Source organism: Alloalcanivorax marinus (assembly GCF_016785095.1).
In the GTDB taxonomy this organism is placed as follows: domain Bacteria; phylum Pseudomonadota; class Gammaproteobacteria; order Pseudomonadales; family Alcanivoracaceae; genus Alloalcanivorax; species Alloalcanivorax marinus_A.
Genome location: NZ_JAEKJB010000009.1, coordinates 228,799 through 284,603, shown reverse-complemented (window position 1 = coordinate 284,603; position 55,805 = coordinate 228,799). Strand labels below are relative to the sequence as shown.

At 66.5% G+C, this 55,805-nt stretch carries 56 protein-coding genes (2 of these 56 only partly in view); 43 read left to right on the top strand and 13 right to left on the bottom strand.

Annotation, left to right across the window (positions count from 1 at the left end; all coding sequences use genetic code 11):
• The 3 genes from JF515_RS13010 to JF515_RS13000 all read right to left on the bottom strand — a co-directional run.
• On the bottom strand, positions 1-77 hold the beginning of the coding sequence (locus JF515_RS13010; RefSeq protein WP_203104865.1) for a FecR domain-containing protein. The gene continues 862 nt to the left of window position 1, outside the view; the window shows 77 of its 939 coding nt (coding positions 1-77); its start codon is at positions 75-77; its stop codon lies off the left edge, out of view.
• Entirely contained in the window at positions 74-604 is a 531-nt protein-coding gene (locus JF515_RS13005) for a sigma-70 family RNA polymerase sigma factor (RefSeq protein WP_203104864.1), read from the bottom strand. The genes JF515_RS13010 and JF515_RS13005 overlap by 4 nt, the downstream gene beginning before the upstream one ends.
• Positions 605-763: 159 nt before the next feature.
• A complete protein-coding gene (locus tag JF515_RS13000; protein WP_203104863.1) occupies positions 764-1,651 on the bottom strand; it encodes a LysR family transcriptional regulator in 888 nt (295 codons plus the stop codon).
• A gap of 125 nt (positions 1,652-1,776) precedes the next feature.
• On the opposite strand from JF515_RS13000, the gene JF515_RS12995 reads away from it, so the two are divergent.
• On the top strand, positions 1,777-2,970 hold the full coding sequence (locus JF515_RS12995; protein WP_203104862.1) for an MFS transporter: 1,194 nt from the start codon (positions 1,777-1,779) through the stop codon (positions 2,968-2,970).
• A gap of 62 nt (positions 2,971-3,032) precedes the next feature.
• Complete coding sequence (locus tag JF515_RS12990) at positions 3,033-3,995, top strand: alpha/beta hydrolase (protein ID WP_203104861.1); 963 nt, start codon at positions 3,033-3,035, stop codon at positions 3,993-3,995.
• 17 nt (positions 3,996-4,012) lie between these two features.
• Here JF515_RS12990 and JF515_RS12985 read toward each other — a convergent pair whose 3' ends face one another.
• Complete coding sequence (locus JF515_RS12985) at positions 4,013-4,906, bottom strand: DMT family transporter (protein WP_203104860.1); 894 nt, start codon at positions 4,904-4,906, stop codon at positions 4,013-4,015.
• Between the two features lie 7 nt (positions 4,907-4,913).
• Complete coding sequence (locus tag JF515_RS12980; RefSeq protein ID WP_203104859.1) at positions 4,914-6,164, bottom strand: MFS transporter; 1,251 nt, start codon at positions 6,162-6,164, stop codon at positions 4,914-4,916.
• A 198-nt stretch (positions 6,165-6,362) separates the two neighbouring features.
• Between JF515_RS12980 and JF515_RS12975 the strand changes: the two genes are divergently transcribed.
• The 14 genes from JF515_RS12975 (at position 6,363) to JF515_RS12910 (ending at position 18,929) form a co-directional block, all read left to right on the top strand.
• Positions 6,363-7,403, top strand: coding sequence for an NAD-dependent epimerase/dehydratase family protein (locus tag JF515_RS12975; RefSeq protein WP_238401048.1), 1,041 nt, complete (start codon positions 6,363-6,365; stop codon positions 7,401-7,403).
• Positions 7,404-7,645: 242 nt separating this feature from the next.
• On the top strand, positions 7,646-8,308 hold the full coding sequence (paoA, locus tag JF515_RS12970) for an aldehyde dehydrogenase iron-sulfur subunit PaoA (RefSeq protein WP_203104858.1): 663 nt from the start codon (positions 7,646-7,648) through the stop codon (positions 8,306-8,308).
• Positions 8,305-9,255, top strand: a complete 951-nt coding sequence (locus tag JF515_RS12965; RefSeq protein WP_203104857.1) for an FAD binding domain-containing protein — start codon at positions 8,305-8,307, stop codon at positions 9,253-9,255. Before paoA ends, JF515_RS12965 begins: the two co-directional genes overlap by 4 nt.
• 3 nt (positions 9,256-9,258) lie before the next feature.
• Positions 9,259-11,460, top strand: a complete 2,202-nt coding sequence (gene paoC, locus JF515_RS12960; protein WP_203104856.1) for an aldehyde oxidoreductase molybdenum-binding subunit PaoC — start codon at positions 9,259-9,261, stop codon at positions 11,458-11,460.
• Positions 11,461-11,524: 64 nt separating this feature from the next.
• Positions 11,525-11,851: an STN domain-containing protein gene (locus JF515_RS12955; RefSeq protein ID WP_203104855.1), complete on the top strand. Its 327-nt coding sequence runs from the start codon at positions 11,525-11,527 to the stop codon at positions 11,849-11,851.
• A gap of 11 nt (positions 11,852-11,862) precedes the next feature.
• On the top strand, positions 11,863-12,882 hold the full coding sequence (locus tag JF515_RS12950; protein ID WP_203104854.1) for a DUF72 domain-containing protein: 1,020 nt from the start codon (positions 11,863-11,865) through the stop codon (positions 12,880-12,882).
• 156 nt (positions 12,883-13,038) lie between these two features.
• On the top strand, positions 13,039-13,395 hold the full coding sequence (locus JF515_RS12945) for a toxin (protein WP_203104853.1): 357 nt from the start codon (positions 13,039-13,041) through the stop codon (positions 13,393-13,395).
• 1 nt (position 13,396) lies between these two features.
• Positions 13,397-13,708 carry a helix-turn-helix domain-containing protein gene (locus JF515_RS12940; protein WP_161385025.1) on the top strand — a complete coding sequence of 104 codons (312 nt, stop codon included), beginning with the start codon at positions 13,397-13,399 and terminating at the stop codon, positions 13,706-13,708.
• Positions 13,709-13,823: 115 nt separating this feature from the next.
• The gene (locus JF515_RS12935) at positions 13,824-14,576 is read left to right on the top strand and encodes an SDR family oxidoreductase (protein ID WP_203104852.1); all 753 of its coding nucleotides are present in this window, start codon (positions 13,824-13,826) and stop codon (positions 14,574-14,576) included.
• An 80-nt stretch (positions 14,577-14,656) separates the two neighbouring features.
• Positions 14,657-15,196 carry a hypothetical protein gene (locus tag JF515_RS12930; RefSeq protein ID WP_203104851.1) on the top strand — a complete coding sequence of 180 codons (540 nt, stop codon included), beginning with the start codon at positions 14,657-14,659 and terminating at the stop codon, positions 15,194-15,196.
• Between the two features lie 201 nt (positions 15,197-15,397).
• Positions 15,398-16,786 (top strand): sensor domain-containing diguanylate cyclase, encoded by a 1,389-nt coding sequence (locus JF515_RS12925; protein ID WP_203104850.1) that lies wholly within the window; start codon positions 15,398-15,400, stop codon positions 16,784-16,786.
• On the top strand, positions 16,783-17,427 hold the full coding sequence (locus JF515_RS12920) for an alpha/beta hydrolase (RefSeq protein WP_203104849.1): 645 nt from the start codon (positions 16,783-16,785) through the stop codon (positions 17,425-17,427). Before JF515_RS12925 ends, JF515_RS12920 begins: the two co-directional genes overlap by 4 nt.
• A gap of 52 nt (positions 17,428-17,479) precedes the next feature.
• Positions 17,480-17,902 (top strand): hypothetical protein, encoded by a 423-nt coding sequence (locus JF515_RS12915; RefSeq protein ID WP_203104848.1) that lies wholly within the window; start codon positions 17,480-17,482, stop codon positions 17,900-17,902.
• Positions 17,903-18,125: 223 nt separating this feature from the next.
• Complete coding sequence (locus JF515_RS12910; RefSeq protein ID WP_203104847.1) at positions 18,126-18,929, top strand: nucleotidyltransferase domain-containing protein; 804 nt, start codon at positions 18,126-18,128, stop codon at positions 18,927-18,929.
• Between the two features lie 18 nt (positions 18,930-18,947).
• On the opposite strand, the gene JF515_RS12905 is transcribed toward JF515_RS12910, so the two are convergent.
• Complete coding sequence (locus tag JF515_RS12905; protein WP_203104846.1) at positions 18,948-20,915, bottom strand: hypothetical protein; 1,968 nt, start codon at positions 20,913-20,915, stop codon at positions 18,948-18,950.
• A 151-nt stretch (positions 20,916-21,066) separates the two neighbouring features.
• On the opposite strand from JF515_RS12905, the gene JF515_RS12900 reads away from it, so the two are divergent.
• The 3 genes from JF515_RS12900 (at position 21,067) to JF515_RS12890 (ending at position 24,649) form a co-directional block, all read left to right on the top strand.
• Complete coding sequence (locus tag JF515_RS12900) at positions 21,067-22,266, top strand: zinc-binding dehydrogenase (RefSeq protein WP_203104845.1); 1,200 nt, start codon at positions 21,067-21,069, stop codon at positions 22,264-22,266.
• Complete coding sequence (locus JF515_RS12895) at positions 22,263-23,303, top strand: proline racemase family protein (protein ID WP_203104844.1); 1,041 nt, start codon at positions 22,263-22,265, stop codon at positions 23,301-23,303. Before JF515_RS12900 ends, JF515_RS12895 begins: the two co-directional genes overlap by 4 nt.
• A 74-nt stretch (positions 23,304-23,377) precedes the next feature.
• Positions 23,378-24,649: an MFS transporter gene (locus tag JF515_RS12890; RefSeq protein ID WP_203104843.1), complete on the top strand. Its 1,272-nt coding sequence runs from the start codon at positions 23,378-23,380 to the stop codon at positions 24,647-24,649.
• A gap of 206 nt (positions 24,650-24,855) precedes the next feature.
• Here the strand turns inward: JF515_RS12890 and JF515_RS12885 are convergent, their stop codons facing one another.
• A complete protein-coding gene (locus JF515_RS12885) occupies positions 24,856-25,905 on the bottom strand; it encodes a porin (protein WP_203104842.1) in 1,050 nt (349 codons plus the stop codon).
• Between JF515_RS12885 and JF515_RS12880 the strand changes: the two genes are divergently transcribed.
• From JF515_RS12880 to JF515_RS12830, 11 genes are all read left to right on the top strand, one after another.
• A complete protein-coding gene (locus tag JF515_RS12880) occupies positions 25,892-26,257 on the top strand; it encodes a hypothetical protein (protein ID WP_203104841.1) in 366 nt (121 codons plus the stop codon). The genes JF515_RS12885 and JF515_RS12880 overlap by 14 nt on opposite strands.
• A 270-nt stretch (positions 26,258-26,527) precedes the next feature.
• Positions 26,528-27,298 (top strand): IclR family transcriptional regulator, encoded by a 771-nt coding sequence (locus tag JF515_RS12875; protein WP_203104840.1) that lies wholly within the window; start codon positions 26,528-26,530, stop codon positions 27,296-27,298.
• Between the two features lie 26 nt (positions 27,299-27,324).
• Entirely contained in the window at positions 27,325-28,689 is a 1,365-nt protein-coding gene (locus tag JF515_RS12870; protein ID WP_203104839.1) for an amidohydrolase family protein, read from the top strand.
• Between the two features lie 42 nt (positions 28,690-28,731).
• Positions 28,732-29,475, top strand: coding sequence for an ABC transporter permease subunit (locus tag JF515_RS12865; RefSeq protein WP_203104838.1), 744 nt, complete (start codon positions 28,732-28,734; stop codon positions 29,473-29,475).
• Positions 29,475-30,269 (top strand): ABC transporter ATP-binding protein, encoded by a 795-nt coding sequence (locus JF515_RS12860; protein ID WP_203104837.1) that lies wholly within the window; start codon positions 29,475-29,477, stop codon positions 30,267-30,269. Before JF515_RS12865 ends, JF515_RS12860 begins: the two co-directional genes overlap by 1 nt.
• 51 nt (positions 30,270-30,320) lie before the next feature.
• On the top strand, positions 30,321-31,316 hold the full coding sequence (locus JF515_RS12855; RefSeq protein ID WP_203104836.1) for an ABC transporter substrate-binding protein: 996 nt from the start codon (positions 30,321-30,323) through the stop codon (positions 31,314-31,316).
• A gap of 66 nt (positions 31,317-31,382) precedes the next feature.
• Positions 31,383-32,324 (top strand): alpha/beta hydrolase, encoded by a 942-nt coding sequence (locus JF515_RS12850; protein WP_203104835.1) that lies wholly within the window; start codon positions 31,383-31,385, stop codon positions 32,322-32,324.
• Between the two features lie 13 nt (positions 32,325-32,337).
• On the top strand, positions 32,338-33,279 hold the full coding sequence (locus tag JF515_RS12845; protein WP_203104834.1) for an aldo/keto reductase: 942 nt from the start codon (positions 32,338-32,340) through the stop codon (positions 33,277-33,279).
• Between the two features lie 2 nt (positions 33,280-33,281).
• Positions 33,282-34,628, top strand: a complete 1,347-nt coding sequence (locus JF515_RS12840) for an NTP/NDP exchange transporter (RefSeq protein WP_203104833.1) — start codon at positions 33,282-33,284, stop codon at positions 34,626-34,628.
• A gap of 40 nt (positions 34,629-34,668) precedes the next feature.
• On the top strand, positions 34,669-35,514 hold the full coding sequence (locus JF515_RS12835; RefSeq protein WP_203104832.1) for an AraC family transcriptional regulator: 846 nt from the start codon (positions 34,669-34,671) through the stop codon (positions 35,512-35,514).
• Positions 35,515-35,564: 50 nt separating this feature from the next.
• Positions 35,565-36,158 carry a LysE family translocator gene (locus JF515_RS12830; protein WP_203104831.1) on the top strand — a complete coding sequence of 198 codons (594 nt, stop codon included), beginning with the start codon at positions 35,565-35,567 and terminating at the stop codon, positions 36,156-36,158.
• 65 nt (positions 36,159-36,223) lie between these two features.
• Here the strand turns inward: JF515_RS12830 and JF515_RS12825 are convergent, their stop codons facing one another.
• The 4 genes from JF515_RS12825 to JF515_RS12810 form a co-directional block, all read right to left on the bottom strand.
• Positions 36,224-37,297 (bottom strand): porin, encoded by a 1,074-nt coding sequence (locus JF515_RS12825; protein WP_203104830.1) that lies wholly within the window; start codon positions 37,295-37,297, stop codon positions 36,224-36,226.
• A 354-nt stretch (positions 37,298-37,651) separates the two neighbouring features.
• On the bottom strand, positions 37,652-38,527 hold the full coding sequence (locus JF515_RS12820) for an amidohydrolase family protein (protein WP_203104829.1): 876 nt from the start codon (positions 38,525-38,527) through the stop codon (positions 37,652-37,654).
• Between the two features lie 61 nt (positions 38,528-38,588).
• Entirely contained in the window at positions 38,589-38,987 is a 399-nt protein-coding gene (locus JF515_RS12815) for a RidA family protein (RefSeq protein ID WP_203104828.1), read from the bottom strand.
• A gap of 28 nt (positions 38,988-39,015) precedes the next feature.
• Positions 39,016-39,978, bottom strand: coding sequence for a Bug family tripartite tricarboxylate transporter substrate binding protein (locus JF515_RS12810; protein WP_203104827.1), 963 nt, complete (start codon positions 39,976-39,978; stop codon positions 39,016-39,018).
• 334 nt (positions 39,979-40,312) lie between these two features.
• On the opposite strand from JF515_RS12810, the gene JF515_RS12805 reads away from it, so the two are divergent.
• The 13 genes from JF515_RS12805 (at position 40,313) to JF515_RS12745 (ending at position 53,739) form a co-directional block, all read left to right on the top strand.
• Positions 40,313-40,942 (top strand): flavin reductase family protein, encoded by a 630-nt coding sequence (locus JF515_RS12805; protein WP_203104826.1) that lies wholly within the window; start codon positions 40,313-40,315, stop codon positions 40,940-40,942.
• Positions 40,939-41,787 carry an IclR family transcriptional regulator gene (locus JF515_RS12800; protein ID WP_203104825.1) on the top strand — a complete coding sequence of 283 codons (849 nt, stop codon included), beginning with the start codon at positions 40,939-40,941 and terminating at the stop codon, positions 41,785-41,787. The genes JF515_RS12805 and JF515_RS12800 overlap by 4 nt, the downstream gene beginning before the upstream one ends.
• Before the next feature lie 26 nt (positions 41,788-41,813).
• Positions 41,814-42,497 (top strand): fumarylacetoacetate hydrolase family protein, encoded by a 684-nt coding sequence (locus tag JF515_RS12795; RefSeq protein ID WP_203104824.1) that lies wholly within the window; start codon positions 41,814-41,816, stop codon positions 42,495-42,497.
• Positions 42,497-43,243: a fumarylacetoacetate hydrolase family protein gene (locus tag JF515_RS12790; RefSeq protein ID WP_203104823.1), complete on the top strand. Its 747-nt coding sequence runs from the start codon at positions 42,497-42,499 to the stop codon at positions 43,241-43,243. Before JF515_RS12795 ends, JF515_RS12790 begins: the two co-directional genes overlap by 1 nt.
• A complete protein-coding gene (gene hpaH / locus JF515_RS12785; protein WP_203104822.1) occupies positions 43,243-44,061 on the top strand; it encodes a 2-oxo-hept-4-ene-1,7-dioate hydratase in 819 nt (272 codons plus the stop codon). Before JF515_RS12790 ends, hpaH begins: the two co-directional genes overlap by 1 nt.
• An 11-nt stretch (positions 44,062-44,072) precedes the next feature.
• Entirely contained in the window at positions 44,073-44,870 is a 798-nt protein-coding gene (gene hpaI, locus JF515_RS12780) for a 4-hydroxy-2-oxoheptanedioate aldolase (RefSeq protein WP_203104821.1), read from the top strand.
• Positions 44,871-44,914: 44 nt separating this feature from the next.
• Positions 44,915-45,361, top strand: coding sequence for a tripartite tricarboxylate transporter TctB family protein (locus JF515_RS12775; protein WP_203104820.1), 447 nt, complete (start codon positions 44,915-44,917; stop codon positions 45,359-45,361).
• Between the two features lie 4 nt (positions 45,362-45,365).
• Complete coding sequence (locus tag JF515_RS12770; protein WP_203104819.1) at positions 45,366-46,877, top strand: tripartite tricarboxylate transporter permease; 1,512 nt, start codon at positions 45,366-45,368, stop codon at positions 46,875-46,877.
• Between the two features lie 6 nt (positions 46,878-46,883).
• Positions 46,884-48,314, top strand: coding sequence for an aldehyde dehydrogenase family protein (locus JF515_RS12765; protein ID WP_203104818.1), 1,431 nt, complete (start codon positions 46,884-46,886; stop codon positions 48,312-48,314).
• Positions 48,315-48,465: 151 nt separating this feature from the next.
• Positions 48,466-49,092, top strand: coding sequence for a DUF2238 domain-containing protein (locus JF515_RS12760; RefSeq protein ID WP_203104817.1), 627 nt, complete (start codon positions 48,466-48,468; stop codon positions 49,090-49,092).
• Between the two features lie 183 nt (positions 49,093-49,275).
• Positions 49,276-49,602, top strand: coding sequence for a thioredoxin family protein (locus tag JF515_RS12755; protein ID WP_203104816.1), 327 nt, complete (start codon positions 49,276-49,278; stop codon positions 49,600-49,602).
• A gap of 139 nt (positions 49,603-49,741) precedes the next feature.
• Positions 49,742-51,421, top strand: a complete 1,680-nt coding sequence (locus JF515_RS12750; RefSeq protein WP_203104815.1) for a VRR-NUC domain-containing protein — start codon at positions 49,742-49,744, stop codon at positions 51,419-51,421.
• Between the two features lie 5 nt (positions 51,422-51,426).
• Entirely contained in the window at positions 51,427-53,739 is a 2,313-nt protein-coding gene (locus JF515_RS12745) for an ATP-dependent DNA helicase (protein WP_203104995.1), read from the top strand.
• Here JF515_RS12745 and JF515_RS12740 read toward each other — a convergent pair.
• Entirely contained in the window at positions 53,736-54,425 is a 690-nt protein-coding gene (locus JF515_RS12740) for a haloacid dehalogenase type II (protein WP_203104814.1), read from the bottom strand. The genes JF515_RS12745 and JF515_RS12740 overlap by 4 nt on opposite strands.
• Positions 54,426-54,442: 17 nt before the next feature.
• A protein-coding gene (locus JF515_RS12735; protein ID WP_203104813.1) for a c-type cytochrome crosses the window boundary here: on the bottom strand, positions 54,443-55,805 show its 3' portion. 245 nt of this gene lie beyond the right edge of the window; only the last 1,363 of its 1,608 coding nucleotides appear in the window; the start codon falls outside the window, past its right edge — the gene reads right to left on this strand; it ends in the stop codon at positions 54,443-54,445.

Genomic DNA, 55,805 nt, shown 5'->3' with positions numbered 1-55,805 from the left:
TCGTCGCTAAGGGCGCCGGCATCCAGGCGCACCAGCCAGGCGGATGCTTCCCGCAGCAGGGTGGGGCGGTCGGTCACGGTGTTATTTCCTGGCCGACCATATGGTCCAGGCAGGCCAGGAAGGCCCGTTGCATATGCCGTTTCACGGTGCGCGACGATACGCCCAGCCGTTCGGCGATTTGCGGGTAGGTCAGGCCGTCGAGCCGCGACAGCAGAAACGCCCGACGGGTGGCGGCGGGCAGGGTATCCAACATGCGATCCAGTTGCTGCAGGGTTTCCAGGATGATCTGCTGCTCCTCGAGGGCCAGGGTGGCGGCCTCCGGGCGTTGCGCCAGGGCCTCCAGATAGGCCTGCTCCACCGCGCGGCGGCGAAAATGGTCGACCATCAAACCATTGGCCACCAGACGCAGGTACTGGCGCGGATGACTGACGGTGAAATCCCGCTCCTGGCGCTGGCGCTGCATGATCCGCACGAAGGTATCCTGGGCCAGGTCGGCGGCGGTCTCCGAACAGCCCAGCCGGTGGCACAGCCAGCCGCGCAGCCAGCCGTGATGGCCGCGATACAGATGCTGGAGCGGATCCTGGGTCAGTTCGCCCGCCGACATGATGACGTCCCCCGCGTCAATTCCCAAATCATGCAATTGATAATCAGTCTCAATCTTATAGGTGGTGGTCCAGCCGCTCAAGCCGGGGGCTTACAGTTTCAATGAACACCGCCTGGCCAGGCGCGGGCTCGCCGAGCTCGGACAGGTCGTGGAGCCCCGTTAAACCCGCAGGGCGTTCAGCACCAGGGAAAAGGCCGGCGAGGGCTGGCGGCGGCTGGGGTAGTAGAGGTAATAGCCGGGGAACGGTTCGCACCAGTCGTCCAGTACCCGCTCCAGGCGCCCCGCTTCCAGGTGGGGCGCGAACTCCTGCTCCGGCAGGAAGGCGATGCCCAGGCCGTGCAGGGCGGCGTCCACTATTGGTGGTGAGGTGTTGAACACCAACTGGCCGTCCACGCGCACGGTTTGCTCCCGGCCCCGGTGGTCGAACTCCCAGACGTACAGACCGCCGTGGGTGGGGAAGCGCAGGTTGATGCAAAGGTGCTCGGTGAGGTCCGCCGGGGTGGCCGGTCGACCGTGGGCCTCGAAGTAGGCCGGCGTGGCCACGGCGGCCATGCGCAGGGGCGGGCCGATGGGCACCGCGATCATGTCCTTGTCGATGGTGTCGCCCAGACGCACGCCGGCGTCGAACCGGTCGGCGACGATGTCGCGGAAGCCGTAGTTAACATCAAACTCCAGGTTGATGTCGGGGTAGTCGTGCATCAGCGGCGCCAGGCGGGGCAGCAGGGTGTGGCGCAGCACATGGTCGCCGCAGGTGATGCGCACCGTGCCGGCGGGCTTGTCGCGCAACTCGGTGAGCGCGTCCAGTTCCGCCTCGATCTCGTCGAAGCGGTGGCCGATGGTTTTCAGCAGGCGTTCGCCGGCGGCGGTGGGGGAGACACTGCGGGTGGTGCGGGTCAGCAGGCGGATGTCGAGCTGGCGCTCCAGGCCGCTGACGGTCTGGCTGAGGGCGGACTGGGTCACGCCCAGGCGCGCGGCGGCGCGGGTAAAGCTGCCTTCCCGGGCCACGGTGACGAAGGCCAGCAGGTCGTTGAAGTTGCGCTTGATCATCCCGGGCCCCGGCTGATTGATTAGTAGAGCTAATATCCTCATTAAGAATTCATTAGCTAGTCAAGCCCGGGGTGGCGGCGGAGAATGCACGGTCTCTGAAATTCTCTCCCGCGAACAGGACCGGAATGCCTTCTCAACCCCGAACGGCGACCCTGGAACAGGTGGGCTCCGTGCCCGCTTACTGGAGCGGCGTGCTGGCCATGACGCTGTGCGTGTTCACGCTGATTGCCTCCGAGTTCCTGCCGGTGAGCCTGCTTACGCCCATCGCCGCCGAGTTTGGCGTGGGCGAAGGGCTGGCCGGGCAGGGGCTGACCATCTCCGGCGTGTTCGCGGTGCTCACCAGCCTGAGCATCGCCTCCCTGGCCGGGCGCATGAACCGCAAGACCCTGATGTTGCTGCTCACCGCACTGATGGTGGTGTCCGGCGCCACGGTGGCGCTGGCGCCCACGTTCACCGTGTACATGATCGGCCGCGCCCTGATCGGCGTAGTGATCGGCGGCTTCTGGTCGCTGTCCGCGGCGGTGGCGATGCGGCTGGTGCCGCCCCATCAGGTGCCCCGGGCGCTGGGCATCTTCAACGGCGGCAACGCCGTGGCCATGGTGGTGGCGCCGCCGCTGGGCGCCTGGCTGGGTGAGGCGATCGGCTGGCGCGGCGCCTTTTTCTGCCTGGTGCCGGTGGGGCTGGCGGTACTGCTCTGGCAATGGCGGAGCCTGCCGTCGATGCGTGCCGAGGCGCGGTCGGCGGCGCCCACTGCCGTGTTCAAGCTGCTCACGCGGCCGCCGGTGGCGGTGGGCATGCTGGCGGTGGGCGTGTTCTTCATGGGCCAGTTTTCCCTGTTCACCTATGTGCGGCCGTTTCTGGAAACGGTGACGCGGGTGGAGGTGAGCACCCTGTCCTGGATTCTCATGGGCATCGGCGCCGCCGGCGTGTTTGGCACCACCCTGGTGGGCTTCGTGCTCAACCGGCACCTGTACCGCACCCTGATGCTGATTCCCCTGTTGATGGCGGGCGTCGCCGTGGCGCTGACCCTGTTCGGCCACCGGGTGTGGCCGGTGGCGGCGCTGCTCGGCTTCTGGGGGCTGGTGGCCACGGCGGCGCCGGCGGGCTGGTGGACCTGGATCGCCCGGGCCCTTCCCGACGACGCGGAAACCGGTGGTGGCCTGATGGTGGCGGTGATCCAGCTTTCCATTGCCCTGGGCTCGTCGGTGGGCGGCGTCCTGTTCGATACCCGTGGCTACCAGACCACTTTCCTGGTCAGCGCCGCCCTGTTACTGGCGGCGGTAACGCTGGCCTTCTTCACCCGGCGAACGGAGTCATGATGAAGCCACTGCTGACCGCGCTGATTTTCAACTTGTGTTTGATCTCCGCAGGAGGAGCCGACATGCCAAGCGATGCGAACAACTTCTACACCAGTGACCGGGTCACCGTGGAAAAGGTGACCTTCCCCAACCAATACCAGATGAAGGTGGTGGGCAACCTGTTCGTGCCCGAGGGTCTGGACCGCGACAGCGCCCATCCGGCCATCGTGGTGGGCCACCCCATGGGCGCGGTGAAGGAACAAAGCGCCAACCTCTACGCCACCAAGATGGCCGAGCGTGGCTTCGTCACCCTGTCCCTGGATCTGTCGTTCTGGGGCGAAAGCGAAGGCCGGCCCCGTAATGCCGTGTCCCCGGACATTTACGCCGAGGATTTCAGCGCGGCGGTGGATTTCCTGTCCAGCCAGGCGTTCGTGGACGCGCAACGCATCGGCGTGATCGGCGTTTGTGGCAGCGGCAGCTTCGCCATCAGCGCCGCCAAGATCGATCCGCGCCTGAAAGCGGTGGCCACGGTGAGCATGTACAACATGGGCGCCGCCAACCGTAACGGGCTCAACCACGGTCTGTCCCTGGAACAGCGCAAGGTGATCCTGGAACAGGCGGCGAAACAACGGCAGGTGGAATACAACGGTGGGGAAACCCTCTACACCAGCGGCACCGTGCATGAAATCACCGAGGACTCCACGGCCATCGAACGGGAGTTCTACGATTTCTACCGTACGCCGCGCGGCGAATACACCCCGGAAAGCTCGTCCCCGGCGCTGACCACCCACCCGACCCTGTCCAGCAACGTGAAGTTCATGAACTTCTACCCGTTCCAGGACATTGAGACCATCTCGCCCCGGCCGATGCTGTTCATCACCGGCTCCGAAGCGCACTCCATCGAGTTCAGCCGCGACGCCTACGCCCGCGCCGCCGAGCCCAAGGAGCTACTGGAGATTCCCGGCGCCGGCCACGTGGACCTCTACGACCGGGTGGACCTGATTCCATTCGACAAGCTGGACGCCTTCTTCACCGATCACCTTTGAGTGAGAGGGCGGCGCGCTCAGGCCGGGTGACCGGCCCGGCGCTGGTTGACCACGCACAGGCCGCCGACGATGGCGGCCGCGCCCACCCAGAACAGGGCGTTCTGCCGCTCGCCCAGCAGCACCACCGCGAACACCACGCCGAACAGCGGCGCCAGGAAATTCATGGCGGACACCTGGGAAGTGTAGTGGCGGCGCAGCATGGCGAAGAACACCAGGTAGCTCAGGAACGCCACGCCCACGGTCTGGAAGGCCAGGGAGGCGATCAGCGCCGGGCTCCAGTGAACGCTCCAGCCACCGTCCGGTACCAGGGTGGCCAAGCCCAGCAGGGGCACCGAGCCGAACAACTGGTGGAACAGCACCACCGGCGCGTCCAGGTCGCGCAGGTCGGTGGCGCGGATCACCAGCACGGTGGCCGCCCAGCACACCGCGCCGGCGAAGCACAGCAGGTCGCCGAGCACGGTGGCGGCGCCGCTGCCGCCGGTGCCGGAGAAGGCGGTGAGCGCCACGCCCAGAAAGGCGAACAGAATGCCCAGCACCTTGAAGCGGCGCACCGGTTCGTCGCGAACGATGTACATGGCGCCCAGGGCGATCATCATCGGCGCGGTGTAATAGATCACCGCGGCGTGGGCGGCGCTGGTCAGCGCCAGCCCCAGATACAGAAAGCCGAAATCCAGCGCGAACAGCAGGCCCAGGAGCATGGACGGGCCGGTGGGCGCGCGGAACGGGTTGCGGCGCTGGCCGAGAAACCACAGCGCCAGCAGCGCCGTGCCGCCCAGCGAGCGCAGGAAGGTCTGGGTTAGCGGCGCCATGTCGGAAACCACCGCTTTGACGGCGGTCTGCTGGGCGCCGAAGGCGGCGAACACCAGGATCAGTATCAGGATGGCGCGGGACGTCAGCGGTTGAAGCGGCATAAAGCAATCAGGCAATGGCGGCGGCCGGTGCCGGCCGCTCGTGGACGAACAGATGGGCCAGGGAAGACAGCACCCCCAGCGCGATGGCCAGGTACCATATCTGGTCATAGCTGGCGAAGCGATCGAAGAACACGCCGCCCAGCCAGACGCCGGCGAAGCTGCCCAGTTGATGGCTGAGAAACACGAAGCCGAACAGGGTGCCCATGGCGCGCGGTCCGAACTGGGTCAGTACCAGGGCGCTGGTCAGCGGCACCGTGGACAGCCACAGCCCGCCCATCACCAGGGCGAAGATCATCACCGAGGCCGGCGTCAGCGGCAGGGTGATGAAAATCAGGATCACCAGGGCGCGCAGCGCGTAAATGGCGGCCAGCACATAGGGTTTGGGAAAACGCATGCCCAGCCGTGACGCGAACAGGGTGCCGAAAATATTGGCCAGACCGGCCAGCGCCAGGGCCTGCAGCCCCAGGGCGCGAAGTTCCGCCGGCGAGGCGGCGGATACGCAGAAGTTCTGCACATAGGTGGGCAGGTGGGCGGTGATGAATGCCAGGTGGAAACCGCACACGAAGAAGCCGGCGTTGAGCAGCAGGTAATCCCGATAGCCGAAGGCGCCGCGCACCATGGCGGGCAGCGGTGGCGGCGCGGCGCCGGCGGTGTCGTGCTCCGTGGCCGCCACCCGAAGGCGTGGAATGCACAGCGCCATGGGCAGCAGGGTGGCGGTGATCACCAGCAGGGTCATGCGCCAGTCCAGCCACTCGATCAGCCAGGCGGTGAGCAGCGGCAGCACCACCTGGCCGGCGGAGCCCATGGCCGAGGTGATGCCCAGGTAATGGGCCCGCTTGTGCTCCGGGGCCGCCCGGCCCACCACCGCCAGCACCAGGCCGAAGGCGGTGCCGGAAATGCCCATGCCCACCAACACCCCGGCGCCCAGATGCTGGGCCCAGGCGCTGCTGGCGAACACGCAGATCAGCATGCCGGCCAGGTAGCAGACGAAGCCCAGCCACAGGGCGCGGCGGTCGCCGTAGCGGTCGGCGAGGATGCCGAAGCCGGGCTGGGCCAGCCCCCACACCAGGTTCTGGATGGCGATCGACAGGGAGAACACCTCGATGCGACCGCCGAACAGCTCATCGGACAGCGGCTGCACCACGCCACCGAATACGGCGCGCACGCCAAACGCCAGCGCCAGCACCACGCCGCCGGCCAACACGATGGCGCGAATGTCCCGGAGGCCGGTATCGGCCCGCTGTTCTGATCCCGTCATGATGCCTCCCTTAAAACCACCGAATACTAATCGAATAACGCTGAAAGAACGGTTCAGTTGCGCTGAATATGAGCGGCACACCGTCGCGCGCCAGTGTATGAGCCGTGACCCTATCGCCCCGGCGCTCGGTTCCGTCCGTCAGTTACAGGACCAGGCGCGGCGCCCATGATGCCGGGAATCAAGGCGGAGGAGGCGATTATGCAAATCGATACGAGCATGCCGGTGATGGTCACCGGCGCTACCGGTTACGTGGCCGGCCGGCTGATGGAGCGGTTGCTGGAAGAAGGGCTTACCGTGCACGCGCCGGTGCGTGATCCGGACAATCCGGACAAGCTCAAATACCTCAATGCCATCGCCGAGCGTACCCCCGGCGAGATTCGTTATTTCAAGGCGGATTTGCTGGCGCCGGGCTCCTACGCCGAGGCCATGGCCGGCTGTTCGGTGGTGTTTCACACCGCCTCGCCGTTCATCACCTCGGTGAAGGACCCGCTCAAGGAGCTGGTGGAACCGGCCCAGCAGGGCACCCGCAACGTGCTGGAAACGGCGAACGACACGCCCTCGGTGCGGCGCGTGGTGCTGACCAGCAGCTGCGCCGCCATTTACGGCGACAACGCGGACCTGGAAGACACCGCCCAGGGCGTGTTCACGGAAGCGGACTGGAACACCAGTTCGTCCCTGGAGCATCAGGCTTACTCCTACTCCAAGACCTTGGCCGAGCGGGAAGCCTGGAAGATCGCCAAGTCACAACAACGCTGGGATCTGGTGACCATCAATCCGTCGCTGGTGGTGGGCCCGGGTATCAATCCCAACGCCACCTCGGAGAGCTTCACTATCGTGCGCCAGCTTGGCGACGGCACCGCGCGCATGGGCGTGCCGGACATCGGCATGGGCGTGGTGGACGTGCGTGAAGTAGCCGAGGCTCATGTGCGCGCCGCGTTCCTGCCGGAAGCCCATGGGCGTTACATTTTGTCCGGCCACGACACCAGTTTCCCGGAGATCGCGCGGGTCCTGCGTCACCGCTTCGGCAAGGACTACCCTCTGCCCAAGCGGACCCTGCCCAAGGCGGCGGTATGGTTGTTCGGGCCGATGGTCAACAAGACCCTGACCCGCGACTACGTTACCCGCAACGTGAACCTGCCCTGGCGGGCCGACAACCGGCGCAGCCGCGAGGAACTGGGCATCCAGTACCGGTCGCTGGAGGAATCCCTGTTCGCCTTCTTCGAGCAGGTAATGCGCTGATCGCGTGACCGGCGGCCGGGTTTGGAGGATCCGGCAGGCATGGGGCAGGATCGGGCAAGCCGGTGTGCCGGGGCGTTCGCTAGGGTGGTTTTTTACATCGATTTATCCATTCGAAATGCGTGCGCCTCTTCGTTTCCGGTAAGTTGTCTCCAGTAACGTGGAAACAAGGCTTTTCACACGTACGTCCTCGCCAGCGGGCGGCATCGACACGGTCGCCCCGCCAGCCAGAAGGATCGGTGACCATGTCCCAGCACCCCCGTTTCAAGATCACGCGTCGCGCCCTGATGATCGTCGGCGCCGCCTCCGCGGCCTCCCTGGGCCTGCCTCGACTGGCCACCGCTGGTCGCGACGGTGAAAGCCCCACCAGCGCTCCCGCCGCCGATGACAAGGCGGCCACCGCCGAAGTGGCGTTCACCGTCAACGGCGTACCCCGCCGGTTCACCGCCGACACCCGGCTGACCCTGCTCGACGCCCTGCGCGAACAGCTGCGACTGACCGGCACCAAGAAGGGCTGCGACCACGGTCAGTGCGGTGCCTGCACGGTGATGGTCAACGGCCGGCGGGTGAACGCCTGCCTGTCCCTGGCGGTGATGCACGAGGGGGACGAGATCACCACCGTGGAAGGCCTGGGCACGCCGGACAATCTCGACCCCATGCAGGCGGCCTTCATCGAGCATGATGGCTACCAGTGCGGTTACTGCACGCCGGGACAGATCTGCTCCGCCAAGGCCACCCTGCAGGAAATTCAAGACGGGGTGCCCAGCCACGTGACCGCCGACCTGAACGCGCCGATGAAGGTGACGGCGGAAGAAATCCGCGAGCGCATGAGCGGCAACATCTGCCGCTGCGGCGCCTACGCCAACATTCTCGACGCCGTGCGGGACGTGGCCGGGGAGCAATCATGAGAGCCTTTACCTACGAACGGGCGGAGACCCCGCAACAGGCGGCCATGGCGGCGGCGTCCACGGACCACGCCCGTTTCATCGCCGGTGGCACCAATCTGCTGGACCTGATGAAGATCGAGGTGGAAACCCCGGCCCATCTTATCGACGTGAACGGCCTGGGGCTGGACACCATCGAGGACACCGACGACGGCGGTCTGCGCGTGGGCGCTCTGGTGCGCAACACCGACCTGGCCGCCGACCCCCGGGTACGGCGCCACTACGGCGTGCTCACCCGGGCCCTGGTGGCCGGCGCCTCCGGGCAGTTGCGCAACAAGGCCACCACCGGCGGTAACCTGTTGCAGCGCACCCGCTGCCCGTACTTCTACGACACCAACATGCCCTGCAACAAACGCAGGCCCGGCGCCGGCTGCGCCGCCCGGGAGGGCTTCAGCCGCCAATTGGCGGTCATCGGCGGCAGCGAGCACTGCATCGCCACCCACCCCAGTGACATGGCGGTGGCCATGCGCTTGCTGGACGCGGAAGTGGAAACCGTGCTGCCCAACGGCAATACCCGGGCCATCCCCATCGCCGATTTTCACCGCCTGCCCGGCGACACGCCGCAGATTGATTCGGTGCTGATTCCCGGCGAGTTCATCACCGCCGTGACCCTGCCCAGGCCCCTGGGCGGCAAGCATTTCTACCACAAGGTGCGCGACCGGGCGTCCTACGCTTTCGCCCTGGTGTCGGTGGCGGCGGTGGTTCAGCCCGACGGCAGCGGCCGGGTGGCGCTGGGCGGCGTGGCGCCGAAGCCATGGCGCCGGGAAGAGGCGGACGAGGCCCTGCCGAGGGGCGCCAAGGCGGTGATGGCGCGGCTACTGGACGGCGCCGAGCCCACCCACGAGAACCGCTTCAAGGTGAACCTGGCCGAGCGCACCCTGGCCGCCGTGCTCGCGGAAGCGAAGGAGTAACCCATGCGTTTCGACAAACCCGCCGGGAGCAATCCGGCCGATCGCGGAACCGTGCTGGGCCAGCCCCTGCCGCGCATCGATGGCCCGCTGAAAACCACCGGCACCGCGCCCTACGCCTACGAGCGCCATGACGTGGCCAACGGCCAGCTGGTCGGCTACCCGGTGGGCGCCGCCATCGCCAAGGGCCGCATCCGTTCCATGGACACCCGCGCCGCCAAGGCGGCGCCGGGCGTGGTGGCGGTGATCACCACCCTGGACATGGACCGGCTGCCCAAGGCGAGAATGAACGTGGCCTACCTGTTCGGTGGCCGCGACATCCAGCATTACCACCAGGCCATCGCCGTGGTGGTGGCGGACTCCTTCGAGCGTGCCCGCGCCGCCGCCGCCCTGATCCGCACCGACTACGACGAGGACAAAAGCGCCTCCTTCGATCTCGCCGAGCAACGCCGCGCCCACCAGGATGACGAGGTGGAACCGATGGCGAAGGTGGGCGACTTCGACCGGGCGTTCGCCGAAGCGCCGGTGAAACTCGACCAGACCTACACCACGCCGGCCCAGAGCCACGCGCAGATGGAACCCCATGCCTCCATCGCCGAATGGAAGGACGGCGCGCTCACCCTGTGGAGCGCCAATCAGATGATCGAGTGGAGCAAGCAGGCGCTGGCCAAGGCGTTCGACCTGCCCGCCGAAAAAGTGCGGCTCGATTCGCCCTACATCGGCGGCGGTTTCGGCGCCAAGCTGTTCCTGCGCGCCGACGCGGTGCTGGCGGCGGTGGCCGCCCGGGAAACCGGCCGGCCGGTGAAGGTGGCGCTGCCGCGCCCGCTGATCGCCAACAACGCCACCCATCGCGGCCTGACCATCCAGCGCATCCGCATCGGCACCGATCGGGACGGGCGCATCACCGCCATCGGCCACGACAACACCAGCAACACCCTGCCCGGCGGCGATGGCGAGAACGGCGCCGCGCCCACCCAGCATTTCTACGCCGGCGCCAACCGCCTGCTGGTGCACCGGCCTCTGGAAATGCACCTGCCGGAAAGCAACGCCATGCGCGCCCCCGGCGAAACCGCCGGTTTGATGGCCCTGGAAGTGGCCATGGACGAAATGGCCGGGAAACTGGACATGGACCCGGTGGCGTTCCGCGTGCTCAACGACACCCAGGTGGACCCGGACAACCCCGAGCGGCCCTTCTCCGAGCGGCATTTCGTGGAATGCCTGGAACGGGGCGCCGAGCGTTTTGGCTGGAATGAACGTAACCGCAAGCCCGGCGCCCGCCGCGACGGCCAATGGCTGATCGGCCACGGCGTGGCCGGCGCCTACCGGGGCGCGCCGGTGCAGGCCTCTGGCGCCCGGGTACGACTCAAGCCGGACGGCACCGTACGTGTGGAGACCGACATGACCGACATCGGCACCGGCTCCTACACCATCATCGCCCAGACCGCCGCGGAAATGCTCGGCGTGCCCCTGGACGCGGTGGACGTGGCGCTCGGCGATTCCGATGCGCCGGCCTCCGCCGGCTCCGGTGGCCAGTGGGGCGCGGCCAGTTCCACAGCCGGCGTTTACGCCGCCTGCGTCGCCCTGCGCGAAGCCATCGCCGAGCGCCTGGACGCCGACCCCGAGGACCTGAGCTTCGCCGACAGCGTGGTTCGCCACGGTGACCGCCGCACGCCGCTCACCGAGGTGGGCGGCGGCGAGGAGCTGGTGGCCGAGGACAAGATCGAGTTCGGCGACTTCCGCGGCAAGGAGTACCTGCTCGCCACCTTCGGCGCCCACTTCGTGGAAGTGGGCGTGCACGCCGCCACCGGTGAGATCCGTGTGCGGCGCATGCTGGCGGTGTGCGACGCCGGCCGCATCCTCAACCCGGTCACCGCCCGCAGCCAGGTGATCGGCGCCATGACCATGGGCGTGGGCGCGGCCCTGATGGAGGAGCTGGCGGTGGATACCCGCTACGGGTTCTTCGCCAACCACGATCTGGCCGGCTACGAGGTGCCGGTGCACGCCGACATCCCGGAGCAGGAAGTGATTTTCCTGGAAGGCGAGGACCGCTATTCCACGCCCCTGAAAGCCAAGGGCGTGGGCGAGCTGGGCATTTGCGGCGTCAGCGCCGCCGTGGCCAACGCGGTCCATAACGCCACCGGTGTGCGCGTGCGCGATTATCCGGTGACTCTGGACAAGCTGCTCGACGGACTCCCCGACCTGGCCTGACGCCGGAACCCGGAGCGCGCGCACCGGTCTCAGAGTGCACATCATTGCAAATGGAGATTGAACGATGCGCGATACCCTGATGATGGCCCTGGGCGCCGGCGCCCTGATGCTGGCCGGCTGCACCGGCCAGGACCGCGCCGCGCCGATGGAAACCGGCAAGTGCGACGCCGTCGCGAGTTACGACTTGCCGGCCCAGCGCTTCGATGAAACCGCCCAGCAACTGGCCCACGCCACCGGCTGTTTCATCGAGGCGGACACCGATGAAATCGGCGCCGTCCAGGTTCAGCCGGTGGCCGGGCGCATGAGCATTCGCCAGGCCCTGGAGACCGCCCTGGACGGCACCGGGCTGGCTATCACCGAGCACGCTCCCAACACCCTGAAAGTGGAATAACCCCGCCCGCCATGCCCACCGAGCCGCCACCGCCGGGCACCGGCGTCCTGTTCGAGGCGCCCGCCGCCGTGCCCCCGGCGGTGCGGCCGGCGGCGCCGGACCCCGCCCTCGCGTCCCTGGCCGCCGCTCTGCCGGAACGGCTGTGGCTGGGCACCTCTTCCTGGCATTACCCTGGCTGGGCCGGTCTGGTCTGGGACAAGCTGTATGACGAGGGCCAACTTTCCAGGGAAGGCCTCGACGCCTACGCGCGCCATCCCCTGTTCAACGCCGTGGGGCTCGACCGGGGCTTCTACCGGCCGCTTTCCATGGCGCAGTACGCCGACCACGCCCGCCAGGTACCGGCGGCTTTCCGCTTCGTGGTCAAGGCGCCGAGCCGCGTCACCGACGCCTTGCGCCGTGGTAGTGGCGGCCAGGGCCTGAAGCCCAACCCGGATTTCCTGGACGCCGAACTGGCCTGGCGGGACTTTCTGGCACCGGCGGCGGAGGGGCTGGGCGGGAAACTCGGCGCCCTGGTGTTCCAGATCAGCCCGCTGCCCGGCGCCTGGCTGGGGCATATGGCACCGGTGATCGAACGCCTGCATGACCTGTTGCGCGGCCTGCGGGCCCGGGCGCCGGCCACGCCGCTGGCGGTGGAGGTGCGCGATCCGCACTGGCTGACGCCGGACTTCGTGGCCGCTCTCAAGGACACCGGTGCCACCTACTGCCTGGGCCTGCACGGCAAGATGCCCCCCATCACCGAACAGCTCCCGGTGCTGCGCGCGCTCTGGCCCGGCCCTCTGGTGTGCCGCTGGAACCTGAACCTCAGGCACGGCGCTTACGGGTACGAAGACGCCCGCGACCGCTACTCACCCTTCGACAAGCTGGTGGATCCGGACCCGGACACCCGCGCCGCCCTGGCGCGGGTGATCGCTGGCACGGTGGGGGCCGGCCAGCCCGCTTTCGTTACCCTGAGCAACAAGGCGGAGGGCAGCGCGCCGCGCTCCGTGGCCGCCCTGGCCGAGGCGGTACTGGCCGCCGCCACCCGCCGCTGAGCGCCACCATGGCGATCGGCTGACGCCGTGCCGCGCTGATCTCCCACGGTTTTCCTGGCCATCCTCCGACTTCGCCGCCGTTGGTGCCTGCGTACATTAGACCTGGACGACCCATTCATCCGGGTGGGGTTTATTTGTACGCAGGGAGCGTATAGTATGCGAGCGGTATTCGTGGAGTTGACGCCGTTCCGGCGCCACCGGGCGGCGTATCTGGACGAGGACACCTATTGGCTGCTGCAGCGGATTCTGATGCTGCATCCGGAGGCCGGCCCCCGGATGCCGGGCACCGGCGGATTGCGCAAGCTGCGTTTCGTGGATGAACGGCGCGGCAAGGGCACGCGCGGCGGCTTACGGGTGATCTATTACTGGTGGCCCACGGGCGCTCAGTTCTGGTTGTTCACGCTCTACGGCAAGGACGAGGCCGACGATTTGACGCTGGCCGAGCGTCGCGCGCTGAGACGCCTGCTGAAGGCGGAGTTGATGGCGAGGCGTAATCAGACGGGAGGATCATGACATGAAGCGGGATCTGTTCGCGGAATTGAAGGAAGGCTTCCAGGAACTGGAGGCCCAGCGCCAGGGCAAACTTACCCTGCGTGGTCAGGAGGCCCGGCTGGCGCCGGTGGCGGCCATTGACGCCGGTGACCTGCTGGCCCTGCGCGAGCGCCTCAACCTGTCCCGGGCGGTGTTCGCCATGTACCTGCGCACCAATCCCCGCACCCTGGAAAACTGGGAGCAGGGCCGTGCCCGCCCCAACGCCCAGGCCGCTACCCTGATCCGCCTGATCGAACGCTACCCGGACACCCTGGAGCGACTGGCCGGGCTGTAGTTTCGCGTCTGATTGTTCATAAAAACCGAATAGAGTTATCAGGGTTGTCGGGTTTATCGATGTTTCCTGAACGATAGCATGGGGTTTTCCGATTCATTGCGCTGAGAGGTCCCCCATGAGCAGCACTTCCATCGAACACTCTTCCAAGGTCGCCCTGGTCACCGGCGCCTCCCGTGGTATTGGCCGCGCCATTGCCCTGCGGCTGGCCCGGGACGGCTTCGCCGTGGTGGTCAACTACGCCCACTCTGAAGCCGCCGCCCGGGAGGTGGTGGACGCCATCGAGGCGGACGGCGGCCGCGCCCTGGCGGTGCGGGCGGATGTGGGTGACGAGCAGGACGTGGCGCGGTTGTTCGACAGCGCGGAACAAACCCTGGGTGGCGTCCATGTGGTGGTCAACAGCGCCGGCGAGCTGCCCATGGCGCCGATTGAAACCGCCCGCCTGGCGGATTTCGACCGGGTCATTCGCACCAACCTGCGCGGCACCTTCCTGGTGCTCGCCGAGGCCGCCGCCCGGCTCGGGCAAGGCGGCCGCATCGTGGCCCTCTCCACCAGCGTCATTGCCAAGGCGTTGCCTGCCTATGGCCCCTACATCGCCAGCAAGGCCGGCGTGGAAGGTCTGGTGCGGGTGCTCGCCAACGAGCTGCGCGGCCGGCATATCACGGTGAATGCCGTGGCGCCGGGACCGGTGGGCACGGAACTGTTCCTGGAGGGCAAGTCCCAGGCGCTGATCGACCAGCTGGCCGCCCAGGCACCCCTGGAACGGCTCGGCGAACCGGATGATATCGCCGGCGTGGTGTCGTTCCTGGCCGGCCCGGACGGCGGTTGGGTCAACGCCCAGGTGCTGCGCGCCAACGGCGGCTTTGCCTGAGCCGGCGCCGCCGTGTCGCGGTCGGTGGCACGCCGCCCGGCGGCGGTGTAACGTCGCTTCCTTTTCCGAGGGGGAAGCGAATGAATTCCGTCAGTAAAGCGGCGACGCTGCTCGCCGCCCTGGCTCTTACCGGCTGTGCCGGCATCGTCGGCGGCGGGTTGGCGCGGGTGGATCAGACCTCGGTGGCGGTGCCGGTCTGCGACGCCGACACCGACCCCAGACCCTACTATTTCGAGCTGGACGCGGACGCCCGCAACGACTACCTGGACGATAACCTGGCGGGCAAGCTGTCCGGCTGGACCCTGGGGCTGCTGCCCACCTACTGGTTGTCGCCGGTGAAGGCGGAAGCCCGCCTGTACCACCGGGGCGAGCGGATCGACACCTACCAATACTCCGCCCGCGTGCACAAGTTCTATGGCCTGCTCTGGGCCCTGCCTCTGATCCCGGTGAACGCGGTGGTCGCCGATTACAATCAGGTGCCGGCCAACGAGGGCGTGGGGCTGGCGGTGGGCTGGATCATCCCCGACAAGGCCGCCGCCCGGGCCTATCTGGATGCCACGGAAAGGCGTGGCCTGGCGCCGGATCAGGTGTGCTACCGGCGTGGTGAGCGCCGGCACTGATGGTGCCGCGTATATTTTGTATATACCTTTTGTTTCAAGTCGGACCGTGGCGCGTCAAGGGGGCGTGAATCCGGGGTTTTTGCTTTGACAGCGCGGCGTTTAACGACAACCATGTGATCGTCGGTTGTCCGGCTGTCCAGCGACCCTTCGATTATGGCCCAAGAAAATCAACGTGGCGGGATCTCCCCAGTCACGGATGACATGTCCTCCCCGGCGGAGCTGAACTCGGTTTCAGCCGCTCTGCTCGCGGATATTTTCAATCAGCTCCCCGAAGCGGTGGTGGTGGCCGATCAGGCGCGCCGGGTGGTTTATGTCAATCCCGCCACCGAGAGGCTGTTCGGTTATTCCCAGGCCGATATGCTCGGCCAGGAAACGGCGATTTTCTATGCCGACCGGAGTGACTTCGACGACCAGGGCCAGCGTCGTTACAACCCGGACGCCCATGGCGGCATGGCCAATTACCGGATGACCTACCGGTGCGCCGATGGAACCGTGTTCCTGGCACACACCTGCGGTGGCGTGATGCATGATTCGCACGGTGAAGTGAGCGGCTACATCGCTTTGGTGCGCCCCTCCGCGCCGGTGGAAAAATCCATCGATACGCTGCAACGGCTGCATGCCATCAGCGCCAATCCGTCCATGAGTCGGGATGAACGGATCGACGCCATCCTGGAGCTGGGGGCGCGTCATTTCGGGCTGCCGGTGGCGATCCAGTCGCGCATCGTTAGAGAGGATTATCTGGTCGAGCATTGCGTGAGCCCGGACGGAGGCCTGGTTCCAGGCACCGGGTTCGAGCTGCCCGGGACCTATTGCGTGCACACGCTCAAGGCGGACCGGCCGATCGGTTTCCACCACACCGCGCACAGTGAAATCCGCCACCATCCCTGTTATCTGAATTTCGGTCTGGAGTCCTACATCGGCAGCCCGATTCAGGTGGCGGGCAAGGTCTACGGCACCCTGAATTTCTCCTCGCCGGAACCGTGCCGGCCTTTCACTCAGGACGATCTGATTTTCATGCAGTTGCTGGCGGACACCGTCGGTCATGAAATCCACGAAAGCATGATGCGCGACCAACTGAGCGCGTTAGCCCGCACCGATGAGCTCACCGGAATCGCCAACCGGCGCGCGATCATGGAGACCCTGGACTGGCAGGTGGCGCATTCGCGTCGCTCCGGGCTGCCATTGTGCGTATTGTCCCTGGATCTGGATTACTTCAAGCGCATTAACGACACCTGGGGCCATGCCGGTGGCGACAGCGTGCTGAGCGCCTTCGCCGACATCCTGCTGAGGTCGTGCCGCGAAGTGGATCACTGCGGAAGGCTGGGGGGCGAGGAATTCATCGTTGTTCTGCCGGATACAGATCTACAAGGTGGCCGCGCGGTGGCGTCGCGTTTGCGCAATACCATGGCCACCAGTCAGCTGCCGGTGTCCGACCGGGAGAAGATCACCGTGACGCTTAGTGCCGGCCTGGCCGCCCTGGGCCCCGAGGAGACCGTGCCGTCCCTGCTGCGCCGCGTCGACGATGCCCTCTACGAGGCCAAGAACGGTGGCCGCGACCGCCTGTGCGAGGCCGGTGACGCGCGGCAATGAGCAGTGGCCGTGAGACGCTTGATCTGAACGGCCCGGCGGGCCGTCTCCGTTTGACCCTGGATCACCCGGATGGACCACCCCGGGGCATGGCCCTGGTGGGGCACCCGCAGCCGGTGCTGGGCGGCTCACCGCGCCATCCGGTTCCCCATGCGCTGGCGCGGGCCCTGCGTGCCGGCGGCTGGCTGGCGGCGCGACCGGCGTTCCGTGGCGTGGACGGGTCGGAAGGTGAGCACGATGAGGGGGAAGGCGAAACCGAGGACACCGGCGTGATGATCGAAGCGCTGCGGGCGCGCCATCCGGACCTGCCCCTGGCCCTGGTGGGCTTCTCCTTCGGCGCCTGGGTGTTCGCGCGCGCCGCCGCGCGGCTGGCGCGACCGGTGGACGCGCTGGTGTTGATGGGCATGCCGGTGGGCAAGGTGCCCGATGGCCGTGTCTACGAACCGGTGCCGGTACCCACCGATGCGCTGCTGCTGCATGGCGAGGACGACGAGCGCGCGCCGCTGGCGGACCTGCTCGCTCATTTGCGCGCCGGGCGCCATCCGGTGACCGTGTTTCCCGGCACCGACCACTTCTTCAAAGGCTGTTTGCCGGCGGCATCCCGGGCCGTGCTCACCCATCTGCGGGCGGTGGCCGGGGCGTGACGGCGTGAAGGTGGTACCCTTGGCGTTTTCCCACTGAAACGAGCAAAGCCCAATGAGTGATCAACGCACGCCCTGGCATTGCGCCCACGGCCGCCCCTATGATCCCTTCCCGGTGCTGGATGCCCTGGCCGGTGGGGACCCCGAGGCTCTGGATACGCTGTGGCGGAACCTGGTGCGTGACGGCGCGGTGGGAACGGCTTCCTACGCGGCGGTGCCGCGCTTGGTGGATGCCGGCCAACTGGCGCTGGTGGCGGCCATCGAGCTGGGACGCGAGGAGGACGGCGCGCCATCATTGCCGGCGGACCTGCGCACGCCATACCTGCGTGCCGTCGAGTACGCTCTGGAGCGGGTGCCCGGAGACAGCGAACGGCTGCAGGCCTGGTATTCACTGCATGCCGCCCGTCGGGGCCACCGTGAGCTGGCGCGGGCACTGCAACTGATGGACCGGCGGGCGATCCTCGACCTCCACGGCTGATCGGGCCGCCCCAATGCGTGGCGGTCGCGGCTGAAACCGCTCCCGTCGCCAGCCGCGCGCTGCCCCAGGCGCGATGAACCTGAATTTTCCGAAGCTTTACAAAGCCTGCCAACCGGGTCGTGGGGCAAAGGCGCGGGCATGGGATACCATCCGCGGAGTTCCGACCGGTGTCCGCCCATGAAGCGGGTGCCCGGCTCGGTTGGCATCCGGACCAAGAGCAATCATGACTGACTTATCCGAAGGCGTTATCGACGCCGCCGTCCATGGCGAGATTCTGCGGCGCCTGCGCGCCACCGAGCAGGAGCACGATGTGCGCGTGCTGCTCGCGGTGGAATCCGGTAGCCGTGCCTGGGGATTTCCTTCTCCGAACAGCGATTACGATGTCCGCTTTGTCTACGTCCGTTCCGAGGACTGGTATCTGTCCCTGGATGTGGAGGACCGCCGCGACGTGATCGAGTACGAGATCGTCGATGACATTGATCTTAACGGCTGGGATCTGCGCAAGGCGCTGAAACTGCTGCGTAAATCCAACCCATCCATCGTCGAATGGCTGCAGTCGTCGATCCTGTATCGGGATGACGGCCACTTCGCCGAGCGGGCCCGGGCATTGCTGCCGAGCGTCTACGCCGTCGACAAGGGTGTGTTTCATTACCTCAGCATGGCGGACAAGAATTACCACGGTTATCTCAAGGCGAGGCTGGTGCCGCTCAAGAAATATTTCTATGTGCTGCGACCGCTGCTGGCGATCCGCTGGCTGGAGCGGTACCGCACGCCGGCGCCGATCGAATTCGAGCGGCTGCGTGCGCTGGTGGCGGACAATGAAATCCTCGACAAGGAGATCGGCCGCTTGCTGGCGCGTAAGCAGCGCAGCCAGGAGAAGGAATTCGTGCCGGCGATTCCGGCGCTCAACGAGTTCATCGAACACGAGCTGTCGCGGCTGTCCCGATATCAGGCCAAGGGGGACACGCCGGACGGTGATCCGGCGGCGCTCAACGCCCTGTTTCGCGATTGCTTGCGGGGGCGATGAGCGCGCCGGAAGAAGACGTTAATCCTCGTCGTTGTCGCCCGTCACTTCCACCAGCACCACCAGCCCCAACTCGTTGGGATCGCCCTGGTCCGGTTCGAAACGCAGGGTGAACAGGCCCAGGCTGGCATCCTGATTGAAGAAGCCGTCCAGCACATTGGTGCCGTCATCAGCCTCCAGGGTCAGGGTGGCGGCGCCGTTGGCGGCGACGTCCACGGAAAAGCTTTCTTCGACCTCATCCACGCTGGTTTCCAGGTTGGCGGCCAGGTTGTTCTTGCTCACCTCATTGATGCCGCCGGCCAGGGTCGCCTGGGTGGCGCTGTCCAGGGTCAGGAAGGTATTGAACTGGCTGGCGTACATTTCCATATTGGCGCCGCCCGCCGGGTTGCCTTCCAGGAACAGCGACAGCAGCAGCATCCGATAGCGGTTGCCGGCCACGTCGGGGGTGGCTTGGGGCAGCTTCACCATCAGGGTGGTGTCGAAACGGGCGAATTCCGAGTCGCTTCCCTCGGCGCGCATCAGGCTGATGAAATCGTGGGTGTCGTTGATGAAACCGTCCTCGGGCTCGCCGCCGATGGCCACGATGTCACCGTCACCGTCGATGATCACCGACAAATTCTCGGCCGTCTCGGTGGCGCCGGTTTCATAACCGGTGCCCACGCCCAGTCGATGGAAGGTACCGGTGGCCAGATTCAGATTACCGTTGCCATTAAAGCTCACCACATTGGTTTCCGCTTCCACGGCGATCAACCCCTGTTCCATCTCGGTGGCCAGGTAGACGCGACCGAAATCACCGTCAAGGTCGTTGTCGCTGAAATCCGTGGGGGTGCGGGCGAATACCTCCAGGGCCCGGAAGGCTTCATCGCCGCGCCGGTCGTCCGGGTTGAGGGCGCCGTCCTGGGTCACGCCGTAGCGTACCGCCGCTTCCTTGGACACCTGGAAGAACAGCCCACGGTCGCCGACCCGTTGCAGGTTGTACACCGAGGGCGGGAAGCGGAACGCATGCTCGTCATCGACTTCCTCCTCGAATTCGCCTTCCACGGACAGAATGCCGGAAGCGGTGAGCGCGGCGGAGAAGGTTTCGTCCATCTCCTCCCCACTGGTGCCATAGTCCAGCCAGGCGCCGCTGACGGTGTTGCCGGACAGCATGCCCTCGGCGCTTTCCTCGCCGGTCAGGTTGAGGTCGACGATGCCGTCGCCGCCATCGCTGAAAGTGAAGGTGCTGGTGTAAAGGTCGGTGGCGAAGGTGCCGCCGCTCTGATCATCGCTATCGTGCAGGCCTAGCGAGAAGGCGTTGGCGCGGTAGTGGCCGGCCACCGTGGCGGCGTCGCCGCCGCCGTCGTTGATCACCGCCACCTGGTTTTCCACCAGGTCGCCGACCTCGGCGTCCAACTGCTCGAGCATGTCGGTCAGGTTGGCGCCGGCGGTGAGATCGAAGGCCTCCACCTTGCCTTTGAGCTTGACCACCTCATTGATCACCAGTTGCTCCAGGTCGGTGCCCTGGGCGATGAATTCGCGCAGCAGGAATTCCGAAGTGGGGTCGATATTGACCGCTTCCTCCACTACCTGGGCGCGCATCTGGGCGTCGGCGCCGCGGATGCGCACCACCAGGTTGCCGGCCAGGTTCACGCCCTGGGGCAGGGTCAGGGTGTAATCGCCGGTGGTGGACGTGGTGGTGGTGGCGAGCACCTCGCCGACCGGGTTGCCGTCATTGTCCACCCGGATCAATTCCACGGTGGCGCCGTTGACCGGCTGCAGGCCGGTGATGGCCGCTGCCGCCGGCTGGATCAGGAAGTCCAGCACCACCCGCAACGGGTCCGGCGCGCGCAGTGAGGCGACCATGCCGGAAGGCGCCGAGGCGGTGCCGGTGACGGTGCGTGCCTGGCCAGTGTCGGAATCGTCGGAAGAGGACGACGAGGAGTCGCCGCAGGCGGCGAGAGCCGCCAGCAAGGCCATCAAGGCCAGTGTATGAAACGGTTTGAAGTTCATGTGAACGTCCCCAGTGTGTTGTCTTGTCCACGGCGAGCCTAGCCAGCGCCCTGCTACCCCACATCCCCCAAATGGGGTAAGACCACCTTGAAATCCCGTTCCGGGCTATCAGGTAGGCGGCATCGGCAAGCATTCGTGCAAGGAGGAGCTCATGAGTTCTAACGCCGACGCGCGGGATATTCCCGACACCATGGCCGCCATGGTGCTCACCGGCCACGGCGGTTTGGACAAGCTGGTTTACCGGGACGATCTGCCGGTGCCGGCGCCGGGCCCCGGTCAGGTGCTGGTGCGGGTGACCGCCACCGCCAAGAACAACACCGACCGCAAGGCCCGCGAAGGGCTCTATCCCACCAAGGAGAAGGACGAGGTCACCTCCTTTCAGATGGGCGGCGCGCCCACCTTGACGTTCCCGCGCATCCAGGGCGCCGACGTGGCCGGCCGGGTGGTGGCGGTGGGCGAAGGCGTTGATCCAGCCCGCCTTGGTGAACGGGGTCTGCTGGATTTCAATCTCTATCCGGATGACCGACAGGATCTTAACCTGACCCCGGATTATTACGGCCATGGCGCCGATGGCGGCTTCGCCGAATACATCGTGGTGCCGTCGGACCAGTTCCACGCGGTGCCCAACCCGGAACTGGCCGACGCCGAACTGGCCGCCCTGGGTATGTGTTCCTACCAGACCGCCTGCCACATGCTCACCGCCGCCCGGGTGCGCGCCGGCGAGCGGGTATTGGTCACCGGCGCCAGTGGTGGCGTGGGCACCGCGTTGATCCAGCTGTGCCGGCTGCTGGGCGCCATCCCCTATGCCCTGAGCACGCCGGACAAGGCGGAGGCGCTGCGTGAACTGGGCGCCGAGGCGGTGCTGGACCGCTCCAATATGGACACCTTCACCGAGCGGGTCCGGGATCTCACCGGCGGGGCTCCCATCGATGCGGTCATGGATCTGGTGGGCGGCGACATGACCGACCGCTTCATCGATACCATGATTTTCGACATGAAGGCCCGTGACGGTTACCCGCGCCTGAGCATCGCCGGCGCCAGTGGCGGCAACGTCAGCGAGATTCTCTGGACGCGGATTTATCTGTACCAGGTCCAGGTGTTCGGGGTGTCCCACGGCACCCGGCGGGAAGCCGGGCAACTGATGCAATGGATTCGCGACGGGGCGCTCAAGCCGGTGCTGCACGGCGCCTTCCGTCTCTCCGACCTGCACCGCGCGGAGCGTTATTTCGTGGAGCGCGGCAGCCACTACCTGGGCAAGATCGTGATCGTGCCCGACGCTCAGTGGCCGGAGCACGGTGCCCCCTTCGCCTTGAACCAGCAGGAGCAGAATCGGGGGGCGCCGGTGTCATGAAAAACGAACTGACCCTGCAACTGATCGACACCCACGCCGGCGGCGACGTGAGCCGAATCGTCACCGGCGGCGTGGATCCGCTGCCCGGCGCCACCGTGCGCCAGCGAATGGAATACCTGCGTGACGATGCCGACGGCATGCGCCGGCTACTGTTGGAAGAACCCTACGGGGCGCCGGAAATGTCCGTGGATCTGATCGTGCCGCCTTCGGACCCCCGAGCGGAAACCGGCTACATCATCATGGAAGTGATGGGCTATCCGATCTACTCCGGCTCCAACACCATCTGTACCGCCACGGCACTGCTGGAGAGCGGCCTGGTGCCCAAGCGCGAGGGGCATCAGCATTTTCTGCTGGAATCGCCGGCCGGGCTGGTGCAGATCGATGCCCGGATCGAGAACGGCGTGGTGGAAGCGATCACCTGCGGCGGTCTGCCCAGCTATATTGATACCCATCGCGCCTCCATCCATGTGCCGCATCTGGGCGACATAAGCTACAGCGTGGCCTACAGCGGCGGTTTCTACGCCCTGGTGGACGCCCGCGATCTGGGTTTCCACCTGACCCGGGACGAAGAGCGCGATCTGGCCCGCTGCGCCGGCGCCATCGTCGAGGCGATCCAGGCGGAGCGCGGTTTTTCCCATTACACCCTGGGCGATGTGGGACCGCTGCCGTTTCTGCACTTCATGGGGCCGGTGGAACAGGTCGCCGATGACTTTTACCGCTCCCGCTCGGCCACCTACGTGCACCCCGGGGTGATCTGCCGCAGCACCACCGGCACCGGTACCTCGGCGCGGCTGGCATTGATGCACCATGAAGGCGAAATCCGCCCCGGCGACAAGCTGGAAACCGTCTCGTTGCGTGAGTCCGGGTTCATTGGCGAGTTCCTTGGCGTGGAGCAGGCCGGCGCCCACGACGTGGTGCGCAACACCATCACCGGCAAGGGCCATGTGCTGGCCCGCTCGGAGGTCGTGGTCAACTGCGATGACCCGATGGTGGAGTGCGGCGGTCTGCACCACATTCTGACGTCGCGCCACGGCTGAGCTAATCCGGCGGGCAATCGACGCGCCGCTCCGTTATCCTGTGCCGCCGAAAGCGCCTGGGAAAGGAGTTGCGCATGCGGCGAACCGGAAAGCGGCACACGGCGGTCATGGCCGGTTTCATTGGCAACGTGGTGGAGTGGTATGACTTCGCCCTGTACGGCTACATGGCCGGTATCATCGCCGACCTGTTCTTTCCCGGGGAGGACAGCATCGCCGCGCTGATCGCCACCTATGGGGTGTTCGCCGCCGGTTTCCTGATGCGCCCCCTGGGCTCGGTGGCGTTCGGCTGGCTTGGTGACACCCTGGGCCGCAGTGCCACCATGTTGTTATCGGTAAGCATGATGGCGCTGCCGACGCTGTTGCTGGGTTGTTTGCCGGTGTACGACAGCATCGGCCTGTGGGCGCCGCTGCTATTGGTGCTGATCCGCCTGGTGCAGGGTTTGTCCGTGGGGGGAGAGTTCAGCAGCTCGGTGACCTATCTGGTGGAGACCGCGCCCCGTTCCCGGCGTGGTCTGGCTGGCAGCTGGGCCAACACCGGCACCATGGTGGGCATGTTGCTGGGGTCCGCGGTGGCGGCGCTCACCACCTCGCTGTTCGCCCAGGAAACCCTGTTGGACTGGGGCTGGCGGGTGCCCTTCCTGCTTGGCGGCATCCTCGGGGTCACCTCCATTCTGATGCGCCGCCATCTGCCCAAGTCCGAGGAATTCCAGCGCCACCACGAAGAGCGACCGGATACCTCGCCGTTGCGCCGCGCGCTTACCGAAAACCGCCTTGAGATGGTGCAGGCGGTGGTGTTCGCGTCCGCCTATGGCGCGCTGTTCTACCTGCCGTTGGTGTATCTGCCGGAATGGCTAAACCGTTTCACCGGCCTGCCTCTGGATCTGGCGCTGCGCATCAACACCTTCGCAACGGTGCTGCTGCTGGTGTTGATTCCACTGTCCGGCTGGATCGGCGACCATGGCCCGCGCCGCACCCGCTTCATCGCCCTGGCCATGTTCGCCATGGCGGCGGTGGCCTGGCCCGCCTATGCCTGGTTGCACGCCGACCGCCTGGTGGCGGCGGTGGTGGTGCAGTTCGGGCTGGTGGCGCTGCTGGCGGTGCCGCTGGGTTCGGCGCCGGCCATGTTCGTGGAGTTGTTCCCGGCCCGGGATCGTCTGTCCGGCTATTCGGTGGCTTATAACCTGGGTCTGGGTGTGATCGGCGGTGCCACGCCGATGTTCGTCACCTGGCTGATCGAGGCCACCGGTTACGCCGCCGTGCCCGGCGTGCTGCTCGCCGCCTGCGCCCTGGTGGCCGGGCTGGTGATGCTGTGGATGCGCGACCGCAGCCGCGAGCCGCTGCGCTAGCCGCCCGCCAGGGGCTCCGCGGGCACGGACTTTGGAATCACCCGGCGGCGGTCTTTATTCAGGAAGGTCGGGAGGTGAGCCGGTTGGTGCGGCCCGACAATGAGGATCAGATTCGGGACCGCATGGAGGACATTGACGCCAACCCGGCCCAAAGCGCGCAAATCGGCGGCTCCTGAGGAGCCGCCATCAGCCGGGTATGCCGTTCCCTAGAATTTGAAGCGGCTGCCCACGCCGTAGGTATCGCCGTCGCCGGTGTCTTCCAGATCGTCGTGCATGTAGGCGACGTAGACATCCAGGGTTTCATTGAACGGGTAGTCGTAGCCCACCGTCCAGGTTTTGCGTTTGGTGTCCCGGTCGCCGCTGTAATCGGTGTGCGCGTAGGACGCCAGCGCGGCCCCTTTACCCACCGGAATGGAGACGCCGGCCTGGCCGGTGTCGGTATCGATGTCGCCGGTGCTGGTGCCGGTGTCCAACTGCTGGTAGGACGCGAATACCTTGACCACGCCCAGGTCGTAGCTGGCGCCCGCCAGCAGCCCATCCTGCTCCACCGCGCCCAGGGCGCCGGCTTCGCCCACGCCGCCATTGCTGTCGATGGCGCCTTCCTCGATGCGGTGTCCGGCCACCGTCAGCATCAGGCCGCCGCCGCGATAGACCAGATGACCGCCCACCCGGTTGGCGCTTTCGTCGCCTTCCTGCTCGCCGAAGGCGTACATCACGTTGGCGGTGACGCCGCCCATGTTGGGGCTGGTGTAGGAGAGCGCGTTGGACCAGGCGGAATCACCGGCGGTGGGGCCGTTGTTGCCGCCCAGGAAAGAGTGCTGAATGGCCGGCGCGAAACCGAATGAACCGCCGAACGGGTTGGAGATCAGGGTGGGGACGAACATGGGCGCGGTGCTGCGACCGGCCTTGAAGGTGCCCAGATCCCCGGCCACGCCTACGTAAGCGTTGCGGGCGAAGAATTCATCGCCGCTGTAGCGTCGGTCCTCGCCGGTGTCCGGGCGCAGGAAGCTTTCCGCCACCGCCATGCCGATCATGCCGTTGGGCAGGGTGGTGGTGACCTTCGCCCCCAGGAAGGAGGTGGTCATGCCGCCGGCGTCGAGTTTGGCGGTGCCGTCGTTGTCGCCGGGCAGTTCCTTGCTGCCGGCCCAGACGTCAAGGACGCCGTAGAAGCTGGCTTCGGTTTCGGCCTGGGCCAGGCCGCTGAGGCCGAACAGGGCGGAAGTGGCCAGGATGGTATTGCGGATGCTGCTTGTCATCGGGTTTCCTCTTGTTTTTCAGGTCTCACGGTGGGGCGGCTCAGGCGGGCCGGTGCTCCCCGTTCTCTATCCCCATTTATTGTATACAAGAAATAAGAAAAGCTGGTTTTGTTTCTATGTGGTCCATTATGGCGCCCCTGGAGAGCAGTCATTGCCCGGGGTAGGGCGACAAAGTGCCCCTTTTCTGTGCTTTTTGGGCAAAAAATCGCCGGCCTGCATCACGCAAGGCGGGCTTTTGGGGTGTGTCAGGGATGTTTCAGGGGCTGAAAAATGGCGCGTTCATTCCTTTTTCCATAAGTTGTTGTTTTATATGTATGTATTGGCTGTTTGTTTTTTGTTCTTTAAAAGCTAATCATGTATACAAAATTGAATCAAGGCTCGGTCATAAATCCACGCACTTTTTTCGGGCAGGGGCGGTATTGGGTGGCAAAACAGTGGCAGGACGTTCTGAATCGTGGGACGCTCAACCGGTAGCCCGTGCGCCGAAGGGGTGGCGCGCGGATTCCTCGAAAAGACCGGTCCCGTCTGGCAAGACAAATACAGGTACCGAAGATCGACCGGGCGGGCACAGGGGGAACCGTTAGCGCCGGTTCCGCCGATCGTTCATGTTTGGGACAGAATAATGAGTAAAGACAACGCTTCCTCACTGGATCGTATCCTCGACATCCTGTTGATGTTCGCGGGCCACGGACAGGTGGTCACCCGCCAGGAAATCGAACGGCGCTTCGGGCTCTCGCGCAGTTCCGCCTACCGTTACTTGCATACACTTCGCCGCCGTGGCCTGATCTCGAGCATGGCGCGCAGCGGTGAATACGTGCTCAGCCCCGGCTTCAGCCGCCTGGTGGCGATGACCGAGGAGAGCGGTCGTGACATGGCGGCGCTGGCGGCGCCGATTCTGCGCGAACTCACCGCCATGACCGGCGAAAGCGCCCTGGTGACCCACCGGGTCGGCGAGCGGGTGCTGTGCGTGGGATTCCAGGAGGGGCCGCGCACGGTGCGGGTGGGGCTCGGCCCGGCGGCGGACACCCCCCTTTATCTGGGCTCTTCCGCCAAGGTCCATCTGGCGCACATGCCCGATTACGACATCCGCCGTATTCTTGACCAGTGCGCGACGCTGACGCCGGAGCAATGGGGCGGTAATGTGGGGGTCCTGGAATGGGAGCTTCAGGACATCCGCGAGCGGGGCTACGCCACCAGCAACGGTGAGCTGGAAAGCGGAGTGTTCAGTACCTCGGTGCCGGTATTCTGCCACGACGGCACCCTGTTGGCGGCGGTCACCGTGGCCGCCGTGGGAGACCGGGCGCAAGACCCGGAAGACGGCTGGCTTGATCACCTGCGCATTGCCGCCGCGCGCATAGCTCGTGAATGGCCGCGCGCCGGTCGCGGGATCTGAGCCCGCCACGGGAGTGAGGAGAGAGCATGACCACCACGTTGTTCCAAGGGGGGCGGGTCCTGACCCTGGACGAGGCGGATCGGCAGTACCATGACGGTTGCGTGCTGGTCCGCGACGACCGGATCGCCTTTGTCGGCCCCCGGGCGGAATTGCCGGATACCCCGGTGGACCGCGTTATCGACGTCACCGGCAAGCTGGTGATGCCCGGCCTGGTGAACGGCCACACCCACCTGAGCATGATCTTCGGTCGTACCCTGGGGCCGGAAAAACGGCTGCTCGACTGGCTCGACCAGCAACTGCCGATGATCGGCGCCTTTGACGACGAAGCCATGTACGTGGCCCAGATGCTGGGCTGCCTGGAAAATCTCAAGAACGGCAACACTTCCCTGGTGGAAAACCTGGCCGCCGCCCATCCGGACGACACCGCCATGGAGGACGCCACCTTCCGTGCCCTGCGCGACTCCGGCATCCGCGGCACCCTGGCGCGGGCGTTCGAGGGCCGCAATTTCCTGCCGGATTTCATGGAGAGTCTGGACGACCAGGCGCGCCGGGTCACGGCGCTGGCGGAACGCTGGCACGGCGCCGAGGGCGACCGGCTGCGGCTGTCCTTCGGGCCCCTGCTGCCCTGGTGCATGACCGAGGAGATGTACCGGGAGACCCGTGCCCTGGCGGACCGCCTGGGCCTGTGCCTGCACATGCACGTGGCGGAATCCCCGGAGTTCAACCGGCTCATCGCCAAGCATCTGGGCCGCGATATTCGCCAGGTGGAACTGCTCCACGAAACCGGTTGCCTGGGTCCGGACGTGCAGGTGGTGGCGGTGTCCGACGTTTCGCCCCGGGAGGTGGAATTGCTTGCCCAGAGCGACACCCGCGTGTTGCTGGACCCGCCCACGCGCCTGTTCTGGGGCACCGGCTTTCCCGCCATTCATCCATTCCTGGAAGCCGGCCTCACCTGCGGGCTGGCCACCAACGGCCCCGCCGCCAACTGCGGCCAGGATCTGTTCGAAAGCATGAAATACGCCTGCGCCACCGCCAAGACCGCCAAGAACGATCCCCAGGCTCTGGGTCGCCACCGTGCCCTGCGCATGGCCACCTCCGAAGGGGCTCGCGCGATCGGTCGGGACGACCAGGTGGGGGGGCTGGCGGAGGGCCTCAAGGCGGACCTCATCACCGTGGATCTGGAGCAGGCGCACCTGGCGCCCACCCTGGATGTCACCGCCGCCCTGGTCTATAGCGGCAAGGGCACCGACGTGCGTGACGTGATGGTGGACGGCCAGCTTTTGATCGAGAACCGCAAGGCCTTGTTCGTCGACGAAAGCGCCCTGATGCGCCAGGCGGAAGAGATCGCCCGCCGCTGCATCCGCGAGGCCGGCGTCGACGTATCGCTTTAACGCGGGCGCCGTCGGCGCGCCGCGACAATAAGGAGCCCCTCCGTGTTGATAAAGGTGGGATCGATGATCGCCGCGCTGCTGGCGTGGCTTGGGTTGTCTTTTTTGTTTCCGGAAACCGTGTTGCCCGGCCCATGGCAGACTATCCAGGTGCTGGCGGACAACTTCGCCAACGGCGACATTCTCTCGCATCTCGCCGCCACGCTGGGGCGGGTGCTGGGCGGCCTGGTGCTGGCCATGGCGGTGGGCATTCCGGTCGGCGTGCTGATGGGGGTCAACCGGTTGGCGGAGAAGACCCTGGACGTCTGGGTAATGGTGGCGCTCACCGTGCCCAGCCTGTGTTACGCGATCTTCGCGTTCATCTGGATCGGGCTTAACGAAACCGCCGCCATTGTCGCCATCGGTTTGACCTCGGCGCCGTCCATCGCCATCAACCTGTGGGAAGGCGTCAAGAACATCGACACCCGCCTGTTCCAGATGGCGCGGGTATTCAACGCCTCGCGCTGGGTGATCATCCGGCGGGTGCTGTTTCCCCAGGTGCTGCCCTACATCATGGCGTCATTGCGTTTCGGCTTGGGCATCGTATGGAAGATCACGGTGCTGGTTGAATTGCTGGGCCGCCCGGACGGGGTCGGCTTCGAGCTGTTCTACTGGTATCAGCTTGGCAACATGCAGCAGGTGCTGGCATGGACCCTGCTGTTCACCCTGGTGATGCTCTTCATCGAGCTGGTCATTCTGCAAAACCTGGAGCGCCGCATGTTCGCCTGGCGCCCGGAAGTGAGAATCTGATGGACAATGGTATCCGCATCCAGGGGCTGACCAAGTCCTTCCCGGCGCCGCGCAAGGGCGGCGCCGAGCACCGTGTTCTCAATGGCCTGGACCTGACCATCGGCGACAATGAATTCGTGTGCGTGCTGGGGCCTTCCGGTTGCGGCAAGTCCACGCTGCTGAACACCCTTTCCGGCCTCGACCGTGACTACCAGGGGGAGATCCGCTTCGGCGCCCGGCCCATGACCCGCGCCGGCAAGCCGCCGGTCAGGATGGGCTACCTGTTCCAGGACCCGCGCCTGCTGCCCTGGCTCAGTGCCGAACGCAATGTGGATTTCGCCCTGGAAAATTCCAATGTGCCCCGGCACCGCTGGGCGGAGATCAAGGATCATTATTTCCAGCTCACCGGCCTGCAGGCGTTCCGTGGCCACCACCCCCACGAACTGTCCGGCGGCATGGCCCAGCGTCTGGCGCTGGTGCGCGCCCTGGCCGTCGAACCGGATGTGCTGTTCATGGACGAGCCGTTCAGCGGCCTGGATGAACTGACCGCGCGGCGCCTGCGAGTGGACCTGCTGGACATCTGGCGGCGCACCGGTAAGACCATCGTCTTCATCACGCACAATAGTTACGAGGCCACCTTTCTGGCGGACCGGGTGGTGGTATTGTCCCAGGGGCGTATTCGTCGCGAAATTCCGGTGACGGTGCCGCGTCCCCGGGACTACGATGATCCGGCCCTGTTCGCGGTCAGCAAGGAGGTGTCGGCCACCTTCATCGCCGCCGCCGAGGAGGCCGAGCGCGCCCGCGCGCAATCATAGAGCAAACCTGGAAACGCACCGCAAAACACAACGAAAAAAGGGAGCAAACCCATGACAGACTCGAAATCGAAAGCGACCACCTGGTGGGGGATACCGGTTCTGATCGCGGCGCTCTGGAGCCTGGCGAGCCCCGCCGGCGCCGAGGACACCCCGATCCGCCTGGGTGATATGGCCCAGTCCCTGAACGGCGTCGCCTCCCAGGTGATGATCGACCAGGAGTTTGATCACAAGTACGGCGTGGACGTGACCCACAAGGCCTATCCCACTCTGGACGGTCTGTTCAACGCCATTCGCGGCAAGCAGGTGGATCTGGGCTTTGGCGGCTGGACCAGTTTCGCCCAGTTCCGCTCCCAGGGCTTCCCGGTATTCAACATCTTCGCGGTGGGGCGCGGCGCCACCCTGGACGTGCTGGTGCCGGTGGATTCCGACATCCACAGCCTGGCCGATCTGAAGGGCAAGCGGGTGGTCTCCTACGCCGGCGCCGCCGGCACCGCCACCGTGCTGCTGCGCGTGGTGCTCAGCGACTTCTACGGTTTCGATCCGGCGGAAGGCGGCGATCTGCAGTACGCCGGCCCGGGTCTGATCCCTACCCTGATGAAGAACGGTGATGTGGACGCCGGTCTGCTGTTCGACCCGATCGGCGCCAAGGCGCTGGCCTCCGGCGAGTTCCGCAGCATCGGCAACCTGGCGGAAATTTACAAGGAAAAGACCGGCGATGATTTCCTGTGGATCGCCCTGGCCACCAACGACGATTTCGCCGCCGAACATCCGGAGGCGGTGTCCGGTTTCATCAAGGGCTGGGTGGAAGCGGTGGCCTACGTGAAACAGCACCCGGAAGTGTTCGAGGCCTACGGCAAGAAGCTGGGCCTGGACGAGGACGGCATCAAGCTGCTCGCTGACCGGGTGATCCGCGACTACGCCACCACCTGGAACCAGCAGTACATCGATGGCCTGATGTCGTTCGCCGAGCGTGCCCGCAAGGTGATGGACAAGGGCTACCTGGAGAATGTGCCCGACGACGCCTTCTCCACCGATTACACGCCCTGAAGCCACCGCCGGCGGCGCCCCTCGGCGCCGCCGTTTCTCTCCTCCCGTCTCCACAGGACGCTCCCCATGTCGTTCGATGACCTCCCGGCGCGCCCGCCGATCTACCCCCGTGAGGCGGAAGACTATGCCCGGGATGCCCTGATTCTGTCCCGGCGCGCCGCCGACCGCGTCCGCTCCTGTCCGGACCTGCCCTACGGCGACGATTACTGGCAGAAACTGGATATCTATCTGCCCGACGACGCCGAGCCCGGCGCCGACCTGCCGGTGCTGGTGTTCGCCCATGGTGGCGCCTGGACCCATGGCTACAAGGAATGGATGGGGCTGATGGCACCGGCTCTGGTGGCGACGCCGGCGATCCTGGTTTCCGTATCCTACCGGCTGGCGCCGGAATGCCGCTTCCCCGGCCCCCTGGAGGACTGCGTCGCCGCCCTGGCCTGGGTGCACCGGCACATCGACGAATACGGCGGCGATCCCGGGCGCCTGTTCGTGGGCGGTCACTCCGCCGGCGGCCATCTCTATACACTGGCGTCGCTGCAGCCGGCGCGGCTGGCCCGGGCCGGCCTGCCGGCGGGTGCCATCCGTGGCTGCATGGCGATCTGTTCGCAGCTCAATCTGGTGTTCGACGACCCGCCGCCGGGCAGCGGCGAGGCCCGTATCTACGAGCAGTTCCTGGCCCGGGCCGGCGACGACCGCGCCGCCAGCCCGCTCCATCAGTTGCCGCCGGATGGCGCGCCGCCGCCGTTTCTGCTGGTCCATGGCGAAAACGACTTCCCGCGCATCATCACCAGCAACCGGCGCATGCTGGCCGCGCTCAAACGCCACCATCTGCCGGTGCGCTTCCAGATCGAGCCCGGCGCCTCCCACTTCGCCGTGGCCCTGCGCCTGGCGGACCCGGAATGCGCCACCACCGCCACCCTGCGCGCCTGGCTCCGCGACGGACCTTCCGGCTTCGCGCCGGACGGGGAGGATCATTTGCCTGTTCCCGGTGTCCATCCTGAAGAGAAATAAGCGGGAGGAGACCATGGTTTCACGTCGGGATTTTCTCAATGGCGCCCTGTGGGGCGGAGCAGGGCTGGTGCTGGGTCTGAACGGGCCGGCCCGGGCGGCGGACAAGGCAACCGGCGAGGCGATGGCCGGCGACGCTCTGCGCACCCGGGCGATTCCAGCCACCGGCCAGTCGCTGCCGGTGATCGGCGCCGGCACCTCGGGCAGCTTCGTGGCGGACATCGGTTCGGACAAGTACCGCCGCCTCAAGGACGTCATGACGCTGTTTTTCGACGGCGGTGCCACGGTGTTCGACACCAGCCCCAACTACGGCGGCGCCGACCGGGTACTGGGCGCCCTGCTGGAGGAGGGCGGCTGGCGCGACCGGTGCTTCCTGGCCACCAAGATCGCCGCCGACAGCCGCGCCGCCGCCGAGCGGCAATGGGCCGGCTCCCTGGAGGCCCTGCGCACGGACCACGTGGAGCTGCTGCAGGTGCACAACCTGCGCCACTGGAAAACCCAGCTGCCCTACGCCCGCGAGCTCAAGGAGCAGGGCAAGACCAAGTATGTGGGCGTGACCCACTATCTGCAGCGCGGCCTGGACGAAATGGCCGCCATCCTGCGCGACGAGCCGTTGGACTTCATTCAGATCAACTATTCCGTGAACGCCCCGGAGGCGGCCCGGGAAGTGCTGCCCCTGGCCCGGGACAAGGGCGTGGCGGTGCTGATCAACCGCGCCTTCGACGACGGCGATCTGTTCGCCAGGGTGAAGGGCAAGCCGCTGCCCGGCTGGGCCGCCGAGGTGGGCGCGCGAAGCTGGGCCCAGTTGTTCCTCAAGTTCGCGATCAGCCATCCGGCGGTGACCGCCGTGATCCCCGCCACCAGCAAGCCCGAACACCAGCTGGATAATCTGAACGCCGGTCGTGGCGGCCTGCTCAGCGAGGCCCAACAGCGCGAACTGATGACCATGGACTGGTAACCATGGCGTCGGGGCAGGACGGACATCCACTGCCGCGCCTGGCGGCGCGGCTGTTCAATATCCGGGTGGAGGAAGCGCCGGCGGTGATCGCCGGCCTGCTGATCTTCTTCCTGCTGTTCACCGGTTATTTCATGCTGCGCCCGGTGCGCGAGACCATGGGCGTGGCTGGTGGCGTGGATAACCTGCAGTGGCTGTTCACCGGTACCTTCCTGGCCACCCTGGCGGTGCTGCCGCTGTTCGGCTGGCTGGCGTCCCGGGTGCCGCGCCGGCGGATCCTGCCGGCCGCCTATGGCTTCTTCGTGGTCAACCTGCTGGTGTTCGCGGCGCTGTTCGCGCGCACCGTGGACAACGTCTGGGTGGCGCGCACCTTCTACATCTGGCTGTCGGTGTTCAACCTGGTGGTGATCTCCCTGGCCTGGAGCGTGCTGGCGGACGTGTTCAGCATCGCCCAGGGCAAGCGATTGTTCGGCATGATCGCCGGCGGCGCCAGCCTGGGCGGCCTGGTGGGGCCGGGACTCGGCACCCTGCTGGTGGCGCCCGCCGGCCACGCCGGCCTGGTGGTGCTGGCGGCGCTGCTGCTGGCCGGCAGCGCGGTCGCCGCGATCTGGTTGTACCGCTGGCGTGACCGGCATCCGCTGCCCGCCGAGGCGGAGGCTGGCGCCGAACGGGCCCGTCCGCTCGGCGGCAACCCCTTCGATGGCGCCCTGGAAGTGCTGCGCACGCCCTTCCTGATGGGCATCGCCCTGTTCGTGGTGCTGCTCGCCAGCGTCAGCACCTTTCTGTATTTCGAGCAGGCGCGGCTGGTGGCGGAGACCTTCCCCGACCCCACCCGCCAGACCCAGGTGTTCGGGCTGATCGACACCGTGGTGCAGTTCCTGGCCATCCTTACCCAGATCTTTTTCACCGGGCGCATCGCCCAGCGGCTTGGCATCGGCGTGCTGCTCACCGCCGTGCCGCTGGTGATCGCCGCCGGCTTTCTGTGGCTGGCGGTGGCGCCGGTGTTCAGCGTGTTCGTGGTGATCATGGTGGCGCGCCGGGCCGGCGAGTACGCCCTGGTGCGCCCGGGCAGGGAGATGCTCTACACCTCGGTGCCGCCGGCGCAGAAGTACAAAGCCAAGAATTTCATCGACACCGTGGTCTACCGGGGCGGCGACGCCCTCAGTGGCTGGCTTAAACGGGGCCTGGACCTGCTCGGCGATCTGCCGGGGCCGGCCCTGATGATCGGCGCCGGCATCGCCCTGGCCTGGGCTGGCGCCGGCTTTCTGCTGGGGCGCGCCGAGCGCCGCCGCGAACGGAGCGGCGAGGGCGGCTGCACGAATCTTCCAGACGCGGGTGGAGCCGGGCGTTAAACTGACCGCTTCACCGGAAACCGTTATGCCGGGAATCGCCATGTCGCACGCCGACCGCACCGACAACTGGGTTCGTTTCGCCCGTGACCGGGATACCGGCATCGAGACCATCCATGCCCATTTCGAGGGGCATGCCTATGATCCCCACTGGCATGACACCTACGCGGTGGGAATCACCGAACAGGGTGTGCAGCGCTTCCACGTCGGTCGCGTGCGCCACGAAAGCGTGCCCGGCCGCGCCATCCTGCTGGAGCCCGGTGAGATCCACGACGGCAACGGGCCGACGCCGGGCGGCTTCACCTACCGGCTGCTGTACCTGGACCCGGCCTGGCTGCGTGAGGCCCTGGGCGGTTTGTTCGAGGATCGCCCCGATCATTATGAATTGCGGTTCGGCGCCACCCTGAGCGACGACCAGACCGTGGCCCGCGCCATTGCCCGTGCCTTCGAGGCGCTGCATGGCGGCGAGATGCGCATGGTTCGGCAAACCGCCCTGGACCAGCTGCTGCGGCGCCTGACCCGCCACGCCGACTGGCGCGCGCGGCCCGGCCCGGACCCATCCAGCGTTCCGCTGGCCCGCCGGGCCCGGGATTATCTGCACGCCCACCAGACCGAGGACATCGGCCTGGATGATCTGGCGGCGGCGGTGGGCAGCGACCGCTTCCGCATCAGCCGTGCCTTCAAAGCCGCTCACGGCCTGCCGCCTCACGCCTACCTGGTGCAACTCAGGCTGTTGCGTGCCCGCCGCCTGCTGGCCGCCGGCGTCTCGCCGGCGGACGTGGCGGCCATGGTGGGCTTCGCCGACCAGAGTCACCTGGGCCGCTGGTTCCGCCGCGCCTACGCCATGACGCCGGCCTATTACCGGCGGCGCACAAAGCTTCCAGACTAGGGCCGCCAACGACACCACACTGGGGCTTTCCGTCACCGTCGTGGATGCTCATGGAATCCCTGTTGCCCTTTGTCCTGTTCGCCTTGGTCGCCTCCATCACCCCCGGGCCCACCAATGTGCTGGTGCTCGCCAATGCCACCCGCCACGGGCTAGTGGCGGCTCTCCCCATGGTGGCGGGCGCCGCCGGCGGCGCCGCGTCCGTGCTGCTGCTGGTGGGCACCGGCCTGGCCCGCCCTCTGGCCGCCCACGAGGGCGTGCGCCTCTTGATGGCGGCGGCCGGGCTGGCCTGGCTCACGGTGCTGGCGGTGCAGTTATTCCGCGCCGCCCCCCAGCTTCCCGACGCCGGCGATGACGGTGACCGCCGTGGTCGCCTGGGCCTGATCGGCACCGCCGGCCTGCAATGGATCAACCCCAAGGCGTGGATGATGGCGCTGGCCGCCACGGGCGTGTTCGCCGGCGGCAGCGTGCCGATGCCGGCTTTGGCCGGGGTGTTCTTCGTGGTGGCGTTGCCCTGCGTGCTGGTATGGGCCGGGCTGGGCGCCGGCGCGGCGCGCTGGATTCGGAATCCGGCGGCGATGGGCTGGTTCAATCGGGGAATGGCGGTGCTGCTACTGCTCTCCGCCTGGGCGGCGGTTTTCTGGTAATAACAGCCCGGAAAGGGGACCACGCCCCAGGCGCGGCCCCTGATGGAGAACCAACGTTAGACGGGTTAGAACTTGAAGCGCGCCCCCACCCCGTAGGTGGAACCGTCGCCTACGTCATCGATGTCGTCGTGCAGGTACATCGCGTACAGGTCCAGCTGGCTGTTGACGATGTAATCGTAGCCTGCCGCCCAGGTATCACGCTCGTAATCCAGCGCGCCGCTGAAATCGGAGTTGGCGAACGAACCCAGCACGCGGCCCTTGCCCACCGGCACGGCCACGCCGGCCTGCCAGGTGTCGGTGTCCACGTCACCGGCGGTGGTGTCGGTATCCAGCGTCTGATACTGGCCATACAGCGTGGCCACGCCGAAGTCATAGGACAGACCGGCCATCACCGCTTCCTGATCGGTGGCGCCGGGAATGGTGCCACGCTCGCCCGCGCCGCCACCGTTGTCCAGGGTACCTTCGCGCACGCGCATGGCGGCCACGGTCGCCACCAGGCCGGCGTGACGGTACACCAGGTTGCCGCCCACCTTGCTCTCGCCGTCCTCGCCTTCCTCCTCGCCGAAGGCATACACCAGATTGACCTTCAGGCCGCCCAGGTTCGGGGTGGTGTAGTTGATGGAGTCGTTCCAGGTGGTGTCGCCCATCACCGCGCCGTTACGGCCACCGTTGTAGGTGTGCAGCATCATCGGCGAAAACGCGAACGAGTCCTTCACCGAGTTGGTGAACACCAGCGGCAGGAAGTACGGGGACTTGGTGCGGCCGGCGCGCAACAGACCGTAGCGGCTGCTGTCCACGCCGATGTAAGCGTTGCGGCCGAAGAACTCATCGTTGTTGTAGCGGCCGTTCTCGCCGGTGTCCGGGCGAACGAACATTTCCGCCACGCCCACGAAGGAGGTTTCTTCGTCGAGCTGGTAGTCAACCCGCGCGCCCAGGAAGGAGGTGGACATGCCACCGGCGGCCAGCTGTTTGGTGTCGTCGCCGACGCCGGGTTTTTCCGCGCTGCCGGTCCACAGGTCGAGCAAGCCGTAGAACTTGGCCTCGGGCTGGGCCGCCTGGGCGGCGCCGGACAGGGCCAGAGTGGCGGCCACGGTGCCGCCGGCGAGGATCATGGAAAGGGTCTTTTTGTCGAGTCTCATGGGTCAGTACCTTTTTTAAAGCACAAACCACCCCCAGCGCGTCTGGTCGGACGCTTTTTCCGGTTGCCTGATCGGGGTGTTATCGGGTGGTCGTGTTATGGCGTTGTTTTGATGATTACTCCAGATTTTCTAAAAAAGACACGCACCAAAGATGCGCATCCATAAGTAATACTTTGTCGTTATGGTGCACGGTGGGCAAACAAAAAAACTCTGATATGTCCACGATGTAGACAGTCGGGTTTCATGTTATTGGGGACGCATAAAGGACTATAAAAAAAGGGGTTTGGTGAGTTTTTGGTGAGCAAAAAAATGCCCGGATCAGTGGCCGGGCAAAGGTTTGGGAGAAATGTCGAATCAGCTTTTGAATCCGAACAATTCGGCCGGATTGTCGACCAGAATTTTTTGCCGCTCGCTGGCGTCCGGCGCGTAACGATAGAGCAGCTCAAGCAGCTCGGCGTCGTTGGGCGGCGGAGACTTGGACAGCGGATGCGGCCAGTCACTGGCCCATACCACGCGGTCCGGGGCGGCGTCGATGTAGGCGCGGGCGATGGGCAGGACATCGTCCCAGGGATAACCCCGGGTGGAGATCTTCTCGCCCAGCGACAGCATTACCCAGAAGTTACCTTTCTTGAGCAGTTCGATGGTTTTCCGGACATTGGGGTCGTTGACGCCCAGGTTGGCGTCGGCGCGGCCCAGGTGGTCGATGAGCACCGGAATGTCCAGGTTCTCGTACAGCTCGACGCTGTCGAGGATGCCGTTTTTCTCCGGCTGGATTTTCACGTACCAGCCCAGCTCCCGCAGGCGGTCGGCGGCGCGCCGGAACTCCGCCGGCGTCAGGCCGACGCCGAGCTCCTTGCGGAAAGTGAAGCGGGCGCCGCGTACGCCGGCGGCGTCCATCTCCTCGATGTAGCCGTCATCGCGTTCCTTCAGCGCGATGGCGTTGGCGCAACCCCGGTAGTTGGGGCCGGCCTGCTCAAGCGCGTCCAGCACCACGCTGTGGTCGGCGCCATAGGTGGTGGCCTGGACGATCACACCCCGCTCGATGCCCAGGGCACGGTGCATCTTCAGTGCCGCGTCGATGGTCGCCGAAGGCATCTTGAAGGGAGCTTCCGGGCGCGGCGGGTAACGTTGCGGGTCGCCGAACACATGGAATTGCGAATCGCAGGTGTTGGCCGGCGGCGCCTCCCGAGGGGCGCGGGGATCCGGGTTGAAAGGGTAATACTCGGGCATGGTGGCTCCTGCCATTAGCGGATCGGGGAGGCCGCGCCGGGCGCGGCCGGAGTGGCGTGCCTCAGGCGTCGGCGGCTTGGCCGATCACCGCCAGCACGTCGCACTGGATCAGAAACTTCGATTCGATCGGATTCTGGATGGCGTGCCGGGCCGGTCGGGATTCCGGGTCCGGAAACATCGCCAGCCATTCGGCGTTGAGGACATCCCGCTGCGAGCGATCCTGCATCCAGACGGTCATCTTGAGAATGTCGTCGGTGCTGCCGCCGGCGGCTTCGACGATATTGCGCACATGCTGGAACATGAACGCGCATTGGGTCGCCAGGTCGACGCCCAGTTCGCCGGTGTCCGGATTGGTGCCGTTGATCACGCCGGTGGCCATCAGGTCCCCGATCCGGCTGGCCGCCGGGATCGGGTTCTGATGGGAGAAGCCGGCGCTGTGGACGCTCTTGCGTCGTGACATGCGGGGTTCCTCTGCTTTCACGATGGTCTTAACGGTGGATGTTGGCGCCACGGATCAGGGTGCCCCAGCGATCATACTGCTCGTTGAGGAACACCTTGAAATCATCCACGTCCATGGCGCGTGCCTCGGCGCCGGCGGTCTCGAATTTCTTCACCACGGCCGGATCGTTGAGGATCTTTTTCAGCGCCGCGTTGAGTTCGTTGACCACGTCCTCGGGCATGCCGGCCGGGCCGAACAGACCGGTGAAGGTTTCCGATACCGCGTCGGAGTAGCCCAGTTCCTTCAGGGTGGGTACGTCGGGCAGGGATTCCATGCGTTCCGGGGAGGTCACGGCCAGGGCCTTCAGCTTGCCGCTGTTGATGTACTGCTTGGCCACGGTGTACTGGTCGAAGTTGAAGTCCACGCGGCCGCCGAGCAGGTCGGTGGTGGCCGGAGCGTTGCCTTTGTAGTGCACGGTGAGCCATTCGGTGTGCAGCAGGCGCTGCATCATTTCACTGATCAGGTGGTTCTGGGTGCCGGCGCCGGGGGAAGCCATGGCCAGCTCGCCGGGATGCTTCTTGGCGTAGTCGAACAGCGCCTCGGCGCTGTCCAGACCCAGTTCCGGGTTCGCCTGCAGTACCAGGGTCACGAAGGAAATCGAACCGATCGGCGCGAAATCGTCCTTCCAGAAGTAGTTGTCCTTGCGGAACAGCAGCGGGCTGAACAGCACCGGGCCATTGGGAGCCACGAACAGGGTGTAGCCGTCCTTGTCGGACTTGACCACGTAGGAGGCGGCGATCATGCCGCCGGCGCCGGGCCGGTTCTCCACCACGAACGGCTGGCCGAACTCCTTCTCCAGACCGTCGGCGACGATGCGCGCGGCCAGGTCCACGTTACCGCCGGGCGGGTAGGGTACCACCAGGTGCACCGGTTTTTCCGGCCAGGCGGCCTGGGCGCCGGTGGCCAGGCCGAGGAGCAGGAACAGGACGGTGAAATGCTTGAAAAAACGCATATTTTTATTCTCCTTCCAGGGCTGTGCCGGGTTTGGCATGGGCGCCCGCGAGTGAGTGGTTTCTGTTTTGGAACCGATACTTTCCGGAATCCATGGTGCGGTCAGCAACCGTAAAACCCCGCAAAGGTCCACATGATGGACGGCGGGAGTCATCAAGTATCAGCGTTATGCCTTAGATTACTCTCAAAAAGCGCCCCGAAGGGGCCTTTGAGAGCCCGCTAATGATTTAAATGTCCATATGGTGGACACTATGGTCAGCGTCATGTTGACCCCCTACCGGGTCCCTCTTAGCTTTTCGCTATCCCATCAGCGGTCGATTACCAGGAGAATAAATATGCAAATCGACATTGGTTCCCTGACGCCGCAGGAATGCTACCGCCTGATCAGTGGCATCGTGGTTCCCCGGCCGATTGCCTGGATCACCACTCAGTCTCCGGATGGCGTGGTCAATCTGGCGCCTTTCAGCTGCTTTACCTTCGTCTCCAACACCCCCCTGATGGTGGGCGTCAATATCGGCCGCAAGGCCGGTCGTGAGAAGGATACCGCTCGCAATATTCGTGCCTTGAACGAGTTCGTGGTGAACATCGCGGACTGGTCCATGGTCGAGGACGTGCACGCCAGCGCCGTGGAATATGAAAGCCATGAAAGCGAGGTGGAAAGCCTGGGCCTGGCGGTGGAACCGTCCGCCACGGTGAAGACGCCGCGCCTGGCGAAAGCGCCGATCAGCCTGGAATGCCGTCTGCACAGCGTTACCGGTTACGGCAGCACGGGTGCTGAGTTCTTCGTCGGTGAAGTCAGCCGCGTCCATATCGTGGACGAGCTGTATCGCGATGGCCGCATCGACACCCGCGAGCTGCAGCCGGTGTGCCGCATCGCCGGCGCCAACTACGCTACCCTGGGCGAGATTCGCCAGCTCAAGCCGGTGGCGCAAACACCCAAGAGCATCATCGAGCCGGGCGCATGAACCGCGACGACGGTCCGCGTCCGCCGGAGAGCGGCCCGGGCAAGCCCGGCGTCGAGGCCGGCGAGGGCGGCAAAACCCTGGGCGCGCGCAGCATCCGCCGCGCGGTGGCGATCCTGCGTATCCTGGCCACCGGGCAGGAGCAGGGTGTGCGCATCACCGACATCGTCCATCAGACCGGTCTCAATCGCCCTACGGTGCACCGTATTCTGCGGGTACTGATCGAGGAAGAAGCGGTGGAGCAGGACCCCAATACGCGCCGCTATATGGTTGGGCCGGAGGTTTCCCTGCTGGGCCTGTCGCGCACCGCCCGGGTGCCGGTGAAGTCGGTGGCCGAGCCCTACCTGCGCCACATCGCCGAGCAATGCGGCGACAGTGTCTTCCTGACTATTCGCAGCGGCTTCGATTCCATCTGCGTGGACCGTAAAACCGGCAACTACCCGGTCAAGGTGCTTTCCATCGAGGTGGGCGCCCGCCGTCCCCTCGGCATCAGCGTTTCCGGCCTGGTGCTGCTGGCGTTCGCCGAGGACGCCGACATGGAGGAAGTGCTGCTCGGCAATGAGCAGCGCCTTACCAGTCATGGGGTGGAATTGAGCGCGGTACGTCAGCGCATCACCGAAATCCGTTCCCTGGGCTATGCCTATAGCGAGGTGGGCGTGGTGCCTGGTACTCGTGCTCTGGCGCTGCCGGTGTTCGACGCCGAAGGCCAGTTGCTGGCGTCGGTGGCGGTGTCGGCCATGGCCGACCGGCTCAGCCCGGAACGGCTGGCCACCCTGGTGCCCTTGATCCGCCATCAGACCGAACTGATCGCCAAGCGGTTGAGCGAAGTCCAGACCCGCCGCCGTTAGGCCCCTTTATCCAATCAGGAGCGAAGATGACATCCGTGACCCTGTGCCCGGGAGGGCCCCTGCTGAGTGGCGCCGTATACGGCTGCCTGCTTAACGTCCAGGACGAGCTGGACCGGCTCGGTGACGCCATCAACGAGCCGCCGTACAACGGCGCGCCCACCGGCCCGGTAATGTACGTGAAAACCCCCAATACCCAGGTCGCCGCCGGTACTCCCGTGGTGATACCCGCCGACGTGGAGCAGGTGCGGGTGTGCGCCACCCTGGGGGTGGTGATCAAGGACACCCTGACCCGCGCCGACGCCGACCAGGCCCGCGCGGCGATTGCCGGTTACACCCTGGTCAACGACCTCACCGTGCCGCACGACAGCTTGTTCCGGCAGCCGCTCAAGCAGAAATGCCGTGACGGCTTCTGCCCGATCGGGCCTAACCTGGTGGACGCCGCCGACCTGCCGGACCCGGACGGCCTCGCCGTGCGTGCCCTGGTCAACGGCGAATGCCGTCAGGAGTGGCGTCTGGCCGAGCTGGTGCGTCCGGTGGCCACGCTGCTTGCCGATATTTCCGATTTCACCAGCCTCTACCCCGGTGACCTGATTCTGGTGGGCGTGTCCCCGGACGCGCCTCTGGCCGGCGCCGGCGACATCGTGGCGGTGGAAATCGACGGCCTGGGTCGTCTTGAAAATCCGCTCGTCAGCGAAGGGGAGAACGCCTGATGAAACAAGCCCGAATCGCTTTTGAAGGCCGTGTTCAACAGGCCTGGGAAGATCAAGGCAAAGTGCGTCTGGCGGATGGCCGTCGGGTGGAGGAAACCGAGGTGGTGTGGCTGCCGCCGGTGACCCCCGGCACCATTCTCGCGCTCGGCCTGAACTATGCCGACCATGCCGCGGAAATCGCCTCCAAGGCGCCGGAAGAGCCGATGGTGTTCCTTAAAGGCGCCAACACCCTGGTCGGTCACCGCGCCTTCACGCCGCGCCCCGATGATGCCACCAATATGCACTATGAGTGCGAATTGGCGATCGTGGTCGGCAAGCCGGCCCGCAACGTGGCCAAGGCCGACGCCTACGACTACATCGCCGGCTACACGGTGGCCAACGATTACGCCGTGCGCAATTATCTGGAAGGGTTCTACCGGCCCAACTTCCGCATCAAGAGCCGGGACAACTGCACGCCCATCGGTCCCTGGCTGGTGGACGCGGCGGACATTCCCGATCCGATGAATCTGCGCCTCACCACCCGCGTCAACGGTGAAACCACCCAGGAAGGCTCCACCAAGGACATGATTTTCGACGTGCCTTTCCTGATCGAATATTTCAGCGCCTTCATGACGTTGCAGCCCGGCGACGTGATCCTCACCGGCACCCCCAAGGGCACCGTCAACGTGATGCCCGGCGACGAAGTGGTCACCGAGATCGAGGGTGTCGGCGCGCTGCACAATACGATTATCGCGAGGAAGCCCTGATGACCGAACAAGCGAAGCTCGCCGCCGAGGCCATTCAGGACGCGGCGGAACGACTCGACCGCGCCGAGCGGGAACGCACCCAGATCGACCATCTGACTCTGCAATACCCGGAGATCGGATTCGTCGACGCCTACGCCATCCAGCGCCAGTGGGTGGACATGAAGGTGGCTCGTGGCCGCCGGGTGATGGGCCACAAGATCGGCCTTACGTCCCGGGCCATGCAGATGTCCGCGCGCATTGATGAACCGGATTACGGCGTGCTGCTCGACGACATGTTCTTCGAGGACAACGCCGAGATCGAAGTGGGCCGCTTCATCGTGCCGCGCCTGGAAGTGGAGCTGGCGTTCGTGCTCAAGGAAGACCTGGCCGGCCCGGACTGCACCGTGCTGGACGTGATGCGCGCCACCGAATACGTGATCCCGGCACTGGAGATCATCGACGCCCGGGTGCGTCAGGTGGACCCGGCCAGCGGCGCGCCGCGCAAGGTGTTCGACACCATTTCCGACAACGCCGCCAACGCCGGCGTGGTGCTGGGCGGGCGCACCATTCGCCCGTTCGACATCGACCTGCGCTGGAGCGCGGCGGTGTGCAGTCGCAATGGCCTGGTGGAGGAAACCGGCGTGGCCGCCGGCGTGCTCGGCCATCCGGCCAAGGGCATCGCCTGGCTGGCCAACAAGCTGGCCCCCCACGGTGTCACTCTGAAAGCCGGCGAGATCGTGCTGGCCGGTTCCTTCACCCGTCCGGTGGCGGCGTCCGCCGGCGATACCTTCCACGTGGACTACGGCCCGCTCGGCGCGCTGGGTCTGCGCTTCGTCTGACAGGAGGCGTCATGGATCTTCCGGTCAATAGTTTCAAACAGGCGCTGACGGAAGGGCGTACCCAGATCGGTCTGTGGTGTGCTCTGGCCGACGGTTATGGCACCGAGATCGCCGCCGCCGCCGGTTTCGACTGGCTGCTGATCGACGGCGAGCACGGTCCCAACGATGTGCGCTCGATCCTGGCACAGCTGCAGGCGGTGGCGCCGTACCCGACGCACCCGGTGGTGCGCCCGGTGAACGGTCACGCCGATACCCTCAAGCCGCTGCTGGATGCCGGCGTGCAAACCTTTCTGGTGCCGATGGTGGAAAGCGCCGAGCAGGCGCGCGCCATCGTCGAGGCCACCCGCTACCCGCCGCACGGCTGCCGGGGCGTGGGCGCGGGCCTGGCGCGCGCCTCGCGCTGGGGCCGGGTGCCGGATTACGTGCACCGCTGTCATGAGCAACTGTGCGTGTTGCTGCAGGTGGAAAGCCGCGCCGGCCTGGACAACCTGGACGAGATCGCCGCCGTGGACGGCGTCGACGGCGTGTTCATCGGCGCCGCCGACCTGGGCGCCGATCTCGGCCATCTGGGCCAGCCCGGTCACCCGGAGGTGAACGCGGCCTTGCTGGACGCCTTCAAACGCATCGAGGCGGCGGGTAAACCCGCCGGCGCTCTCACCGTCAACGAGGAACTGGCCCGCGAGCATCTCGCCGCTGGCTGCCGTTTTCTCGCGGTGGGCGCCGACGCCTCGCTTCTGGCCCGCGCCACGGACGCGCTGTCGCGCCGCTTCAAGGACCATTTGTCGCCGTCCCAGGCCGGCGGTTACTGAATCTATTCTCACAACGCGCTTTGCGCCTCGGAGGAGAATAATAAATGGCTCGTTCCATTAACTGGTTACAGGTGGGCGCGGCGCTGCTGCTCGGCCTGTTTGGTCTCTACGTGATTGTTCAAGGCAGTGGCTACGAAATGGGCTCGCTGCGTCGCATGGGTCCCGGTTTCTTCCCGGTGATGATCGGCTCGGTGTTGTTGCTGTTCGCCGTTCTGCTGGTGCTGGAAGTGTGGCATGCGGAAAAAACGGAACGGAACTTCTGGATTCCACGGCCGATTCTCACCATCAGCGCGGGCTTCGTGGCGTTCGCCGCGTTGCTGGAGAGGGCCGGGCTGGTGCCCGCCACGCTGGCGCTGGTGGTGCTGGTGTCGCTGGCCGAGAAGCCGGTGCGTCCGGCGGCGGCGGTGGCCACCGCGGTGGGGCTGAGCGTGCTCGGCGTCCTGGTATTCATTTACGGCTTCGGCATTCCGGTGGCCGCGTTCGAGTGGTGATTTGATGGATATCCTTCACAATCTGGCGCTCGGCGCCGAAGTGGCATTTTCCTGGCAGGGCCTGCTGTTCTGTTTCGTGGGCGTGCTGGTGGGTACCTTCGTGGGCGTGCTGCCCGGCATCGGACCGCTGGCGGCGATTTCGCTTGCTCTGCCGATGACCTATTACCTGTCTCCGCCGATTGCTCTGATCATGCTGGCCGGCATTTTCTACGGCGCCCAGTACGGCGGCTCCATCGCCGCCATTCTCCTCAACCTGCCGGGCACCGCCTCGGCGGCGGTGACCTGTCTCGACGGCAACCAGATGACCAAGCAGGGGCGCGCTGGCGTGGCCTTGTTCACCGCCGCCATCTCGTCCTTCTCCGGTGGCATCGTGGCCATTTTCATGGTGCTCGGGTTCACGCCGATGATTGCGTCCTTCGCCATGGATTTCGGCGCGGTGGATTACTTCTCGATCATGCTGCTGGGCCTGGTGGCGGCCTCCACCCTGTCGGTGGGCTCGCCGCTCAAGGGTATGACCATGGTGATGCTGGGCATCGCCCTGGGACTGGTGGGCACGGACGATACCTCCGGCGCCGAGCGTTTTACCTTCGGCGCCCTGGCGTTGTCCGACGGCATCAGCCTGGTGGCTCTGGCCATGGGGCTGTTCGGGGTGGGTGAAATCCTCGCCAACCTGGGGCAGGAAAAGCGTTCCCCGCTCAAGGCCAGCGGCCTGACCTTCAAATCCATGCTGCCCAAGCGGCACGAATGGCATGGTCTGTGGAAGACCATCCTGCGCGGTTCCGGCATCGGCGCCTTCGTCGGGGCGCTGCCCGGCTCCGGCCCGGCCATCGCCGCCTTCATGTCCTACGCGGCGGAAAAGAAGCTGGCCAAGAACCCGGAAAATTTCGGCAAGGGCGAACTGCGCGGCGTGGCGTCTCCGGAATCCGCCAATAACGCGGCGGTACAGGCGGCGTTCATTCCCACCCTGAGTCTGGGTATCCCCGGCGACGCGGTGATGGCGGTGCTGCTTGGCGCCATGATTTTGCACGGTATCACCCCGGGGCCGGAGCTGGTCACCAGCAATCCGGATATGTTCTGGGGCCTGGTGGTGAGCTTCGGCGTCGGCAACATCATGCTGCTGATTCTGAACCTGCCGCTGATCCGGGTGTGGGTGCGTATGTTGTCGATTCCCTATCACGTGCTGTACCCGGCCATGTTGTTCTTTATCTGCATCGGTGTGTTCTCGGTGCGCTCCAGCGTGTTCGATATCTATACCGCGCTGTTCTTCGGGGTGATCGGCTATTTCCTGATCCGGTTGCGTTTCCCGGCGGCGCCGCTGCTGCTCGGCTTCATTCTCGGGCCGATGATGGAAGTGCATTTCCGCCGCGCGCTGCTGCTATCCCGGGGCGACTACATGACCTTCTTCAATAGCGTGCCGAGCACCGTGTTCCTGATTCTCACCGCGCTGTTCCTGCTGCTGCCCCTTTGGGCCGCCTTCCGCAAACGCAGCGCGCGCCCGGCCAACCAGGGAGATTGATCGACCATGCGTAACAACTTCATCGCCGGTACCTGGGCCCGGGGCAACGGGGCCCGGCCCAACATCAATCCGTCCGATACCACGGACGTGATCGGAGAATACGCCCAGGCGGACGCCGACCAGACCCGCCAGGCCATTGCCGCCGCCCGGGCCGCCTTCCCGGGCTGGCGCCGCGCCGGTATTCAGGCGCGCGCCGATGCGCTGGACTTCATCGGCCTGGAACTGGCCACCCGCAAGGAAGAACTGGGCCGGCTGCTGTCCCGGGAAGAGGGCAAGACCCTGCCCGAGGGCATCGCCGAGGTGAACCGGGCGGCGCAGATTTTCCGTTTCTTCGCCGGCGAAGTCCTGCGGCCGGGCGGCGAGACGCTGCCCTCGGTGCGCCCCGGCATGGACGTGCACATCACCCGCGAGCCGGTGGGCGTGGTGGGCATCATCACACCGTGGAATTTTCCGATCGCGATTCCCGCCTGGAAAATCGCGCCGGCGCTCGCGTATGGCAACTGCGTGGTGTTCAAGCCCGCCGATCTGGTGCCCGGTTCCGGTTGGGCACTGGCGGAGATCATCAGCCGTAGCGGCCTGCCCGAGGGGGTGTTCAATCTGACCATGGGGCGCGGCAGCGTGGTCGGCCAGACTTTGCTGGAAAGCGCCGACGTGGACGCCATCTCCTTTACCGGCTCGGAGAACACCGGAGCCCGGGTAATGGCCACCGCCGGCGCCCGCTTCGCCAAGCTGCAGTTGGAAATGGGGGGCAAGAACCCGCTGGTGGTGCTCGACGATGCCGACCTGGAGCGTGCCGTGGAAGTGGCCGTGCAAGGGGCCTATTTCTCCACCGGCCAGCGCTGCACCGCCTCGTCCCGGTTCATTGTCGAGAAAGGCATCCACGATCGTTTCGTGGACGGCGTGCAACGGCGCCTGTCCGGTTTGAAGGTGGATCACGCCCTGGGCGAAGGCACCGACATCGGCCCGGTGGTGGACCAGAGCCAGCTCGATCAGGACCTCGGCTACGTGGACATCGGTCGCGAGGAGGGCGCGCGCCTGGTGTGTGGCGGTGAGCGTCTGCAACGGGGCAGCGAGGGGTTCTACATGGCCCCGGCCCTGTTCGCCGACACCGACCCGTCCATGCGCATCGCCCGGGAAGAGATTTTCGGCCCGGTGGCCTGTGTGATTCTGGCGGACGATTACGAGCACGCCCTGACCCTGGCCAACGACACCGAGTTTGGTCTGTCCGCGGGTATCTGCACCTCGTCCCTGAAGTATGCTACCCACTTCCGCCACCATGCCGAGGCCGGCATGGTGATGGTCAACACGCCCACCGCCGGTGTCGATTACCATGTGCCGTTTGGCGGTCGTAAAGGCTCAAGCTACGGCTCCCGGGAACAGGGCCGCTACGCGGCGGAGTTCTTCACCACGGTGAAAACCGCCTACGTGGCGCCTTGAGTTATCGCGACTGAAGTCGCTCCTACGGTTTAAGAATGCGGTAGGAGCAACTTCAGTCGCGATGCTCCCAGACCATCAGGCGCTTCGGCGTCTTCCCGTCCGGTGTTAAGCTGCCGGCACCAAAAACATTGAACCGGGTGCCGGCAAAAACATGGACGAACGCAAAACCTTCGCGGCGTGCTCCGCGATATTGCTGGTGGTGATGGCGGCCCTGGCGGTGTCGCCGGTGGAGCGTGGAACCTGGCTGATGGAAAATGCCGTGGTGGCCCTGTTCCTGGCGACCCTGTGGGCCACGCGCCGCTGGTTCCGCTTCTCCGCCGGCAACTATGGGCTCATTACCCTGTTTCTGGTTCTCCATGAAATCGGCGCCCACTACACCTACTCGCGGGTTCCCTACGACGCCTGGGCTCGGCAGCTGGCGGGCTTCAGCATCGATGAACTGTTCGGCTGGCAACGCAATCAGTACGACCGCCTGCTGCATCTGCTGTACGGTGTGCTGCTGGTGCTGCCGCTGCGCGAGCTGTGCCGTCGCGTTGCCGGCCTGCGTGGTGTCTGGGCCGGCTTTTTCGCCTTCGCGCTGATTCTTGCCTCGTCGATGATCTACGAACTGATCGAGTGGGGCGCGGCGGTGGTCCTCGGCGATGGCAGCGATCTGTTCCTGGGTACCCAGGGCGACCCCTGGGACGCCCAGAAGGATATGGCCCTGGCGCTGCTGGGCGCGTTGATGGCCCTGGCGCTGGCCGCGCTGGCCGCCGGACGCCGGACGCTAGACGCTTAACCCGTGGTCTGAAAGGCTTGGTGTGTTTTCTGCGTCTCAGTCAGCTCGCCGTACCTCGCCGCGCCGGGTTGTAGCGTCCGGCGTCCAGCGCCGGCGCGAACGGAAGGGTAACGGCTGACTTGAACGGCGCCGGGCCGGCGGGTGTATGCTAGCCCACGCCGATATCGCCGCCGGAGTCGCTCCATGCCTTACCAATCCCAATACCAGCCGGAAACCCTGGACCGCGCCGCCGTGGACGCCGCCCCCGGCCCCCGGGTGCTGGAATTCGGCACCAACTGGTGTGGCCACTGCCGGGCCGCCCAGCCCTTGATCCAGGCGGCGCTGGCCGACCACCCGGATCTCGAGCACCTCAAGGTGGAGGATGGCAAGGGCCGGCCCCTGGGGCGTTCGTTCCGGGTCAAGCTGTGGCCGACGCTGATCTTTCTGCGCGACGGCGAGGAGGTGGCCCGTCTGGTGCGGCCCGGCGACCCAGCGGAAATCGGTGAGGCCCTGGCGCGCCTCACCGGTTGATCGCGGCTGAAGCCGCTCCTACAACCATAGCGAACGCCGCGAGCATCGGCGATCCACCCCGTAGGAGCGGCTTCAGCCGCGATCGGCCCGGCGACGTGCGGTGCTCGCGTCACCGAGAATCGCTCCCTATACTAGCCAAATGGACAGTATCGCCGCCCCCGCCACCCTGGACGACCCGCTCTATTACCTGCGCAACTTCGAGACCGTGCTGCGCTGGGTGAGCCGGTGTCACGGGGATCTGCTCGATGAGGCCGAACGGGCCTTCGTGGCCGGCGTGGCGGCCCTGCCGGTGGCGCCCCGGGCGCTGCTGACGCGCATGGTGATGCGCACCGGCGAACTGTTCCGCGCCGACAAACTGCGCTACCCGGAGATCGGCCCGGCCACGCCGGCGCTGACGGCGCTGGAGGCGGCGGGCTGGGTACGGCGGGACGGTGACCTGGCTCTTGAGGACCTGTTCCGCCTCTACACCAAGGTAGAGCTGGGCCGCGCTCTGGCGCCCCGGCTGGCCGCCGCCGGTCTGGACCGGCACGGTCGCAAGGCGGACTGGCTGGCCACCCTGGCCGAGCAGCCACCCGCGCCCCGCCCGCTGACCGCCTGGGACCCGGACGGCCACCTTCCGCCGGCCTGGCGGCTCACCGTGATGCCGGTGTGCGAGCGCCTGCGGCTGATGTTCTTTGGCAACCTGTACCAGGACTGGCGCGAATTCGTGCTCACCGAGCTGGGCACCTTCCGCTATGAGCGGGTGCGCCTGGACGCCACCACGCGCCCGTACCGCGATCGCGCCGACCTGGACGCCTGGCTGGCCCTGCATGCCTGCCGGCAGCGGTTCGAGGCCGGCGAACCGGTGGCCACCGTGGCCGCCGATCTGCCGGACGGCGACACCGGCAACCCCTGGGTTGAGGAGCGCCGCCACAAGCTGCGTTACAAACTGGCCCGCCAGTGGGAACGGGAGAACGAACTGGAGCGGGCCGAGGCCCTGTACGCGCGATGCCATCATCCGGACGCCCGGGCCCGGCGCCTGCGGGTGCTGGAGCGGCGCGGTGAGTACCGGGCCGCCCTGGCGCTGGCCGGTGAGGCCGCCGCCGCTCCGGAGAGCGAGGCGGAGCGCCAGCACCTGGGCCGGCTGCTGCCGCGCCTGCATCGCAAGCTGGACCTGCCCAGGCCCGGCCCGGCGGCGGCGCCGGACACCGAGCAATGGTCGCTGACCCTGCCGCTGGCCGACCTGATGCGCGTCGGCTCCGTGGAGGGCGCGGTGGCCGCGCACTTCCATCGCGAGGAGGCGCCGGTGTTCTACGTCGAGAACACGCTGCTCACCGGCCTGTTCGGGCTGCTGTGCTGGGAGGCGGTGTTCGCGCCCTTGCCCGGCGCCTTCTTCCACCCGTTCCAGAGCGGCCCGGCGGACCTGCACCGGCCGGATTTCCTGGCCCGGCGCCGGGAGCGGTTCGCCGCCGCCTTCGCCGATCTGGAAAGCGGCCGCCACCGGCGGCGCATTGTCGATACCTTTCACCGTAAATACGGCACTCAATCGCCGTTCGTGCACTGGGGGGCGCTCTCCGAACCGCTGCTGGAACTGGCCCTGGACTGCATTCCCGCCGCCCACCTGGCCCGCCACGGCGAGCGCCTGCTGCGCGACATCAAGGCCAACCGGGCGGGCCTGCCGGATCTGATCCAGTTTTTCCCGGCGCGGCGGGAGTATCGGATGATCGAGGTAAAGGGTCCCGGCGACCGGCTCCAGGACAACCAGCGCCGTTGGCTGGCGTACTTCGCCGAGCAGCGCATGCCGGCGGTGGTCTGCAAGGTGACCTGGGAGGAGCGGTGAGCACGATCGGCGAGGCAACCTCCTATACCGTGGCGGTGCGCGCTTTGTGCGAGTTCACCGCCAAGGCCGGCGACCTGGATCTGCGTTTCACGCCGTCGCCCACCGCCCAGGAGGGCATCGCCGGCCATGCCACCGTCACCGGCCGGCGTGGCCAGGGCTACGAAACGGAAGTGGCGTTGAGCGGTGAGCACCGCCACCTCGGGGTGCGTGGCCGCGCCGATGGCTACGATTCGCGCCGCAACCGGCTGGAGGAGATCAAGACCTTCCGTGGCGACCTGGCTCGCCAGCCCGGCAACCACCGGGCCCTGCACTGGGCCCAGCTCAAGGTCTACGGCGCTTTGCTGTGCCGGGCCCGGGAACTGGACAGCGTGGAGTTGGCGCTGGTCTATTTCGACGTGGTCAAGCAGAAGGAAACGCCACTGCGCGAGACCCACGCCGCCGCCGATCTGGACGCGTTTTTCCAGGACCAGTGCGAGCGTTTCCTGCAATGGGCGGACCGCGAGCTGGCCCACCGCAAGCGCCGGGACGGGCACCTGGCCGCGCTGGTGTTCCCCCACGCGGATTTTCGCCCCGGCCAGCGGGTGTTGGCGGAGTCGGTCTACCAGACCGCCTGCACCGGTCGGGCCCTGCTGGCCCAGGCGCCCACCGGCATCGGCAAGACCCTGGGTACGCTGTTTCCGCTGCTCAAGGCGGCCCCCGGCCAGGGCCTGGACAAGCTGTTCTTCCTCAGCGCCAAGACCCCGGGCCGGCGCCTGGCCCTGGACGCGGTGCGCACCCTGACCCCGGACCCGGTGGCGCCGGCGCCCGGCGACCCGCCCCTGCGCACCCTGGAGCTGATCGCCCGGGAAAAAAGCTGCGAGCACCCGGATCGGGCCTGCCACGGCGAATCCTGCCCGCTGGCGGCGGGCTTCTACGACCGCCTGCCGGCGGCCCGCGCCGCCGCCGCCGGCGAGGCCATGCTCGACCGGGCACGGCTGCGCGAGCTGGCCCTGGAGCACCAGGTCTGCCCCTACTACCTGAGCCAGGAAATGGCCCGCTGGAGCGACCTGGTGGTGGGGGACTACAACTATTTCTTTGATTTGTCCGCGCTGCTGCACGGCCTGGCCACGGAGAACCAGTGGCGGGTGGCGGTGCTGGCGGACGAAGCCCACAACCTGGTGGACCGGGCCCGGGGCATGTACAGCGCCGAGCTGGATCAGATCGCTTTCCGGCGCGTCAGGCGCGCGGTGCCAAAGGCGCTCAAGGGCGCCTTCGACCGGCTCAACCGCCAGTGGAACGCGCTCAACAAGGACATCGACGCGGCCCAGCCGGACCGGGACTACCGGGTCCACGACGATCCGCCCCAGGCGTTTCTGTTCGCCCTGCAGCAGATGCTGGCCGCCATCAACGACCACATGGCCGAGCACCCGGAACCCCTGGACGGCGAGCTTACCCGTTTCTATTTCGATGCCCTGCATTTCAACCGGGTGGCGGAGCTTTACGACGGCGACGCCTTCCTGTTCGACAGCGAACGGCTGGCCCCCGCCCGGGGCCGGCCCGGCTCCCGCCTGTGCCTGCGCAACGTGGTGCCGGCGGCGCTGCTGGCGCCGCGCTTCGAGACCGCCCGCGCCGCCGTGCTGTTCTCCGCCACGCTGAGCCCGGCCCGTTATTACGCCGACCTGCTCGGCCTGCCGGCGGACACCGCCTGGGTGGACGTGCCCACCCCGTTCCGCGCCGAGCAGCTTGAGGTGCGCATCGCCCGACGCATCTCCACCCGCTACCGGGACCGTCCGGCCTCCCTGGCGCCCATCGCCGAGCTGATGGGCGGGCAGTACCGGCAACGGCCCGGTAACTATCTGGCGTTCTTCAGCAGTTACGACTATCTGGAGCGGGTGCTGGCGGTGTTCCGCCAGCAATGGCCGGACGTGCCGGTCTGGGCTCAGGAGCGGCGCATGGACGAAAACGCCCGCCAGGATTTTCTGGACCGTTTCCAGGACGGCGGCGAGGGCATCGGCTTCGCGGTGCTGGGCGGCGCCTTCGCGGAAGGTATCGACTTGCCGGGCCGGCGCCTGATCGGCGCCTTCGTGGCCACCCTGGGCCTGCCCCAGGTGAACCCGGTGAACGAACAGTTCAAGGAACGGCTGGCGGCCCTGTTCGGTGACGGCTACGACTACACCTATCTGTACCCGGGGTTGCGCAAGGTGGTGCAGGCCGCCGGCCGGGTAATCCGTACCGGCGACGACGAAGGCGTGGTGCACCTGATCGATGACCGCTTCGGCCGTCATCAGGTGCGAGCCCTGTTGCCGGCCTGGTGGCGGCTGGAGCCGGGACCCGGTTAAACGTCGAACCGCGCCGCCATTTCCAGTAAATCCTCGAACAGGAAATCGTGGTCCTCGGAAAACCGCTTGGCGGGGCCTTTCGGCCCGTATTCCAGCGGCCGTTTCACATAGGCGGTGCGCAGGCCGGCGGCCCGGGCGGCCTCCAGATCATCCTGGTGGGTGGCGACCATCAGCACCTGCTCCGGGCTCACCTGAAAGGTTTCCGCCACGCCGAGGTACATGCGGGGGTCCGGTTTAAAGGTGCCGAAGGTCTCGGCGGAGAGAATACGGCTCCAGGGCAGGTCGCCGTGGCTGGCCAGATCCTCGAGAAGGCTGAGGTTGCCGTTGGACAGGGTGCAGGTAGTGAAGCGTCGCTTCAGCCTGTGCAAGGCCGGCGAACTGTCCGGCCAGGGATCGAGCCGGTGCCAGGCCAGATTCAGATGCCGCTTCTGGCTTTCAGCGAGATCATCGACACCGAATTGTTCCAGTATCTCCTCAAGAATCGAGAAATGGATGTCATCGATCAGCGCCCAGGGCGCTTCCCCGGACACCACCCTGGCCATGGCCGGCTTATAGCCGGCCCGCCAGGCGAGGGTGAAGTCATCGGCGGGCACCGGCAGGTGCAGTGCCCGCACTTCCCGTTCGATGGAACCGAACCAATCAACCACCGTCCCGAATACATCGAAGGAAACCACCTGAATGCTCATTGCCGTCACTTCATGGCTTATTGAGCGTCCACGTTAGCACGATGGCGGGCGGTGCCGTCGTGGTCCTTCTCCCATTGTTCCAGGGTGCCCGGCGCGCCGAGAGGGTAGCCGTTCACCGTCTTGCCGTAGTAGTCCCGGTCCCGGTTGCCGTGGAACGCCTTGATGGTGGCCTCCAGGTCGCCGTCGAAACGCGGGTCCTGGGGGCGCGGCTGACTGTTGATATAGGCGGACAGGTCCCAGGCCTGCTGGTCGGTGAGGCTGCCTGGGCGGCCCAGGGGCATGTTCGCCTTGATGAAATCCGCGCCAGTGTTGACCCGGTGCATGCCGGCGCCCCAGTTGTAGGCATGGGGCCCCCACAACGGCGGGAACACATAATCCTTGGTGGGCTGGTCGGTACCGGGGCGGGCGGTGCCCTGGCCATCGTCGCCATGGCACAGCGCGCAGTGCTCGGTGAACAGGGCGGCGCCCCGCTCCGGCGACGGCGCCTGCGACGGCGCGGCCAGGGCCGGGTAACCCTGGCCGTCCAGGGTCCGGCCGCTGGGCGCGCCGGTGGCCTGCCAGTGCATGTAGGCCTGCAGGGCGGTGACCAGATCGCTGTCCGGCGCCGGTGCAACACCCTTGGCCGAGCCCTGGGCGTTCTCGGAATAGGTGAAGCAGCCGACGATGCGGTCCGCCATGGTGTTGATGCGGTCGTTCTTGCTCCGGTACTTGGGATACAGGCCCCAGGCCGCCCACATGGGGGCGGAATCCGCCTGGCGTCCGCTGTTCAGGTGGCAGTTCACGCAGGCCTGGCCGTTGCCCACGAAGGGCGCAGAATCCGCATGGGTGGGGGTGGCGTTGAAGATGGCGGCGCCCCGGCGGATGACCTCGCCATCCGGGCCGTCCGGCAGGTCGGCCAGCAGCGGTGGCTGGAAGTGGCCTTCCATGGCGTCGGCCCGGCCTGGCGCCGGGTCCGGCCGGGCGGATGCCGGCACGGCGCCCCGGGCGGGCAGGGCGGCCAGCCAGGCCGACACCGCCTTGATCTCCTCGTCATTGAGCTTTTCCGCGATCTGTTTCATCAGGCCGTCGGCGTCGTTGGCGCGGGTGCCGTTCTTCCACGCCTGGAGCTGGCTTTCCAGGTAGCCGGCGTGCTGCCCGGCCAGGCCGGGGAAATGCGGCGCCACGCCGCGCGCGCCGTCGCCATGGCAGGCCACGCAGGCAGGCAGATGATCCGCCCAGCGCCCGTTCACCGAGAGCTCCCGGCCGGCGGCCCCGTGGTCGCCGGAGGCGCCGTCGCCGTCGCGAGGAGGCAGACTGGCATAGTAGGTGGCCAGTGCCTGGATCTGCGCGTCCGACAGGCCCTTGGCGATGGGCATCATGATCGGGTTCTGTCGCCGGCCC

What these genes read in the sequence shown, in the direction of transcription:
- hpaI (WP_203104821.1), top strand. Translation starts at nt 44,073, where the DNA reads ATGGATCTTCCGGTCAATAGTTTCAAACAGGCGCTGACGGAAGGGCGT.
- JF515_RS12885 (WP_203104842.1), bottom strand. Translation starts at nt 25,905, where the DNA reads ATGACAAGCAGCATCCGCAATACCATCCTGGCCACTTCCGCCCTGTTC.
- JF515_RS12905 (WP_203104846.1), bottom strand. Translation starts at nt 20,915, where the DNA reads ATGAACTTCAAACCGTTTCATACACTGGCCTTGATGGCCTTGCTGGCG.
- JF515_RS12805 (WP_203104826.1), top strand. Translation starts at nt 40,313, where the DNA reads ATGCAAATCGACATTGGTTCCCTGACGCCGCAGGAATGCTACCGCCTG.
- JF515_RS12880 (WP_203104841.1), top strand. Translation starts at nt 25,892, where the DNA reads ATGCTGCTTGTCATCGGGTTTCCTCTTGTTTTTCAGGTCTCACGGTGG.
- JF515_RS12975 (WP_238401048.1), top strand. Translation starts at nt 6,363, where the DNA reads ATGCAAATCGATACGAGCATGCCGGTGATGGTCACCGGCGCTACCGGT.
- JF515_RS12845 (WP_203104834.1), top strand. Translation starts at nt 32,338, where the DNA reads ATGGTTTCACGTCGGGATTTTCTCAATGGCGCCCTGTGGGGCGGAGCA.
- JF515_RS12795 (WP_203104824.1), top strand. Translation starts at nt 41,814, where the DNA reads ATGACATCCGTGACCCTGTGCCCGGGAGGGCCCCTGCTGAGTGGCGCC.
- JF515_RS12740 (WP_203104814.1), bottom strand. Translation starts at nt 54,425, where the DNA reads ATGAGCATTCAGGTGGTTTCCTTCGATGTATTCGGGACGGTGGTTGAT.
- JF515_RS12870 (WP_203104839.1), top strand. Translation starts at nt 27,325, where the DNA reads ATGACCACCACGTTGTTCCAAGGGGGGCGGGTCCTGACCCTGGACGAG.
- JF515_RS12985 (WP_203104860.1), bottom strand. Translation starts at nt 4,906, where the DNA reads ATGCCGCTTCAACCGCTGACGTCCCGCGCCATCCTGATACTGATCCTG.
- JF515_RS12965 (WP_203104857.1), top strand. Translation starts at nt 8,305, where the DNA reads ATGAGAGCCTTTACCTACGAACGGGCGGAGACCCCGCAACAGGCGGCC.
- JF515_RS12770 (WP_203104819.1), top strand. Translation starts at nt 45,366, where the DNA reads ATGGATATCCTTCACAATCTGGCGCTCGGCGCCGAAGTGGCATTTTCC.
- JF515_RS13005 (WP_203104864.1), bottom strand. Translation starts at nt 604, where the DNA reads ATGTCGGCGGGCGAACTGACCCAGGATCCGCTCCAGCATCTGTATCGC.
- JF515_RS12895 (WP_203104844.1), top strand. Translation starts at nt 22,263, where the DNA reads ATGAAAAACGAACTGACCCTGCAACTGATCGACACCCACGCCGGCGGC.
- JF515_RS12840 (WP_203104833.1), top strand. Translation starts at nt 33,282, where the DNA reads ATGGCGTCGGGGCAGGACGGACATCCACTGCCGCGCCTGGCGGCGCGG.
- JF515_RS12875 (WP_203104840.1), top strand. Translation starts at nt 26,528, where the DNA reads ATGAGTAAAGACAACGCTTCCTCACTGGATCGTATCCTCGACATCCTG.
- JF515_RS13000 (WP_203104863.1), bottom strand. Translation starts at nt 1,651, where the DNA reads ATGATCAAGCGCAACTTCAACGACCTGCTGGCCTTCGTCACCGTGGCC.
- JF515_RS12815 (WP_203104828.1), bottom strand. Translation starts at nt 38,987, where the DNA reads ATGTCACGACGCAAGAGCGTCCACAGCGCCGGCTTCTCCCATCAGAAC.
- JF515_RS12810 (WP_203104827.1), bottom strand. Translation starts at nt 39,978, where the DNA reads ATGCGTTTTTTCAAGCATTTCACCGTCCTGTTCCTGCTCCTCGGCCTG.
- JF515_RS12800 (WP_203104825.1), top strand. Translation starts at nt 40,939, where the DNA reads ATGAACCGCGACGACGGTCCGCGTCCGCCGGAGAGCGGCCCGGGCAAG.
- JF515_RS12855 (WP_203104836.1), top strand. Translation starts at nt 30,321, where the DNA reads ATGACAGACTCGAAATCGAAAGCGACCACCTGGTGGGGGATACCGGTT.
- JF515_RS12835 (WP_203104832.1), top strand. Translation starts at nt 34,669, where the DNA reads ATGTCGCACGCCGACCGCACCGACAACTGGGTTCGTTTCGCCCGTGAC.
- paoA (WP_203104858.1), top strand. Translation starts at nt 7,646, where the DNA reads ATGTCCCAGCACCCCCGTTTCAAGATCACGCGTCGCGCCCTGATGATC.
- JF515_RS12765 (WP_203104818.1), top strand. Translation starts at nt 46,884, where the DNA reads ATGCGTAACAACTTCATCGCCGGTACCTGGGCCCGGGGCAACGGGGCC.
- JF515_RS12850 (WP_203104835.1), top strand. Translation starts at nt 31,383, where the DNA reads ATGTCGTTCGATGACCTCCCGGCGCGCCCGCCGATCTACCCCCGTGAG.
- JF515_RS12900 (WP_203104845.1), top strand. Translation starts at nt 21,067, where the DNA reads ATGAGTTCTAACGCCGACGCGCGGGATATTCCCGACACCATGGCCGCC.
- JF515_RS12940 (WP_161385025.1), top strand. Translation starts at nt 13,397, where the DNA reads ATGAAGCGGGATCTGTTCGCGGAATTGAAGGAAGGCTTCCAGGAACTG.
- paoC (WP_203104856.1), top strand. Translation starts at nt 9,259, where the DNA reads ATGCGTTTCGACAAACCCGCCGGGAGCAATCCGGCCGATCGCGGAACC.
- JF515_RS12860 (WP_203104837.1), top strand. Translation starts at nt 29,475, where the DNA reads ATGGACAATGGTATCCGCATCCAGGGGCTGACCAAGTCCTTCCCGGCG.
- JF515_RS12990 (WP_203104861.1), top strand. Translation starts at nt 3,033, where the DNA reads ATGCCAAGCGATGCGAACAACTTCTACACCAGTGACCGGGTCACCGTG.
- JF515_RS12790 (WP_203104823.1), top strand. Translation starts at nt 42,497, where the DNA reads ATGAAACAAGCCCGAATCGCTTTTGAAGGCCGTGTTCAACAGGCCTGG.
- JF515_RS12955 (WP_203104855.1), top strand. Translation starts at nt 11,525, where the DNA reads ATGCGCGATACCCTGATGATGGCCCTGGGCGCCGGCGCCCTGATGCTG.
- JF515_RS12760 (WP_203104817.1), top strand. Translation starts at nt 48,466, where the DNA reads ATGGACGAACGCAAAACCTTCGCGGCGTGCTCCGCGATATTGCTGGTG.
- JF515_RS12830 (WP_203104831.1), top strand. Translation starts at nt 35,565, where the DNA reads ATGGAATCCCTGTTGCCCTTTGTCCTGTTCGCCTTGGTCGCCTCCATC.
- JF515_RS12920 (WP_203104849.1), top strand. Translation starts at nt 16,783, where the DNA reads ATGAGCAGTGGCCGTGAGACGCTTGATCTGAACGGCCCGGCGGGCCGT.
- JF515_RS12820 (WP_203104829.1), bottom strand. Translation starts at nt 38,527, where the DNA reads ATGCCCGAGTATTACCCTTTCAACCCGGATCCCCGCGCCCCTCGGGAG.
- JF515_RS12825 (WP_203104830.1), bottom strand. Translation starts at nt 37,297, where the DNA reads ATGAGACTCGACAAAAAGACCCTTTCCATGATCCTCGCCGGCGGCACC.
- JF515_RS12775 (WP_203104820.1), top strand. Translation starts at nt 44,915, where the DNA reads ATGGCTCGTTCCATTAACTGGTTACAGGTGGGCGCGGCGCTGCTGCTC.
- JF515_RS12915 (WP_203104848.1), top strand. Translation starts at nt 17,480, where the DNA reads ATGAGTGATCAACGCACGCCCTGGCATTGCGCCCACGGCCGCCCCTAT.
- JF515_RS12755 (WP_203104816.1), top strand. Translation starts at nt 49,276, where the DNA reads ATGCCTTACCAATCCCAATACCAGCCGGAAACCCTGGACCGCGCCGCC.
- JF515_RS12980 (WP_203104859.1), bottom strand. Translation starts at nt 6,164, where the DNA reads ATGACGGGATCAGAACAGCGGGCCGATACCGGCCTCCGGGACATTCGC.
- JF515_RS12925 (WP_203104850.1), top strand. Translation starts at nt 15,398, where the DNA reads ATGTCCTCCCCGGCGGAGCTGAACTCGGTTTCAGCCGCTCTGCTCGCG.
- JF515_RS12945 (WP_203104853.1), top strand. Translation starts at nt 13,039, where the DNA reads ATGCGAGCGGTATTCGTGGAGTTGACGCCGTTCCGGCGCCACCGGGCG.
- JF515_RS12750 (WP_203104815.1), top strand. Translation starts at nt 49,742, where the DNA reads ATGGACAGTATCGCCGCCCCCGCCACCCTGGACGACCCGCTCTATTAC.
- JF515_RS12935 (WP_203104852.1), top strand. Translation starts at nt 13,824, where the DNA reads ATGAGCAGCACTTCCATCGAACACTCTTCCAAGGTCGCCCTGGTCACC.
- JF515_RS12910 (WP_203104847.1), top strand. Translation starts at nt 18,126, where the DNA reads ATGACTGACTTATCCGAAGGCGTTATCGACGCCGCCGTCCATGGCGAG.
- JF515_RS12950 (WP_203104854.1), top strand. Translation starts at nt 11,863, where the DNA reads ATGCCCACCGAGCCGCCACCGCCGGGCACCGGCGTCCTGTTCGAGGCG.
- hpaH (WP_203104822.1), top strand. Translation starts at nt 43,243, where the DNA reads ATGACCGAACAAGCGAAGCTCGCCGCCGAGGCCATTCAGGACGCGGCG.
- JF515_RS12995 (WP_203104862.1), top strand. Translation starts at nt 1,777, where the DNA reads ATGCCTTCTCAACCCCGAACGGCGACCCTGGAACAGGTGGGCTCCGTG.
- JF515_RS12930 (WP_203104851.1), top strand. Translation starts at nt 14,657, where the DNA reads ATGAATTCCGTCAGTAAAGCGGCGACGCTGCTCGCCGCCCTGGCTCTT.
- JF515_RS12890 (WP_203104843.1), top strand. Translation starts at nt 23,378, where the DNA reads ATGCGGCGAACCGGAAAGCGGCACACGGCGGTCATGGCCGGTTTCATT.